Genomic DNA, 57,671 nt, shown 5'->3' with positions numbered 1-57,671 from the left:
GTATCACCACCACACACTTTAGGAATGGTTTCAGTGGTGAAATTCAAATTACCCGGGTCTTCACGTTCAGGCGAAAATACCAAGAAAATATCTTTCCCAACCACTAAGTCGTTTTTTTCAACGCGAGGCTTAATTTCTTCAACCGTTGTGCCAGGATACGTGGTGCTTTCTAAAGAGAGAATTTGGCCTTTCCTCAAATAGGGGACAATCATATCGGTGGTATCAAGCACAAAACTTAAATCAGGCTCTCGATATTTATTCAGAGGCGTTGGCACACACAAGATAATGGCATCCGCTTCTTGGATTTTACTAAAATCACTGGTTGCGTGTACTAAATGTGTCACTGCCTTTACTTTTTCTGAATCAATATGCTGAATATAGGATTTTCCCTGATTGATCGCTTTGTTTTTAGCATCGTCAATGTCAATGCCCAGGACTCGGTAGCCCATATTGGCAAACCGAAGCAGCAACGGTAAGCCAACGTATCCTAATCCGACAATACTAATGATTGCTTCTTTATTTTTTAATTTATTTAGTAGCACACTCAACATGATTTAAACATCCAATTCAATACTAATGATTTGATGAAATATTATTCAATTTAATTGGTCACATCATAATATTTTATCGGGCAGCAAAGCAAATTTTTTTACTTTTACTCACAACCCTATTCAAGCTTTGTAAGCCAATTATGTGGCGCTTTATCAATATACTTCGCAAACTTCGATAACCCCACATGATACTCAATTTCATTGATGGGGGTTAGGTATTTTTCCGGATAAGCAATGCCATAGCCATACAGTCCCGGCGCCATGTGCCCTGTTGTATTATCGTAGTGATGAATATCAGCACCTTGTATTTTTATCGAATCTCGCCGTTGAAAGCCTGTTGCATAAATGACGCGATCACATTGGGGTAAATAGGTTTCGATATTTGCATTAGAGGAGGTGACGCGTTGTAAGTTTTTGGGGATCGCGCCGTCAATATTTTTCTTTGCCCAATCGGCTGCCTTGCCTTTTAAGCCGGTGTCATCATAAAGAATCCAATCGCCCATATCCACGGCATATTTGCAGGGGTGTTTGTAAAAGTTGATGACTTTTCTAGCGCCTAAATTGATAAGATTTTCTAAGATAATGATTGCCGAGTGCGATGCGCCAAAGACGCCATATACATGGTTTTTATCAAAATGCGTTTTTAATCGAGTGGCATCAATAGCCTCTTCAAAGGCAAGAATTTCTGGGCTATTAGGAAAGTCTAGCGTTTTCGGCAGAGCGCCTTGAGCCAAAATAATGTTTTCGCTTTCATAACTTGTTTTTTTTGTTTGAATTGTCCAGGAGCCATCCTCATTTCGAGTCAGCGTATCCACCCAATCATAGGCAGTGGCGACTTTTTGCTGTAGAACCTTAGAAGCAGCCACGAGGGCATCGGCGGGATGGGTTAACTGGCACGTTTCATTGATAGGTAAATTTGATAGCGCTAAATTATCGGCGATTGTTGGCCATTGAAATGCATCGTAATAATTAAAATATTCTAAAAAGCGGGCAACGGTGGTGTTGCTGGAAACATTGCGCCATAATTTTCCCAGATCGCCGCCTTGGAAATCGGGGTCAATCCATAAGATGGTTTCACCACTAATTTTTAGATCCAATAATTTTGCTGCCGCTGCTATTCCTGCGGCACCCGCACCAATAATAGTCCATTTATAGGGTTTCATATGCGTTTATCAACTCATTAACCCACAAAGCCTGTTAGCGGGAACAGCGATATCCATTTGCTTTGGCTTGGGTAAATTTAAATTATTCATCATAGAAACGTATTCTGATTCATTGCTCACTTGCAGCCGGGGGTTGTGTTTTTTTTCTTGGCCAATCGTGCTTGATGTTTTGCCAGTATAATCGTGGGCTGGGTAAACTACCGTGTCCTCGGGCAGTGTTAATACTTTCTCAAACAAGCTGTGATAATGATGATGGGCATTGCCATGTTGGAAATCGGTTCGTCCTGTTGCGTTGATGAGCAGGGTATCGCCCGTGAACAGATAATGATCGTTAATATAATAGCAATAGGAATCATCCGTGTGGCCTGGCGTATAGATGGCTTTGAACTGTATGCCATCGAAATCGTAACTGTCACCATCGGAAAAGCCAACATCAATGCACTCTGCCGCCGTTTCTTTTCCCATCATAATGGAACATTGTTGTGACTTGGATAATAAACCCGTGCCGGTAATATGGTCAGCGTGGAGATGGGTATCGATTGCTGCAACGAGTTTAATATGGTGTTGATTAAGAAATTGAATGTACTCATCTACCTGTTCTTTGACCGGATCGATAATAATCGCTTCACGCCCTTCACCCGAAGCAAGGCAATAGGTATAGGTTGATGAAACGGGATCGAAAAATTGGTGGAAGAGGGGAATTTTTTTGATTGTCATAGCGAATAAGGCCTTTTCGTATTTCCAAGCACTTTGACTTATTATTTCAGCTTTGGGGGATGATTTCTAGAGTTGGGGGTTAGAATATCGTTTGTGTTGAAGGGTTTTTTATGTTGGGCCGAGGCCCTGAAGTATCTTCAGTTTTCTATAGCAAGAAAAAGTTGCCGTCGTTGCGACCCAGAGCATAGCGAAGGGGAAGCAATCCAGTACAGATCTTCAGCGTGACATCGATCTGGATTGCTTCGCTTGCGCTCGCAACGACTAAATATGAGGCATCTCCCAAAAACTGAAGATCCCTCAGGCCAAGGCCCAACCTACGAATAGTGTTTCATGTCGGGCTTGGAAAAGCCCGACGGGGTGGATTACTTAGTTAATTTTCGAATGCGTTGTGCTTCGATGGCTAGCATTTTGAAATAATCATAGGACATATAAAAATCGCCTTTGTTTCCAGGAGAGGTACCCCAAGAGTTTCTTAAGGTGAGTAGCCCTTTGTATTGTCGACCTTTCGCGTCTTTGACAACCGCATTATCATCGTAACCAGTGATAATCATTTCGTGGCCACCAAACTCCGGATCGTTTTGCAGATCGTTCATTAATTCTGGCGTTAATACCCACGTATCATTTCTGGTTTTATGTGTTCCAATCGCGCCCATGGTGCCTTGCTCAAAATCAAACAATAACACACCAAATGTCACGCGGTCACCTTTGCTTAAGGCTTCTTTCACTTGCGACAGGGTGACTTCGCTTTGGTATTCATTAAACATCACATTATTGATATCTAATATCGGAGACCAGCTGAATAACTGGTTAGCTAGTCCTTCACTGTAGTTATGATAGGAGTCTGGTGTCATTTGGCTGTGTGGATCGGCACCAGTCATTGGGTAGGCATTGAGGCCACCACAACCTTGTTGCTTTTCAACATCTTTATTGACCACACCAAACATCGCCATTTGATTTAATACAATTGGTCCAAACGAGCCATCCCAGCCACTTGGGAAATAGCCATTTTCTTCCAAATAATTGCCTAATTCCAATTGGCACAATTGGCTGACATAGTCACCCTTATTCAAAACTGCATCAACAGCCGCTGTGTTAGCAAAGGTTGCACAGGTACCATGCTGACCTTGGTTTAACACCGGCACGCCATTCATGCCTAATTGCACAGTAGGTTTTGTCGCCTTCATCATGAAGTGAGACGTGTTGCTTGACGAACCAATCGTCATTTTATTGGCATGTTCTTTTAAGTTAGCTTTTAAGTCTGCAGAAAGATTAACATTTAATAACTTTATTGTTCTTTGAGAGTAGCTGGATCCATTATGGAATTGGTGCTTGTTGTTATTTACGATTTTTAATGGTTCGCTTTTGGTTCCATTAACGGTGATTTGACCGGCATAAATACTTCCACTGGCCAGTAATATTGATAGCGCAATACTTGCTCTTTTCATGAATAAAGCTCCTAAGAGTATTGATTTGGACTAAGACGTCACTTAGACGTCGATTCCTTGTTATTTCAATGAATCCATTCATTACGGTAGCAATTTTGTCTTTTTGGTAAAAAAATGTCAAGTTATTTTACGGAGTGAATTTGTGGAGGGCATTTGAGTGGATAGACAAAGTCAATCCGTTGATCGGGCCTTGACCCGGCAATTCGATATATTATTTAATGAATCAAGAAGTTGTCGGGCCAAGGCCCTGAGGTATCTTCAGTTTTCTATAGCAAGAAAAAGTTGCCGTCGTTGCGAGCAAAGCGAAGCAATCCAGTTCAGATCTTCAGCGCGACATCGATCTGGATTGCTTCGCTTGCGCTCGCAACGACTAAATATGAGGCATCTCCCAAAAACTGAAGATACCTCAAGCCAAGGCCCGACCTACGTATAGGGAGAGAGAGCCTATTATTCTTGGCGCTTCATTGCGTCGAAGAATTCGGCGTTTGTTTTGTGGTTTTTCATTCTTTCTAATAAGAATTCAATAGCATCACATTCATCCATGGATTGCAGTATTTTACGCAGAATCCAGGTGCGGTGGAGGTCTTCTGGGCTTAATAAGAGATCTTCGCGGCGGGTTCCAGAACGATTGATGTTGATCGCTGGGAAAGTTCGGCGCTCAGCAATATTTCGGCTTAAGTGAATTTCCATGTTACCCGTTCCTTTGAATTCTTCATAAATGACTTCATCCATTTTCGAACCGGTATCCACCAAGGCTGTTGCAATAATGGTTAAGCTGCCGCCTTCTTCAATATTTCTAGCTGCCCCATACAATCGCTTAGGTCGTTGAAGAGCATTAGCATCCACACCCCCGGTTAACACTTTACCTGAAGAAGGAACAACGGTGTTATACGCGCGGGCAAGGCGAGTAATCGAATCAAGAAGGATGACGACATCCTTTTTATGTTCAACCAGGCGCTTAGCTTTTTCAATGACCATCTCAGCCACTTGCACGTGTCGGTTTGCGGGTTCATCGAAGGTACTGGCAATCACTTCCCCTTTCACCGAGCGTTGCATTTCAGTCACTTCTTCAGGTCGCTCATCAATTAACAGTACCATTAAATGAATATCAGGGTAGCTGCGTTCTATTGAATGTGCGATATTTTGCAGCATCAATGTTTTACCGGCTTTCGGAGGGGATACGATTAAACCACGTTGTCCTTTTCCAAATGGTGCGCATAAGTCGATAACGCGGGCGGTGAGATCTTCTGTTGAGCCATTGCCCTGCTCCATAACTAGGCGCTGGTTGGCAAATAAAGGCGTTAAGTTTTCAAATAAAATCTTACCTTTTGCACTTTCAGGCGATTCAAAGTTGATCTTATCAACTTTTAATAATGCGAAATATCGTTCATTGTCTTTGGGTGGACGAATTTTACCGCTGATGGTGTCGCCGGTTCTTAATCCAAACCGGCGGATTTGGCTGGGCGATACATAGATATCATCCGGTCCAGCAAGATAAGAGCCATCTTCTGAACGGAGGAATCCGAACCCATCACTTAATACTTCTAACACGCCATCACTCAAGATGTCTTCACCCTTTTTGGCATGCTGCTTCAAGATGGCAAAAATAATATCTTGCTTGCGCATCCTGCTGGTGTTTTCTAGTTCTTGATCTTCGGCGATTTTGACCAATTCAGCGATTGGTAGTTGCTTGAGTTCATTAAGGTACATACGTCTCACTTAGGTAGGTTAATGAATAGATATACTGGAAGAGTTGATATCATAACTTTGTTGGTAATTATTTTCGTCATTAATATTAGCAAATGCCATAGAAAGATAAATAAGGAGTGTGTTTGCATTCGCTATGATTAGGAAATCGGCTTTAGAACAGGGTGCTTATTAGGTATGAAAGCACCTAAAACCATCCATTTTCCTTATCAGATTATCACATGACTTAGAGAATTGCCAGATATTTTATATTTTTTTTACGTTGTGGGGGAGGGGCAATACCGTCAGGACAACTCTAGAAGAATTTGTCGCTAACGCGAATTTATTTTACCCCCTCTCCCTGCCCTCTCCCCCATGCTGCGCATGGGGGAGAGGGTGGATCAAAGAGATTTCGGAATTCTTCTGTTTTGCTTAACCCAGTCTAAAAATCCTCTCTCTTTAGCTGCGCTTGGGGGAAAGGGTGGATCAATGGGATTTCGATATTCTTTGACTTGCCTAATCCAGGTCACGAACTTCTGTTAAGCATTTCTTTCACCAAAATGCTTATTTGAGTTTAGTTGATCCCGGATTTAGGCTTCGCCTAATCCGGGCTACGAATCGAGGAATTGACAAATTTTATTTAAGCGTTGCTTTCGACAAAGGCGCTTAGTTGCGATTTTGATAATAAGCCCATTTTGACCGCTTCAACTTGGCCATTTTTAAATAATATGAGTGTTGGGATGCTCATCACGCCGTATTTTGCCGGGGTATCGGGATTTTCATCAATATTCATTTTGCAAAATTGAACATTGCTTCCGTGGCTTTGCGCGACCTCTTCTAAAATAGGCGATAATGCTCGACAAGGTCCACACCACTCAGCCCAGAAATCGACCAGAACTGGCTTGCCGTTGTTTAATACATCTTGTTCGAAGCTAGCATCTGTGACTGCATGGATTAAATCGCTCATAGACTTACCTTATTTGATATAAATTTTATACGGCTTACTATTATATATCACCAAAGGCGCCTTGCAATAGGGTGAGAGCACAAAGTGCGGCTGTTTCTGCCCGTAATATCCTTGGCCCTAAGCCAATTGCCTGCCATTGATGAGCCTTTGCAATATTTTCCTCTTCACAACTCCATCCCCCTTCGGGTCCTATGGCGATGGTCAGGCAATGATGGCCTGAGGCTTGAAGTTGTTTAACACCTCGCTCTGCACCCGGTAATAAAATCAGCGGATTATCAGGCGTATTTGCAAACCAATCATGGGTTGATTGCGGTGCATTTAACGTGGGCAAGCGATTACGACCGCATTGTTCACAAGCAGCAATGATAATGCCCTGCCATTGCGCCATTTTTTTGTTTAGCCTTTTGTCATCATAACGAACAGCTGCATGTTCCGATAGCAAAGGGGTTATTTGAAAGACACCCATTTCAACAGCTTTTTGCATCAACCATTCCATACGATCGCCTTTAATAATGGCTTGGCCTAAATGAATTTTACATGGCGATTCCCGGTCAACTGGTCGTTTTGCGCTTAAACTAACCTGCACACTTTTTTTGTTGATGGCCACAATTGTGGCGTCAAATTCTTCATTATTGCCGTTAAACAAGGTAATATTATCCCCAGGCTTTAAGCGTAAAACCACCGCAGCATGGTGAGCCGCATTTTCATTTAAGGAAATCGTTTCTGGCACTTGATAGATGCCAGGGTGAAATAATCGAATTGTACGCATGAACTTAACGATATAGTGAAGATTAATCGCCAATAATAGCATAAATCTTCGCAAATTAGCGTTGATCTATAAACAAGATATATATTTTCACTTTGTATCGGACAATTTTTAAAATATGCCGTCGTTGCGAACGCAGTGAAGCAATCCAGAACAGATTTTTGTTCAGAGAGCAAACTGGATTACTTCGCAAAGCTCGCAACGACGGCGCTATTATGAAATTGTCTAGTACAAAGATTTTTTCAAGCTGGACTCGGGATTGTCCTATGGTAACGAGGGGTAACACATGACAAAAGTACGCATTGAAACAGACAGCATGGGCGAAGTGGAAGTAATGGATATGAACTATTGGGGAGCACAAACGCAGCGCTCCTTGCACCATTTTCATATTGGCAATGACATCATGCCCAAAGAAGTCACCCATGCCTTTGGCTTATTAAAAAAAGCCGCTGCGTTAACCAATTTTGAGTTAGGCAAACTGGATAAAGAACGCTGTGATTGGATTGTTGCCGCAGCCGATGAGGTTACTATGGGTAAATTAGATGACCACTTCCCTCTCCATGTTTGGCAAACTGGTAGTGGCACCCAATCCAATATGAATGCCAACGAAGTCATTTCAAACCGTGCGATTGAATTAGCCGGCGGTGAAAAAGGCTCAAAATCACCCGTGCATCCTAACGATCATGTGAATATGTCACAATCTTCCAATGATACCTTCCCAACAGCCATGCATATTGCTGCTGCACTTGCTTTAACAAAGAAATTGTTACCCTCGGTGAGAAAACTTCGCGAAACACTTGCGAAAAAAGCGTCGAATTTTGAAAGTATCGTCAAAATTGGTCGAACCCATTTGCAAGATGCCGTTCCCCTAACCTTGGGTCAAGAATTTTCCGGGTATGTTGCCCAGTTGGATGCAGCGTTAGGGCGAGTACAACAAGTCCTACCCGAATTGTATGAGCTGGCTTTAGGCGGCACGGCCGTGGGAACGGGGTTAAACACGCATCCGCAATTTGCTGTTCGCGCAGCCAATAAAATTGCTGAACTCACCAAACTACCGTTTATTTCAGCCGAAAATAAATTTGCAGCCCTTGCCTCCCACGAGCCGTTAGTGATGGCGCATGGGGTCCTCAAAACTATTGCATGTGCGTTGATGAAAATAGCCAATGACATTCGCTGGTTAGCATCCGGGCCTCGATGCGGCATTGGTGAAATCATCATTCCTGAAAACGAGCCCGGTTCATCCATTATGCCAGGCAAAGTCAATCCGACCCAATGTGAAGCGATCACCATGGTTTGTACGCAAGTGATGGGTAATGATGCAGCGATTGGGTTTGCAGGTAGCCAAGGTAATTTTGAATTAAATGTGTTTAAACCGGCAATGATTCACCAATTTTTACAATCGTTGAATTTAATTGCCGATAGCTGTGAGGCATTTGAAGAGTTTTGTGCACGAGGCATTGAGCCTAATTACACACAAATTGACTACTATTTAAATCACTCGCTGATGCTGGTGACCGCTCTTAACCAGCATATTGGTTACGATAATGCTGCTAAAATTGCTAAAAAGGCACATAAAGATAACCAATCTTTAAAAGAAGCGGCTATTGAATTAGGCCTTTTGACTGCCGATCAATTCGACCAATGGGTGCGCCCTGCTGAAATGACCCATCCTTAAGTATGCTATGATTGGAATGAGGGTCATTCCTTCTTTAAGTCGGAATGGCTCGTTCGTTCAATTCATCATCGGGGTATTAATGCGTATCACTGTTAACGAAATTGGCCAACAACAACGCCAGCATATCCTAGAAACCAACCAGGATAAACTGCTGCCATTTCTGCAAGAAACTAATGAGTCTCAAGGATTGAGCTGGCTTTATGAGGGAAAATTGCAAGCACATATTCGTGTTTATATCAATCAACAATGGATTGCAGACCCCACTAATCAACCTATCCATAACAACGACGTCATTGACTTGATTAGCCCGATGGCAGGAGGCTAATACGAATGAGCGATAATCGCTATCATCGGCAACAAGTGCTTATTGGTCAGCAAGGGCAAAAAAGATTGAATGACGCGTCTGTGTTACTCATCGGTGCAGGCGGTATTGGATCACCGCTTGCTTTATACCTTGCCGCGGCAGGCATTGGCAAACTGGGGATTATTGATGATGATGTGGTTGACCTGTCCAACCTTCAACGGCAGATATTGTTTGACATGGATGATATCGGTCAATCCAAGGCAATTCGAGCTCAACAAAAATTACAGCGCCTTAACAATGAGATTGTTATTGAAACGTTCCCACAACGCTTTGATGTCAACAGTGCCCATCAACTAATTCCTGGCTACGATCTGATGATAGATGGCAGCGATAATTTTCCAACGCGTTATTGTGTCAATGATTTTTGTGCGTTGTACCAAAAGCCCTTAATCAGTGCCAGCGTTCATCAACGCCAAGGGCAAGTCATGTTTTATAATGGACAACAAGGGTGCTATCGATGCCTATTTCCGCTACCGCCTTTAATCAGTTTCAACTGCGCAACGGCGGGAGTCATGGGTCTGACTGTTGGCATGACGGCAATGACGGCCGGAACCATGGCCATCAATTATTTCCTAACACCTGACAGCGCCCCCATGCATCAATTGCTTTTGATAGAAACACAGCCCATCGCCATAAAAACTTTTTCGTTTGAACCAAACAGCCAATGCCAAGTCTGTGCGCAACTAAACCCGTTGAAAGAGGCACTCAATCATCGATATCGTCCTATAGGCATTGCCCCAGAAGAAAAAGCACTTAAAAATTACCAGTGCATCGATGTTCGTGAAAGTCATGAAGATCGCAAGAAAACCTTATCCCCTGACGATATCCATTTGCCGTTAACGACTTTAGCGCAAAACCTCGACAAACTAGGCGATAAGCCACTCTTATTTTATTGTGCAAAAGGGATCCGCTCCCACCAAACTGCCTTCATCATGCGGGATAAAGGATATGACGCCTATTACTATTGCGGTGAGCTTAGATAAGTTGTTTGGAATGCGTCAGCGATGCTTACTTAACTTGCATTGTGGCTATATCTGATCCAGAACATGGATCCTTAGAGATATTCTCAAAGAAAAAAGAACCGCCCTGAGGCCCTTTGGTTTTCAATTGTTTAAAACTCTCGAACACAACACCCTCACCCAAGTGGAGGTGATTTGAAGACATGGCGAGCATTACCTGCTCATATAATGACTTCCATCCCTCATTTTGTTCATGACTTTCATTCATTTCGAGGGATAAATATTGATTGCAATACTGTTTTGCAATCAACTGCATATTTTCAGGCGTTAATATCACTTTATTCGCTGGATTAAGATTAACAATGACAACATCGACAGCCGCTTGGATATCCGTGCCATTTTTTCGCACAAAAACCATCAAATCAGGTTTATCATCCAGTCGCACTAAGTCACTGGAATATCCCCGAAGCGAGGCAGGCAACTGCTTCAACAAGGTATTTAGCTGCTTTATAAAAGCAGAATTATCCTGCAGACCTAGCCAGCCATTTTCATAGGTTCGCGGTTTGGCAATAAAATCTTTCGCCTCAAATGTTATTTTGATTCCAAAGGTGTCGAGCAATTCGGCAAAAATTTGTTGAACACCCCTAATACCCGCATTGATTTGATGTCTGATATTATCCTTATGCGCTACTAACAACCGCTTTTGCATCTCAGGAACACTGTTTAAATCATTATAAAGCGCCAGCATCCATTCTTTGTTAGCATTTTCTCTCATGAAATTGTCTTTTGCCATTTTTTCTAATGCAATATCAGCAAGTGCTCGATTATCACTAAAAATGTGATGTGTTCGTTGAGGGTAGTACGATTCATCCACCGCACCCCTTCGTTGAAACACCGTTTTATCTGTCACATCGCTTGTTTCATCACCAGATAATACAAACCAGCCTCCACTACCGGTCAGTGCGGTTAAAGCGAGTTTTTCAAAGACTAAGGTTTTGAAATCGCTCAGGGTCTCTTGCTTTTTTTCTTCAATTTCTCGTTGTATTTCATCCGCATACGAAAAAAGAAGTGTCGTTTTTAACGGTTCAGGAACTTCTTCAACGGATTTCACACCAGACAGTTGATCGAGGGCCAACATATTGAGGTATGCATTATCCGATTTCAATCGACTTGTAGCCATTTGAAATAAAATTGCCATAGCTAACGAGTGAAAATCATGGTTACCACAAAAATTAATGCACCCCCCTTTTGCATCGGTGCGAAAGATGCCATTTTTTTGTTGAAACACAACGCTTGCTTTGGCTAGCTCGTCTTGTTTAATTTTAGTTGGTAAGCCAGAAGTGCGCCTATCAATATCTGCATTAAATACTTCCGTGGTTATGTGGGTTGGGCCAATGGCCGGTAATTTTAGATACTCAACTTCCTCATGGAGTGGACGTTTACAAAATAGCGATTCATCCAGAATAACAGGCTTGGGTTTTCCATGTTCTTTGGCCAGGGTATCGATGTATTCATACAGCGCACGCCTCACTTCAGGGTGCACATAGCCCACCGCATCCACGCGAACACCATCAAATCCATAAATTACCATGTATTGATAGATATACGGCTTCCAAAATTCATCGATAATTTCATTTCTAATGTTCTCATCGTCATAATTAAAACCACGGACGTCTTTAAAATCACGATGTATGCCCTTCACCCAATTTGGCCTTTCCTGACATATCGGTGAATCAATGGCGATGTGATTTAGGACTAAATCAAACATAGGCACAATATCAAACTTTCTCGCCGTACTGGTAAATGTTTGCAACGCTTTGGCATTGAGTTGCTGTGCATCTTCTTTGGAATCCTTGGCAGGATTTAAGCAAAATCGCGGATTAAAAGTATGCGGATCGCTCATTCCATATAAGCTTTTTGTCACTTCGTTGTCTAATTTGACCCCATTGTTTTTATCGGATTTATAGAAGTCGCTTATGTCGCCCGGGAGTTGTAATGGATTTATCCATAAAGCGTTAAATCCCATCTCTTTTAAGGTGGGTAAATAATTGGTCATATCAACAAACGAACGAAACTGGGTCGGATACATGTCATAACAACTAATAATGCCATTTCCGTCAGTTAAAAAATGATAACTCATACATCTCTCAAACAATATCAATCAATTGACTTACGTAGCTGTCTAAGCGACGCTAGTATTTTACAGTCACACCTTCTAAATTCGGTTCTATTTCTGCTTTCATATCCTTGCCAAATTTTTCCAATAATTTTTTTGATTGGTTAGCGGCGTTATCATAAATCTGATTCACCATTAGCATAGGAATTTTACCTTTTTCAATGATATCAGAAATCGCCTTCTCCCAAGATGTCATCTGCGATTTATTTCCTTCCATGATACCTTTTCCAAAATAGGCAATATTAATAGCACTTTGCGAATGTGGAGTAGTTGATAATATTTTGGCTATAAAGAGTGCTTCTAACGCTAGTTGATAATACTTTGTGGACAAATTCGGGAGAATTGCCAAATTGGCATAGGTCTTGTAAAGCAATAAATACCCCGGTGTCCAATGATACTGACTTGCCTCTTGCGCAAACCCAATTGCTAACGTGGCATGCTCTGCAAATTGCACTTTAGATAACTCATACGCCCAAGTAGCTAAGGAGTTGTAGGCGTAAAAACAGTGATTTTCGGCGCTTTTTTTTAAAAAATCGCGCTCATTTTCGCTAAACCGGCTTTTCGTCTCCGCTCGATACTCGGCTGCTAGCCAATAATAATAAATTCCTTTTACTGTTTGAGACACTGTCATAGGGGGGTAGATTTGATAGGAAATGGCGTAAACGCCAAAGCGTTGCAGGTGCGATTCCCACAAATCGTTTTGTTCTTTCTGTGAGCAAAATGCCTGGATGGATTTACTTAGTTCTGTGAATTTAACTAACGTGTGTATGTCGAGCCCTTTTAATAGTGCCCTTGCTTTGGAAGTATCCTTAGCGGTAATCTGAGTTTCAATATGGTTAATTCTGTCTGATTCATCAGTTGTTGCAGAAAGCCACTTAGTATAGGAAACAACCATACATACTCCAAATAGTTCTACCTAATTAGGAAAAACAGTATAGACCGATTAAAATAAGCCTATTGCTTTACCAAATGCACATTAATAATTCATGAAGCGGTATATATTAGCATAATATGTCCAATTTTAAAACTGATACTGTTGGAGGTAAGCACCTTTACAATGTACTATATTATATCTATATGGTTTTAAATTAGGCATTTTACTATGGCTAACGCTAAATATGAACAACAGGATATCCAGAGTGGTCCTAAAAGTCCCGTGTTGGATAATAATGGTATTTTACGTTGTTATAATATGTTTCCTACCCAATTCAAAACCATAACCGAGATGACAGCGTATCTTTCCGAGTTGCAAAGGATGGGATTTAATGCTGTCTGGGTAAATCCTATTCAAACGCCCGGCCGTGTTGAAAAACTATTCAAACGTGACAAAACCAATGGTGTGCGAGCCTATAACGAGGTTTCTGGTAGTTTATATGCGATGGCTTATCCAGACATGATTAGCCCCTATGTTAATCCCCTACCTCCGAACACGAGTTTGCATGATAAAAGAGACTCAGATACTCACGTCATGCAGCAATTTACCGAGGAGGCACAAAAAAATGGTTTAGTGCCCATGTTTGATTTAGTGTTAAATCATGTGGCGGTTGATTCACCTTTAAGAATCCAGCATCCGGAATGGTTTGAGAAGGAGCCCCATGGTGACTTTAGAGATGCCATTGCCTTTACGTACAAAGACCCTAGCATTCGTCATCAAATAATTGAACAGTTTTGGAAGCCTTATATCCATAAATACATGGTAACTTATGGATTTGAAGGGGTTCGCGTTGATGCGGTAGGGTATTTGCATCCTGAATTGCGTAAAGAAATTTACGCATATATTTATGACCTCGCCGACAAGTATCGCAAACCTAAACCGGTTATATTAGATGAGCTGCTATTTAGCAGCAGGGAACTTGAAACGGAAGTTGACAAATTACTACTACCCAGAAAAGGCCCCACACATATCACTCGAGGTACTTACTACGCAAAACGCGATGATTATGGTGGTTTGCCCGCCTGGACTAAAGTCGAAGAAGGTGTCAAAGCACAAGCGGTATTTTTGAATAACAACAAGAAACCTTTCCCAAACCCTCAAGGGGGATGCATTGCCTTTACGGGAAATCATGACCATAATTCGCTCGCAATGACGATTATGTTAGAAATGGCAGAACATCGCTTAGCCAACGATCAATCAATGCGTGAGGCAAAACAAAAATTCATCGAAGCAAATAAGCATTTGGCCAACGAGGAAGCCATCGAATCGCTTTTCCTTTACTCCTATGTCAAAGAGATTATAGGTGAAATTCAAACGGGTAAACAAAAGACAATTGAAGCACTCCAAAAAAAAATGCGGGAAAAAATTGCCATTTGCGCGCTGACTTCCAGCGGAGGGTGGTATGCCTTATCCGGGGATGAAACCGGTGATTTTCTTGCGAAACCGGTATTTAGGCGTCTTCATGCCATGGATCAAACCTATTATGCCCAGCAAACGCATAAAATTTTTGACAAAAACCATTCAAATCATACTGTAGCGATGGCAGTCTTAACGTCAATGGCCCAGGAAATCGCAAATGCCAATTCAAATAATGAACCCGCTGGCATTGCCTATAACTACTTTCACAATGATTTAAACACACAAAATCGCTTACTTGTGTCTTTTTTGGAAACATTACAAAATCAGATAAATTGTGGCGATGAAGTAGTTTGCACTTTATTTCAGCAAAAACTCCAAGAAAAAAATATCACTATTAATTTTAAGAAGGAAGACTACATCCCCGCCGAAAGAACACCTAAGAATGGTTGGTTTGGCCAACATAACATGAAAGACTTTATGGCTCAAATCAATCAATTATTAGCAAACTTGCCTAGTTCCACTCTGGGATTTTGGAGTGAGGTTTTTCCAATTCCCGATAAGCCAAACCTTGTGGCAGTTGTCCGAAAAAACGGTATGCTGATAGACTCTCCAACCGAAATTGTCATTGTTAACATAAATCCTTCAAAGCCAGTTGAATTAACTCGGAAGGATATTCACACCCTAGCGTGTAATTTCCAAAAACGAGTGATTCCGGAATATGCGGATGAAGAAAAGAAGCATTACAATTGGCAAATGGGAAATGTCAATTTCGATCTCGCATATAAGACAATAATGGACTGTATCGATGGTAAAAGAATTCACGTTGATCAATCGATTACGACAAACTTTCCCGTAGAAAACCGGTATAGAATGTTTGCGGACAAAAAAGTTTCAGACCCTGACATGAGAAAGATTGAAACCATGTCCCAGGAGGATACGGTGTCATTAGAATTAGAAAATGCGCCGGAGCAGCAAAGCACCGATCAAACCATGCACCCATTATCCAGCACAATTATCGTTAAGGATTAATCGCGCCAACATACATCTGACGTCCCAGTTTGTTTGTATGCGCTACTCTGTTTTTCTAACAGGACTCCAGTTGCCGTCTTTGCGAGCGTCAGCGAAGTAATCTAGCATAGATCTTAAACATGAGATCGAACTGGATTGCTTCGCTGACGCTCGCAAAGACTAAACATCAGTCATATGATATATCATTAATGATTTTTCAGGTACAAGCCTAAATCTGTCTGCGTTAGCGGCAGATTTTTATTTTTGGAAATAAGGTCTACCACTAAAAAACTAGCCAAGTAATTGGATGCAAGTATCCTCACAGCCAATACACAAAAATAAACAAAAAGAGCCAAACCACGTCAACAAAGTGCCAATACCAAGCGACTGCTTCAAAGGCAAAATGACGCTCAGGCGTGAAATGATGTCGATAGCAGCGAATAGTAATGACTATCAGCATAATTGTACCAATGGTGACATGTAAACCGTGGAATCCTGTGAGCATGAAAAAGGTGGTGCCATAGATCCCTGCATCGAGCGTTAAATTCATCTCCGTATAAGCTTCATGATACTCATAAGCTTGCAAGGATAGGAATAGACAACCTAATGCAATGGTAAATATCATACCAACGATCAATTGCTTTTGCTTGTGTAACTTTAAGGCCCAATGGGCCCAGGTAATTGTTGCACCTGACGTTAATAAGATGACCGTATTAACCGCCGCTAATCCCCACGCTCCCATTGCCTCTTTCGCGCCGACAAAATTGATATTATCGGGGTTTTTGATCAGTGGCCAGACTGCTTTAAAATTATCCCATAATAAGTAATTGGTTAGTGGGTATTTTTCGCCACCTAATATTGGTACAGACCAATAGCGGGTAAAGAATAGAGCACCAAAGAAGGCGGCGAAAAAGCAGACTTCTGAAAAAATAAACCAACACATTCCCCAACGAAATGAGCGATCCACCTGGATGTCATATAACCCCTTGTTATTTTCATAAATCACTTGGCCAAACCAGCCAAACATCATGAAAACAAGGATGCCCAGACCCGCCGTAAAAACATAAGGCCCATACCAATCGGCGTGTAGCCAAGACCCTGCACCAACGAGCATCGTCGTCAAACCAATAGAAGCAACGAGTGGCCAGCCACTGGGTTTTGGAATGTAATAGGTGCTACTGTGTTCGCCCATTGATTCAATCTCCTATCAATTAGTTATGACGAATATCGACTCGTTACATCAAATAAAGTGTATGATAAAGTCACGGTGTTAATGTTTTTTGGTAATTCCGGATCCAAATGAAATAATAATGGCATATCCATCGCTTCATGCCCACCTAACGTTTGCTGAGTAAAGCAAAAACACTCGGTTTTTTTAAGGTATTTCGCAGCCAACCCGGGCGTCACACTCGGAATGGCTTGCACGATCATTTTATGATCTGTTTTATTCTCAGCATAAAAACTCAACTTCGCAATGTCCCCTGGATGAACCCGAATCGTTTTAACTTTTGGGTAAAATGCCCAAGGAACACCGCTATTGTTGGTCGCAATAAACTCAACCAGGACGGTTCGGCTTTTATCCACATGCGCTTTACTGACGTCATACGATACTGCCTCGCCACTGGTTTTACCGTTAATACCCAGTGTTTTACATAGGCTATTATAAATCGGCACCATGGCAAAACCAAAAGCAAACATACCCAACACGGTACAAGCAAGGATGACTATTAACTTTGTGTTTTTGTTTCGTGCCATAAGCTAATCGTTAGGGTTGTCTCACCTCTTAGGGTCAGATCACCGATATTCCTTAGTTAATCGAAGGAGGAGTTGTAAAGCTATGATACGGTGGTGGGGACGACAACGTCCACTCCAAACCATGCGCTCCTTCCCAAACCTGATTATCCACTTTCTTACCTTTACGGATTGTGTGGATAACATTGTATAAAAATAGTAGCTGAGAAAACCCAAATACAAAGGCACCAATTGAGGTCACCACATTAAAATTGGTAAATTGCAATGCATAATCGGGAATACGCCGTGGCATACCCGCTAACCCTAAGAAGTGCATTGGGAAAAAGGTGACGTTCACGGAAATAACCGATAGCCAAAAGTGCCATTTACCCAGTTTTTCAATGTACATGTGACCTGTCCATTTGGGAATCCAGTAATAGGTGGCTCCCATCAAGGCAAATATCACACCAGGTACCAATACATAATGGAAATGTCCCACAACAAAATAGGTGTCCTGATATTGGTAATCGGCAGGGACTAAGGACAGCATCAGCCCCGTAAACCCACCGATGGTAAATAAGAACACAAATCCAATTGCAAATAGCATCGGTGTTTCAAAGGTCATCGACCCTTTAAACATGGTACTCACCCAGTTAAATACCTTAATGCCAGTTGGCACTGAGATGAGCATCGTTGCATACATGAAGAACAACTCGGCTCCCAAAGGCACTCCAGTGGTAAACATATGGTGCACCCAAACAATAAATGATAAAAGCGCGATACTCACCGTCGCATACACCATAAAGGTATAACCAAATAAGGGCTTACGGGAAAAAGTTGGAATAATTTCTGAAATCACACCAAAGGCAGGCAAGACTAAGACATATACCTCAGGATGACCAAAGAACCAGAAAATGTGTTGGTATAAAATTGGGTCACCACCACCACCTGCTTCGAAGAAACTGGTGCCAAAATGTCTATCAGCAAGCATCATGGTTACCGCGCCTGCAAGAACGGGCATAATGGCAATTAATAAGAAGGCGGTGATTAACCAAGTCCAAACGAACATTGGCATCTTCATGAGTGTCATGCCAGGTGCACGCATGTTCAATATCGTGGCGATAATATTGATAGAACCCATAATGGATGAAATCCCAGCCATGTGTATGGAGAAGATCATAAAATCGGTGCTGGGTGGCGCGTATTTAGTGGATAAAGGCGCATACAAAGTCCATCCAAAATTCGGGCCTCCGCCCGCATGAAACATGGTTGAGCCTAATAGACCGAAGGCAAACGGCAGCAACCAAAAACTCCAGTTATTTAATCGAGGCAAAGCCATATCAGGCGCACCAATCATCATGGGGATTTGCCAGTTTGCCATACCTGTAAATGCCGGCATAACCACCCCAAACAGCATGATAAGACCATGCATGGTGGTCATTTGGTTAAAAAAGTTGGGATCAACGAATTGATGACCTGGTTGGAATAGTTCTAATCGAATCACTAACGCCATGGCGCCAGCCACAAAAAAACTAACTAAAGCTAAACATAAGTAAAGCGTGCCGATGTCTTTATGGTTGGTGGTGAAAACCCAGCGTTTGATAAAGCCTAATACCCCTTTACCTTGCTCTGGACCATGATGTTCGTGCGCATCGTGGGATGTAAACGCTTGACTCATCCTAAACCTCCAATTTGTGCTTTACTAACTAATTTTGGTGCTTTCACGTCGGCTTTTCTGACTTTCGCCACATCAGCGGGTTGAATTAAATCACCCGTTTTATTGCCCCATGCATTGCGCTCATAGGTTGTGATTGCTGCTATTTCTTCATCATTGAGCTGATCTTTATATGCCTGCATTGCTGAACCGGGAACGCCATTTAAAATTAGCTCGATATGTCTTGATATGGGATGGCCAATGGCAACGGAACTGCCTTGTAACGCCGGGAACATGGGCGGTAACCCTTTTCCGTCTGGCTTATGGCAGGCTGAACAGATTAAATTGTATTTTTCTTCCCCTTTTTTCATTAATTCTGCAAAGGTCATGTCCTTTGGTGGGGCTGCTTGTGCTTGATCTTGCGCATATTTATCAGTGACTTTTGTTTGTTGCTTAACCCACTCAGCATACTCTTTTTCGGGTAAGGCTTTCACAACGATCGGCATGTAGGCATGGTTAATCCCACATAATTCCGTACATTGGCCACGATAGACGCCTGGCTCTTGTATTCTTGCCCATGATTCATGAATAAATCCAGGAATAGCATCCCGCTTCACGCCCAGATCAGGCACCCACCAGGAATGAATCACATCGTTGGATGTGACAAGGAAACGAACTTTCTTGTTAATAGGTAACACCAAGGGCTTATCCACTTGTAACAAATACCACTGATTTTTAGGTTTCTTTCCTTCAATCTCATCATACGGTGTCGAAAGAATGCTGAAATAATTTATCCCTTCATTGAGGTATTCATATCGCCATTTCCATTGGTAACCGGTAATTTTAATGGTGACTTCGGATTCTTCAGCATCTTCCATTCGCTGCAAAACTTTCGTTGCAGGGATAGCTAAACCAACTAAGATCAGAAATGGAATGATTGTCCACACAATTTCTAATCGCGTATTATCATGAAAAGACGCTGCTTTGTGGCCAATCGATTTTCGATGGTGGATAATTGAGTAAATCATCGCCCCAAACACAACGATACCAATGATCAAGCATATCACCATCGCAATCATATGCAGGTCAAACATGTCTTCACTCGTAGGAGTGACACCACGGGGCATATTTAATTGCCAAGGATCCGCCGCAGCGGACGCTACACCCATGAAACCCATCATGCAAAGCAGTGCCATTGTATGACCCAACTTGACCCTTTTTAGCATCCCCATACCTCTTCTTATTTTAATCATGGTTTTGGTTGCGCCATCAAAATGAAACAATATGACGCGCTTCTTCAATTACCAAAGTTCGTAATTACCTTCCGATTTAGAACGTGAAACAATGTATTTTATTGCTTCAATTATTTCCCCGTTGGTACAATGTTTGCATCCGCCATTAGCCGGATGATGTTCTCCCTTCAAAACGTTTGTAATCAAGACATCGATGTTCTCTTTAATTAGCGGTTCCCACACATCTTTATTCCCAATTTTTGGCGCTCCCAACTTGCCTTCATCGTGACAAACCGCGCAATTTTCGCTATAAACCATTTTGCCATTGGATGGATACGTTTTTGGCCCGCCACTGGCCAGATTGTCCCATTGAGAACGGGTCAACGATCGGTTTAACATATAATTAATCGCTGAAATGATATCTTCATCCGAACATGTCACACAGGCGCCCTTATAGGGCATTTGGTTATAGCCATGGATTGCGTGGCGATATAAACCCGTTAAACCACTATTTTGCAAGCGTAAAAACCAATTCGCACCATCACCAATTCTTGGCGCACCCAATTCACCATTTTGATGGCAGATAATACAGGCATTCACATAGACCTGCTTACCACGTTTTAGGGTTGGTTGTTGGTAAGAAGGTGACACACCTAACGGTTCTTCACTGGTGACTGTTTTTAAGTAGGTTGCAATGGATAATCGGTCATGTTCAGTCAAATACCCCAAACTATTATGGTTTACATCAGCCATGGGGCCAGATACGGGCCCTGCACGATTGATCAACAGTCCTTTTGCAAAAACATCCGCAATATCATATCGATTGGCTGTTTCAAGACCATATCGGGTAATATTGGGGGCCCAATACCCATCGATAAAACCACCTGTAAGATAATAGCGGCTCTTGGGTGCGCCCAAGAAATTAAGGGGAGTATGGCACATGCTGCAATGCCCTAACCCATCGACGATATATCGCCCACGATTCCACTCCGCCGATTTTTGAGGATCATATTTGATTTCGTTATCATTGGGGAAGAAAAATAAGAAATTCCAACCCCATAAGGAAAACCTTGATCCAGGCACACTAAAAGGGAACGGTGGTGGGATATTTTTCTCTTTGACAGGTGGAATGCTCATGAAGTATTTGTACATTGCCCGCATATCATCTTCGCTGATTCGAGAAAAATAGACATAGGGGAATACTGGGAAATAATTATGTCCCTTCGGATCACGGCCATCTCGTAATGCGCGGATAAAATCCTCTTCGGTCCAGTTGCCAATGCCGGTTTCTTTATCAGGGGTAATGTTAGGGCTATATAACGTACCAAACGGTGTTGCGATGGGTAGTGTTCCTGCAAACGCAGCTTTCCCATCCTTGACGTTGGTATGACAAGCAAGGCAATCGCCAATTTTTGCTAGATATTCGCCTCTTTTTATTAATTTTTCCTCATCGCCAGTCGCAGGCTTGGTAGGAGGATACTTTGGATAAAAGCCATCTAAATGAGGTTCAATCCTAAGGACTGGTTTTAATTGACTGGCATCAATAGTTGGCTCTTCAGCATACACACTGAGGCCATAACCAAACGATAAGGCACTGACAATTATTAGAAAATGCTTCTTTAGCCAAGAGCTCACGCGCTCACTCCTCTTTATATTATTTTTATCTGTCGTTACCGTATCTGCTTACCCGAAGGAAAAAACAGGCAGGAAAATATTTTGGTATTTTATACTTGCTTTGGCGTTGGTTCAATTAAATCATTTGATTATTTTGAATATGTTATCAATTCACCGATTTTTTTAACGGTCAGAAGATCCATAATGGCTCAAAATGGAGCATTATGTTACAATCGCCTTCCCCGGCCTTAGGGACTTACCCTCGGTGAATCAGCGACGGGCTCATTTGGTGGTTTCGCAGTCTTCTGCGTTAGCGATGTCTCGGATGTTGGTTGTGGATGGGCATTGAAAAAGCCAAATTTTGACTTGGTCAATTTAGCGAGTAGCTGGTTTTGTGGTTGTGAATTCGTCGTTAATTTAGCCACTTGCTTATTGTTATGCATCTGATTTGAAAATAAAAATTCCTGATCGCTAAATTTTGGAATAAACGCCGGAGAGGTGGGTTCATCGGCTTTTTTCGGTTGTTCTTGTGGTGTTTGCAGCAACGATAGCAATCGCTTGGCATAAGGATACATGAGCCAGCCAATGGCTAACAGACTAACCATTGCCAGAGGAATCGAGAAATGGGTGACATTAAATGCCACAAGTATCGTAATCGCTATCACAATCATCACGTCTTTAATTCCCACTGGAAACGCTTTTGATTTCGCCGCATCGCTACTATCGATTTGATTATCTTGGCTACTTCCTACTTTTGGTTTGTTATTGGCTAATTGCTTTTTCAAACCATCGAGTGACAGGGTGTAACGCTCCCGTAGAGAAAGTAATTTTTGCTTGTTTTCGATGGCAATCCGTTCGTTATTATTTTGATAATCTAAGAAGGACTGTATAGCGAGATGACTATCCTCCGATATATCTTCCGGCATTTCTTTAAGCCATTGACATAATTGTTTGAAAGACGTCTTCGGCGGTAGCTTGGATAAGCAAGCAAAGAAATTTGGGTGAGCAATCACTTTGAGCAAATTAACCAATTCTGGGAACGAGAGGTTACCTACTTGTAAAATAAACTCCGGGTGTAATTGGACTAAGTGTTCTAGGCTTGCTCGATAAGGTGTATCTTCTAAAAACTGTGCTATGAGCGGGGAGCTACTCGCCGCTTTCAATAAAGTCACCACCGTATTGACGTTGAATAACGCTTCTACTTTTTTCTCCCGATAGGGTTCAAGCATTTTGGTGATTTCTGGTATCGATTGAACATAGGGGATATAATGTGGTTTTCCACTAAGTTCTAGATATTTGCTTAACGATAGGATGAGTGCCTTATTTTTAGCTAGCCCTCCAAATTTGTCGATAAGATCACCGACGGTTATATTTTCTTCGGTTGTTGCCGCAGAAAACGCATTGATTGCGTCAGTCAGATCCTTGCCAATATCATCTAAGCCTATCAAGATTTGAGCGATTTGCGATTCAGAGTCAGCAAATTGGTGTTTGAGGGCGTTCTTTATCCAGGTGGTTATGGTTGGCAGGATAAACCGATTGACAAGAAATGCAATGGGTCCACCCGTCATTATAGCACCGACTGTCAGCACTTTTCTAATACCATCCAGCCAATTGGTTATCCAAGAAATATCGATGACAGGTAAGCTAATTTTATCCCATTGCTTGGCATAAATTTGTTCTTTGGTTGTTTGTAAATAGTTGGCTGCAAAATTTTTGATTATTTCCGACGGAACTAGATAACCAACAACAGGCATTTCGGTTGCATAATTAAGTATGTCCGAGATTGTTTCGTTTGATTTTTCAACGAACGTGTCAATAATCTCAGGAGAGAGATACCCCTTTTGTTCTAATACCTGCCCTAAATTTTCTTTAAAACTACATGTTTGATTTCGGTAGGGTGCAAATAATTCGATCAACTCATCCACATAGTGAATCCCCTGTTGAGCATCTTGATGCCCTCTAACTTTCCAAAGCGTATGAAAGATATCGGCTAATGCCGCTAGCTGTTCGACCGGCGCATTTTCTAATTTCGACGCTAATTCATATAAATTATCGATACAAATCGAGGGCTCAACAAATTCAATATCCTTATATTTTTCTTGCGGAAGCCATGTGTCGACAATCGTTTGATAATGGTCAATGCGTGCTTGTAAAAATTCATCTTTGAATTCGTCTGTTATGTCGTTATATTTTTTTAATAATTCTTGGTAGTGTTTTTCAGCAAGATGATTAAAGGAGCTTAAATCACTGAGCAACTGGGTATAGGTTACCACTGAGCTATATTCGCCAAATTGAGGCGACAGATAGTGATCAGCCTGTTCACGTAGTTTTAGCAAAGTCTGGTGGACAATTAGATGTCTCGTATCTTCTAATAAGCGAAACTTAGCACGCTCTTGTTGTCTTTGTTCGCTAATAGCAAGTTGGTGGGCTTTAAATTTGCTGGCTAAGGTATCCTTTGAATCAACAGCAGAAGCAATGGTTTCCATATTGATGATGGAAATAAATTGACCTTGCTTACCATTACGAGCGGCCCGGCCTTGAATTTGGCGCAATTCACTGGGCGTTAGATTGACACAAGTATTAACAACAAGTAACCCACGCTCATTGGCAGGATCAATATCCGCTCCACGAGCTAGGCTTTGATTGGCTATGGTTAAATTCTCATCCTGCCCGGCCGTCAAAATGATTTCATCCTCACTAAGCCCGGTTTCTTCATAACCGTGATAAATCTGTACTTTCCAGTTCGGGTGGCTTGCCAAATAAGCGTTTAATTTCACTGTCGATTCAGGAGAATCGGTAATAATTAATATCGGCTGAGATGGATTTTGAGTTTGACAATGTGTAATCCATTCATTGATTTTTTTGAGATGGTCTTCTTCCCCGAATGCGGCAATTAGCCCTAAATCTTCTGAGAGATCTGGGTGAAATGTTGGATAACTATAGGCCGATAATCCTTGCTGCTGATAAAATTCTGCAAGTTCAACCGGAGAACCCGCTGTCCCTGTTAAGCCAACAATAGGCCCCTTATTTAAACGATAAAAATCGAAAAAGTTATTTGCACTTGTGACCACAAGCGTTTGGCTACACGGCTCAATCGCAAAAGGATGCTTGGGAGGCGGATTTTTATTGTTTAAGATGGTATGCACGAGTTGTTGTACATAATCGGAATAATTGACACTGGGATTCGGTCGATTGGTAGAGCTTATAATCGGTGCGGCATAACTATACTGTCCTTCATTGTCATTGACTGCAACCACATAGTAATCCACATTTTCTTCGAGTTGCAGTGCAATCATTGCGGAGTCGATTAACGTACTTAACACCTCATCGGAAATACGACTTGTTACACCATAAAAGGCTTTTTGGGGATTTTTACTAAGAAAATAGTTCCTTAAATTGCGGATATCATCTTTTTCACTGCAATAGTTTTCAGCAAATATCTCCTTTTCTTTTACAAAATCGATAACCCGTTGGTAAATTTGGCCCCAGATCTTTGTATCAGAGAATTGTGGGTCTAGCGTTGATGCTAATCGAAATTGTACGGTGGAAGTTAAGGTAGCATCCACTTCATCCGCGATTAAAGCACTATTATGTGGCATGGCCTTTTTGGCTAATGCCATGCGATCGCGAAATAATGAAAGGTTTGATGCCGTTGAATAGTTAATGCCATTGTCGACATAGCTAGCACGTTCACTATCAGGCAGTATAATTTCATTGCCACAGTCAATACCCAAATATTGATAAAAAGGCTTAAATTTTTCCAATGCATCATTGGCTAATTGATTATTTTCTGTGGCAACATCTACAGTGTGACCGGCTGCACAAAGTAACACACTATGGAGTGCGGCAATTATACTCTTACCTTCGCCTGTTTTAACTTCGTGGATTATATTATTGGGGTGCTGCAGGTGTTGCAGCAGTGTCAGAATTTGCGTGCATCGCGGGAATTTATGGGTAGTTCGATACAGTGCTTCGGCACCCAAGGCAATAAGCAGCAATTGATAGTCATGGCGGTTTTCGCCTGATTTTAGTTTATCCTGGATAGATTTAAACAGGAACTGAAACTGTTGCTCATCCAACTCATTGATGGTGAGCTCTTGGGTTATGCCATTAATGGTTAATCGTATCGGTTTTTCAGTCATATAAGACATGATTGTCTGGTAATCTTGCCAAAGGGCATCTTGTTCTTCGATACTTAATGGCGCCCCTCCCGCCTCCTGGTGAGATTTTAGTTTGATTTGAGCAATTTTATCCTTTACAAATTGCGGTTCATAATGATATCGCTCTAGGTTTTCTAAGTGTTTTTGCTTGGTAAAATCAGCGATTGCGACCTTGATGATGGGAGCATGCAACCATTTTAATACTGTCTCTGTTTGAATATGGTATAAATTGCGCACTCGCAGGATTGCTTTTAAATCATCGGCGCTGTGTTTATCCAGTGCTTTTAATACAGCAGTTAAATCTTCTTTTTGAGATTCAGCAAGGATTTGCCCTAACGACAATAAAATCTGCGCTGCTTCGGCGGATTTGTTGTTGAGATAGGGAAGTATCTCACTAAAATTATTGAATTTATCTTTTTGCAAAAGCGATTGGGCGATAGTCAAAGATAAAGAACTCGATCGCGATTTCTGTGTTAACGCGATTAAATTTTTTAGTTGGGTTGCCGTTAAATGTTCATAGACAGAGAAAAATTGATGGCCGTTTTTTGAATGGATTATCGGAACGAGGGATGCAAAGATTTTTGCCGCTTGCTCGCCTTCTACAATCAAATTTTCGCCAAGCGTTATCAAAACTTGCGCATCGCCCTTAAACGCTGGTTTTAAAAACTCCGACATGACCATTGACAGCAGAGCGCTTGTTACTGGCAAGTTATCATAGAGCTTACGGTTGTTGCTTAAATATTGTAAGAATTGAATTATTTTTTTGTTTTGATGATTTTTGTTCTTATTCGTTAATTCCAAAGAGAGTAGCTTAGTTAATGCTAGAAATTGCTCAAGGTTGTCTGGATTATCGCTAAAGTCATCTAAGACTAAATACAAAAGACTTTTTGGATTCTCTGTAAACAAGGATGACATTTGTTCAAGTAGCGCATGTATCTGGGTGATATGGCGCAATAAGATCATCATATTAAGCTGAGGAAAGAGCGTTTTGAGATTGACCATTAATATCTGCTTCTGCTCAGGTGAAATACCTAATTGCCTGCACCAGCGATCCAATATATCCCAAGCCAGTTTATCATCGGGATTTAATTGGGATAATTCCTTTTCGATTGCAGTTTTTTGACTGACTAAAAAGCGACCCAGTTGTTTTGTTGGAAATTTTCTTAAAAAGACTTGCGGAATAGGCGTCTTCGAAAATTTAAATGCTTGTGTCTTATTTTCTTGCCATATTTGCCATAAACTTTCGATGCCTTTTTGTTGATTGGTCGGGATTTGATGTAAACATTGGCAAAAATCTCCCACATACTTGCTCAACTTGGTTAAATCAAGATTAATGGATGGATCCTGCTTTTTTAAAAATTGACGAAAATTCGTTGTCATCTCTTTTTCATCAACAACCAGTCCATAATCACTCCCCGTGTAATTAGCCACATAAAAGGCACTTAAACATTCGATGATGAAAGCCTCGTTTTTATCGGTGCATGTTTCTGCCAAGGTAAACAGCTTGCGATAAAACGCGATATCTTCACGTAAAGACAGTCCTCCTAGGTACCGAAATGTCGCCGTCTTCAGATAAGAATCACCCGGTTGGTGCTTAAGGATGGCTTGGAGTAGTTCCTCTTTGGTGACCGAATAGCGTTTTGTTTTAGCGTTAAAATGGGCGGTTTCTATTTTCATTTCTGCACAAACCAAATGAAAATCATTCCAATCAATAGCATAGGAGCTATCCATCGGCAAAAGGGATAGGCCTTTTATCTCATCAATTTGCTCTTCTAAGACATCTTTTTCCATCGCCCTGTCGATTAATTGTTCAAGCCCTTGGAAAAACGTATTTAAAAAAACGAAATGGTTAATGGATAGAGCCTTTTTTTCATCAACGAGATTATTGGCTAATTTATCTAAAAGCTGTTTAGCTTGCGATTGATTACCCGTATACACAACAAATTTTCCATAGAGACGATTCCAATATTTTTTGAGATCGTTTAGTTCCAGGTTTGTGAGCTCATAATTATTTTGTTTTAAATATAAAATTAAATGGAATGCGAATTTCTCAAAAGCAGGGGTATCCTGTATCGACCCCCCCTCATGAGCCCTTGCGGCCAATGTGAGAAAGGAATAATGATAGGGACGTACTAATAAATCATAAACTGAATTAATATCGGCGGCAAATTTAAAATAATATTGATAGAACAGCTCCCCTAATGAGCGCTCCTCAAGAAATGTTAACAATTCAAAAAAAGCATCAAGCCCATTTTTATCCAAACAAAGAATAATTTGCAGAATGATTTTTAAGTTATCGGCATTATGCACTTCAAAACGCGCAAAAAGGCGTTGCAATGGCTGATGTTTTTCATCATTGCCTGGGTAATATAACGCCACCAACTCAAATAAATAGGCTTCTAATTGAATAATTTCTTTTTCACTAAAAGGGGGATTCGGCTGATAAAGCTTGAGTAATGATCTCGCTTGTTCTATTTGCTTTTGCCTTGCTTGTTCATCTAGAGCCATTAACTTATCGTGGGGCAGTAATAAATGATAATCCAGCGGAATATCAAATTCATTGGCTTCAGGCGGTGATGCTTGCAGCTTTGCAAGATAATGAAATTTTGATAAATTTAGCGGCTGATAAGGTACCGGATTAGGAACGACATGATAAGTGGGGCACTCAAAATCATATAAGACCGGGCCTTGAAAAATTTTCTTTTCCACCCTTATATTGCTTTGCTGAAGCCCATCCAGGGCATGTTCGCTGTATACAGCAAACCAGTCTGCCATATTTTTAGTTAGCTCATCAACGTGCCTATGAGGCATTTTAATCAACGAATAAGATTGATGTTCGTTATCAGTGGCAATTCTTGCCACACCAAACAGCTTTGCTGCAATCTCTTCACGGAAGCTTTCATTATACGCTATTTGTTCATAATAATGTTTCTTACTGTGGTTGCTACAGTAATATTGTGTCAAATACACTTGGCTAAAAAGAAGATCATCTTGCGTCATTTGACTGAGTTTCTTCTTAGCATGGGCTTGTAGCATCTGACAATATTCTTGGAAATTGGCTGTCCACAAAAACCAGTGGAAAGATGACGTGTGAGAAGCCTGCTCAGATTGTGTTTCTTTCACGTTTTGCGTATTGACATACGACTCCTGAATTTGTTCATTGACGGCTTGGGTTTGGGAAACACTTTCTTGATGGGATAGCGCTAATTGCACCTTCGATTTGATTGCTTCTTTACTTAGCAGTTTTGAAGAACGAATATCCGGGCTTTTTTCTTCGGTGATAATATATGACCCCGGGCTAAATCGTTGCCTTTTTTTGGGGGATTGAGTAATCACTCTAAGGCTATTTAAATCGGATGACAGTTTATGGTGATACGGATGAGTTTCAGCTAAGAGTTTTGTCGATGATAAGTAATAACCAACCCCATCGGCTAATGGCTGAAATGGACCCACATGATTGCTATGGTTGGGCACTAGATTGAGTAAATTTTTCGTTGATTGATCGTCGGTTATCAAAAAAACATGGATTAAATTAGTGCATTCAGAATTCTTAATATATTCAACCAGCTCCTCATAAACCTTTTGCCGTATCGATTCATTGGCATACTGCTTCCCTTTCAATAGGACAACTTTTTCGTGTCGATATTGATTTAACCAAGTTGCTAATTGCTTAACAGAAACTGGGTAATTAAATGCCATTACATTATAAGAGCCATACTGACATTGGAGGTAATAGGAAAGCTCCGTGTCATAAAACGCAATCTCATTTAAAGGGGTCGTGTATTGATAGATAGTGTTTTTATGCGTTTTGCTATCATACGGCTCGGTGCAATAACGATTAATTATTTGCTTTGATTGAGAGTCATCGTCGCGGCTGATGCGAAATTTTCTCAGCAGCGCCTTTGCAAATTGGTAAGAAAGCCGATTTTTTCTTTTATAATATTCGTCAATACTACTAACACAGATATCAACGCCTGGACGGTAATGAAGCGGGGGAGATTCTCCCTCTGGCACAAAAAACACTTCCTTAAAATCCAGGCTGATTGTATTGCCTTTATCTAGTAGCTTATCCATATTTTCCATCATACATTGAACGATATTTGATATCTTTTGCCAATCGTTAATCTCATCAAGAAATGCAATGCGCTCCATTGAAATAGTAATGTGTTTTTTAATGGGAATCTTGGTTTGAGACAGGACGTCTAAACTATCTTTTGTATTAGCAGATAGTTGAGTGAATGCATTTTGGGTTTGGACATCATCTGAGGGAGAATAAATCGCTACTATTTTTTTAAGCAGGGTATCACTATAATCTTGACCGATGGCTTGAACACCATACTGCCATTCATAGCGTTTGATGTTGTCATCCCAGAAAAATGATGTGGGGATTTTTTTTACAACCAAGCATTGGCTTTTGACACTTTCTGGCATAGGACAAGTAGTTAGACTTAAAAATGACCAACATTATATCAAAAAGGCTTATTGTAATCCACCATGATCTTTGGCGAATCATCGCGATTTGCTCGATGGCTGGAAAAAAAAGGACCGCTTAATGAATCCTGTCATCCTCAAACTATGATATAATCTTTTACCTAATAGTCTAACAAGCAGGAAAGTCCGTGGTTTTTGTTTATGGTTTTATCCTAGGCATTTCGTTAATTATCTCACTAGGGCCTCAAAATTTATTTTTAATCCGCCAAGGTGTGCTTAAACAACATGCGCTCGTATCAGCTACTGCTTGCTTTGTCTGTGATATCATTCTCATTGGTGGCAGCATCACTGGCCTTCACCATGTGCTAGAACAACATCCGAGCTTGACCTTTTGGTTAACCTTAGCCGGCAGCGTTTTTCTCTTAATTTATGGCAGCAAATCCATTCGCGGTGCAATCACCCAATCCGGTCCAAAGCAAACCAATACGGAAAATGGCGAAAGTAGCTATTGGAAAATTATCTTTCTTGCCTTGGGCTTTAGCTTGTTAAATCCACAAGCCATTATTGATAGCATGATAATAATTGGTGGAGGCTCTGTGCCCTACAGTGCTCACATTACCACTTTTTTAATCGGCGTTCTAACAGCGAGTTTCCTTTGGTTTTTCTTATTAACATTGACTGCCTATCATTTTTCCGACTTTCTCATCCAAGATAAAATTTGGGGCGGATTGCAACTATTAAGCGGCATCTTGATGATTGTCATCGCCATAAAATTAATATTGCCAACTTGATCTTAAGAACAAGTCGTTGCATGATGAAAGATTATCCGCAAGCGTCAAAAGGATCGGTGGCATGTTTCGCAAAAGTTTCATATTATTAGCATTATGCTTAATGCCTTTAATAGCACTTTCAGCTGCTAAACAAGCAAACAAACCTAAAAAAGTTAATGCGATTGAAAACGTGTTGGTCAATCATTTCCAGACCTACCATCAATTGGAATATTTTTCAGCCATCCAGGTTTCCATTAAAATCGGTGATAAATTAAAAACTTATGTGGTTGGCCACCGTTCCCACGATAAAAAAGTGCCAATCACCGCAAATGACTTGTTCCAAATCGGTAGTATTACAAAATCATTTACCGCGGCCCTGACACTATTGGCAGAAGCAAAAGGCCAACTCGCGATTGAAAAGCCAGTTAAAACTTACCTCAATGCCTATCCACATTGGGATAATCTAAGTTTGGCTAGTTTGTTGAATATGACCAGCGGTTTACCCAATTATTCAGACTCTCCCAAAATGAACATTGGTTATGTCGACAATATCAAGCGATTCTGGAATCGAACTGAATTAATCGATTTGGTCTATGTTAAAAACTATAGTCCCCCATTGCGACAAGGATACGATTATACCAATACGGGCTATATTTTGGTGGACATGATCCTCACTGGCAAAGGTCAAAGCACCTTAGCCCAATTATTAGAAGAGCAAATCATTAAGCCATTAGGTTTAAAAAATACATTCTACCCCATCCCCAGCGCCAACACCGACGTTAGCAAACGCCTTATTTCCGGTTATGCTTATAATGTCTATGTCAATCCTGAATTGGTTGGGCAAGATGTGCGTGAAAATAACTTAAGCTGGGCAGGTGCTGCCGGCGGAATTGTGGCCAATAGTGAAGATGTAGTTCGCTGGGTCGACGCGTTATTTTTGCAAAATAATTTACTGTCGAAAGAGCAAAAAGCAAAAATGCAATCCTTGGTGTCAGTAAAAACTGGCAAACCAATCAAGGAGGTTAATTGGCAAGAACCTCGAGGATTTGGATTGGGGATCATCCAAGCGTATGATAAACGGATAGGACGCTACTGGTTTTATGAAGGGGAAACCTTAGGGTATCGCGCTATATATATGGTTGTTCCCTGTAATAAGGTTATCATTTCTGCTCTATTTAATAGCGCTACCAATGGCGACAATGATAAAAGCGGTGAGTTAATGATGTCGCTATATAAACAAGTGCTAAGCGATAATCCTAAGCTTGAAAATTGTCGTTCTTAACCTTTTTCCGTGGCCCAGGAAAAAATTGATTCGTTTGTCGTTGATAAGTTCGATAAGCCTCACCGCGAGAACTCAAAGATCCCGCTTCTGTCATGGGACCGGTTATGTAGACCATGATGATGTATAGGGTCAAAGGAGATACGAAAGCAATCCAACCATTGGGAGCTTGAATAGCAATCAAGCTAAACCCTAGCCAGCTTAGCCAATCAAAAAAATAATTGGGATGACGGCAATATCGCCATAATCCATTTTGGCAGACGGCTTCTTTCGCATTTCGCTTATAAGCTTGTAATTGATAATCAGCTGCACTTTCACCGATTAACCCCACCACAATCATCATTATCCCTAAACCATCCCATCCCACCATACCGGTCCGTTTGCTAATAAAATAAAAAGACAGGGCGATTATAAAAGCCAGTATCCCTTGTAATTGAAAATTGAGGAAAAACCCTAAATCTTTGGCCATCTTCCAACCTTCACTTAATTTGGTATACCGTTTATCCAAATGTCCCTTTCCAACTCGGCTAAACCATAAATAACCACCTAATCGAAGCCCCCAAATCAAAAGCAGGGCGCCGCATATAAGACTTATCACCGCGTGATTTCCAAATAATAAAAAAACCCAGCCTGTCAACGTTAAAACGCTCGCCCAGCCCACATCGACAATGGAGGGGTTTTTTAAAAGACGATATAAAAACCAAAAGGCTGTCATATGCATGAATACAAAAATAAAAGCCCCAAGAAATATCATCGTTTATTCCTTATAAAAAGATAATGTAATAATAATGGCAGTAATATCATCCAAATTCCGCCTAAAGCTGGATAAAACCAATTTGTATTGATTGTTGCTGCCCCCACCACAGCACCCACCCAATAAGCAAACGGCAAAGAAAAAAAAGTAAGCACGCCTAAGACGACATAGCGATGTAACCATGCACTACTGGTGATGGGCATGGTAAAACCAAAACTTAACCACAAGCAAGCCATCCACGGAGGACTTACCATATCGGCAAACGGATTGGATTTAAAATAAATCAATCCCGTTCTTAAAAAGATGGAATCGACCAAGATGCCAATCAACATCAATACCAACGCAAAAAGCAGCTCTCGTCGCCACGGTTTAACACACACAATCTGTACAACAACCTGGGAAACAACGAGGCCCCCCGCAATGGCTGGCCCTAACCATTGATCACCGGCAGCAGCATAACCAATGCATACAAACCAGGTGATGTAATAGGCAATGAAATGATAAAGCCAGCACAGAACCCGTCCCATTATCGTATCGGCTCTTCGTATTGAACGGCCAGCCCAATCGTACCATGGCCAGCATGTAAACCAATGGCCAACGAAGCAGGTTCAATAAACTCTGGCTTCATAGAAAATGCTTCTTCGGTTAATTCCGCAAAGGAGCGCGCCTTTTCTTCAGCACCTGCGTGAATGATGGCATAACTCATCAAACGATTATGGCTGCTATTTTCTAAAACTGTTTGAATCATCTTGGCGAAAGCCTTTCTTTCACTAAAGGCTTTGTCGATAAGCATTACCTTACCCTCTTCATCCAGACTAAGAATAGGTTTTGCCCCACTCCATTGCGCAAGTTTACCTTTTATCCTACTTACCCTACCCGAGCGAATGAGTGAGTCAAATTGATCGACCATGACGAGCACTTGTATCCTGTTTGACAAAGTATCAATGACTTTTACTATTTCTTCGACAGGCTCGCAGGCTTTTATCCGTTTAGCCGCCTCAAGCACCATTAGCCCAGAACCCACAGCAACGCTTTTGGAATTGACGACGGTAATATTATCAAAATCCGCCGCTGCGCGAGCAATGGCATCGTGGGTTCCGCTCAGCGCTTGTGAAATGGTAATAACAATGACATGGTCATAATGTTCATAAATTTGTTGAAATTTATGCTTGATAACGCCAGGCGCGGGAAAGGATGTTTGCGGGTATTGCTTGGTCTGGCTGAGTTGCTGATAAAAATTGTCATTATCCACACAGTAATAATCTAATAAATCGTTGCCATCTAAATGGACATTGACTGGGATCAAGTGAATTTGATGGTCATCCATCCATACTTGGGGGACATTGGCGCTGGAATCCATGACCAATGCAATCGGACTTTTTCGATGATGGACTTGCTCATACTGGCGATGCATATCGTCAACTTTGGGGTATTTTATCAACCCATGATTTCTCAGCTCGTCAAATAGCAACCAGGGCTTATTACAGTGAACATGAAAGCGACACAGCCTGGGATTGACCGATATCACAACGCTATCCCCGTGGCTAGTTAATAATTTCCCCAAGGATTCTTGATCGATTTCGCTTTGACATATAACTGCTTCTGTACAATAGCGAAGCGCTGGTGGATGGTCATATTCTACCCCCAGATGGGCTTGCTGATAGATTGTTTCCGCTACCTCATGATGTTCATACATCGCTTTTGGATCGCAAATATAGTTGGTGAAGCCTCTAGCAAATTGGGTAAATCCGAGAGCCCCTGCATCAACCACCTTCGCCTCCTTCAAGACATCGAGCATGGACTGGGTGGCTTGCAAGGTTTTGTCAAGGCTATCTTCACAATCTTTAAAGAGTTGAATAAAGCAAGTTGACTGTTTGGCGTGCTTATTTAATAGCTCAGCCCATTTATCCATCATGGTCAAAATAGTGCCTTCAACGGGGTGGGCTATCGATTGACGCACGGAGGCACTTGCATGAAGAATTAATTTTGAAAACACCTGTGGTGAAACCACTAAATCATGATTGATTCCTTCCGCCAATCCATTGAAAAACTGTGAAAATATCATTCCCGAATTACCGTGAGCGCCGATGACAGCGGCATCTGCAATGGATTTTGCCGTTTCAGAAAGATCATCGCTTTGCTGGGCTAAATGAATAATTGCCTGAGCAGTAGAAGCCATATTATCGCCCGTATCCCCATCTGCTACCGGGAATACATTGATGGCATTCATTCTATCTTTTGATTCAATTAATTCATGACAACCATTAACAACACCATTATAAAACAAATCAGCGGTAAGATGTTCTATGTTCATACTATCCAATTGATTAAAAGAATATTTTCTTAGATTAGCAATAAAAATCTGACATCACCAGACACAAATAAGGATCTTTAGCTATACTATGTATAAATGCTATGTGTATTCACTCATGGCTAAGGTTTTTGACTTAAAAAGCACAAAAATAATAAAGGGGTACCCCATGAAAAAAATGCTTCGTCTTCTTGCTTTTTCCTATCTGATTATCCAACCCATGCTAAGCCTCGCCACTACACAACATTGGCGTGAATGGGTTGCTGATGTGCGCCGTGAAGCGCTTGGACAAGGTGTTTCAGCGAGAACATTTGATAATGCTTTTAGCACAATCCATGAGCCAAATCGACGCGTTCGTGGTTTATCAAAACATCAGCCTGAACATCGACTAACCTTTGAAAAATATGTGCATACACGCGCGTCAAAATATCGAATCCTGATGGGTGTCCGCAATTATAAGCAACACAAACATTTAATCGATCAAATTGCCCAAGAATACAATGTTGATCCATGTTTCATTGTATCGTTTTGGGGTATGGAGACAAGCTATGGGACGTATATGGGCGATTTCCCCGTCATTCAATCGCTTGCAACACTCGCCTATGATTCGAATCGAAAGCCTTTTTTCCGGAAACAATTATTATTAGCCTTGCAAATTCTCGATGAAGGCCATGTTAGCCTCAAAGACTATAAAGGGGAATGGGCCGGCGCTTCGGGTCAACCGCAGTTTTTACCGTCAAGCTTTAAACAATATGCCGTTGATTACGATGGTGATGGCCGGAAAGATATTTGGAAAAGCAAACCCGATGTTTTCGCATCCATTGCTAACTACATGAAACAAAATGGATGGCAAGGCTTGGAGCCTTGGGCGATTAAAGTTCGCTTACCACGCAACTTTGATGACAAACTTGAAGGGAGAAGTACGGTGAAGCTAGCCTCTGAGTGGAATGCTATGGGTATCCGCACTCTTGATGGTAAGGCACTGCCATATCAGCATCTGGAAGGTAGTATCATTAAGCCCTATGGCGGCCCGACGTTTCTCGTATTCCCCAATTATAAAATGATTCTGCGGTATAATCATTCTATCTATTATGCAGGGGCGATTGGCTATATGGCAGATAGAATTTGTCAACGAAAAGGCCAGTAATTTGGCTATTATTGACTCAGTTGGAAATAACGTAAGCCCCCGCATTGGATGAAGCTTGAATACGGGGGCTTATGCATCCATCCTAGGCAACTTCTGCTTCGGATCCCTTCGGTGAGTAGCCCTTTTTACGATCAGTGGCGCCACTTAGCCACTTGGGACAAACTTCCAAAATCGAAGCGATATTATCTAACTGCTCTTCATTCGGTGTAAGGTGGCCAAAGATCATAGCATTGGCCATGTGACGCGTGACCCCGAAAACTTTAGCAACCGCTTTAGTTTTATCATGCAATTCTTCTGGTAAGCCCAGGGTTGCCAACTCACGGTTAAACCGCTGAGAAAAGACTTTTGCGTTCATTTTTCGCTCCTTGAAAAAATCACTACACAAACGGTAGAGCACCTGTTATCCCTAACAAGCCATGCACCGGTATTGGCGCTTACTCTCTTGATACAAGTAAGTTACGGAAATGTCAATCATTTTTTTTAAATCTGGCCTAAAAACGTATTAAAAACGTGGGATTGTTTCATTCCTTGCCACATTACACTTATCTTGGCTATCAAGGCTATTCGGACGCCGCCTAACAAAAACCACTATACATTTTCGATGAAAATGCTATCTTGTATTTCTTGGATAGATATTACTCAGGAATTTGAGCATGAAAGGCCATGAAAGTGTTGATAAATCGGATAAGCTGTTTAAGTTAAAATCCTTAAAAGACCTAAATAGTAGTCCTGATCTGAGGCATGTTGAAAAATTCCGCGATAACCATCCCCAACTATCGGCACGTGATACCCGTGGTATGACAACAGAATCGTCTAATCCAACGCTATTTTCTGGTGAACTTTCCTTCTTAGCCAAACGACCACGTAAAAACAGTCTTTTAGTAACAACACCAAGAGAGGGTCAAATACCCATCGATAAACTCATCCTAAAAGGGCAGTTGACCACACTCATCAATCAATTACACCTCGACCTTCAAGAAGGAAAACCATGCAATCTCACCACATCCCAGCTTGAATTATTTTATCAATATTGTGAGACCTATTCCGTTTTGGACACAGACGAGTTGCAGCGCATTTGTGAAGAAAGACCACTCACCCCTTTTCTCTATCAGCAAATCCTGGGCCATCTTCGTCAATATCAAACCACCAAGCAAACGGTAATAGAGCAGGAATATGAAACGCTATTTTTAAAATGCTTAGGCTGGTATGATCAGTGTCATATTAAATCAGTTCCCAAAGAGCCTGCTTTTGTTGAATTATCGCATTCGAAAGCACAACAGCAAAGGCTGGAAATCCTTTGGAAACTGACCACAAAACAAGTTCAATATGTGGATAAATCAGACGAACTAGGCACCGTCGATTTTGCCAATGCGTTAAATGGATTATGCCATACAGCCACACCTGGCAAGCTCATTCGTGCCCTCAATAAACTTATTCCTTTGATGAATCGGCGACAAATTGGTATAGCTCAAATCATCGTCTTACATCTGGTGCATCACCGTAGCCACGATTTTTCCGACTATGCAAAAAATCAATTTGCCCATTTTTGTCATAAACTCAATCGTCGTCAACAAAAACTAACGAAATGTGATGGGTATTTTGGATCAGAAATTGAAACCGTTTTTAACCTTACTCAGAAATTTAATCAATCAATGTTGACTAAGAACATTACAAGCCTGGAAAAATCGTTTCAAAAAAGCTTGCAAAATAGTGAATTGCTCTCATTTTCTCAATTATTTGAACAAGGGATAAACGCCCACCGCAAAAAAAATCGACATGAAATTGCTTCAGGGATTGCCACCGAATTAATTAACGCATCGAGCTATTATTTTCAATCCATACCGATGGCTGAATTCTTTCAAGCAGAAGATAAAAGAGAGTATATCAATCAATTTATTCGTTATATTAATTTCTTCACAACCAGCCATATCAATACGTTGCTTGAGCTCAATGATACCCGTTTTACTGCAGCGGTTCATTTACTAGTGAACGTTGCAAAAAAATTATCTTACATCACAAAAGAAGGTAATTTTGCTGATATCAATAGCCTAATGATGCTCAATATGATTTTCGGCGATGCAAGAATCAGCAAACGAATTAAAAATTGCTCCCAGGTTTTATCGAGAGATAGAAAATTCATCCAAGAGCTGGACAAAACGCTGTCGTGTAATAATAGTTTCAAAGATTTAAAAAACATGACTAATGCCACCAATAACCATATTCCCAGCATCATCGTGTTACTGAGAAGTTTACAATTTGGAAAGGATGGCAACCCAGACGCGAGTTTAAAAGCAGCCGTCTTTGGCCAGGAAGTTGAGCAGGTGTATCAAAGCAAACAACGCATTGCAGCAAAAACTTTGTTTTTTAACACGAACATCATAACGGAGATGTCGGAAAAAATCAGTTGGGCAATATTAAAGCCACAACCCGTTACAATTGAGTGGGAGCATAAAGATGATTTTGAAACAAATCTTACTAAAATAGAATCGGCGATTCAAAAGAACCAAAAACCGTCTATCCATCAAAAGCGAAAAACCATCGATTGTGAAGATATTGCCACTTTTTTATGGTCTGAGTATCAAAATCAGCTCGATCCGGATGCCAACGATAAACCAGATAACAATAAGGACCTACTTCAACGACTACTCAAATTAACCAATACACTATACACACGAGCTCAAGAGCCCGTCCAATCGGCTACCACCTTAGATTATGCAGAACAGAGTCAAGCAATGCCAAGGCAACAACGAACGTCTTCTTTTTCGAAACTATCGCAGTTTGGTTCATTCCTTCTATTCGGGAGCAAAGAAGAACATCCTAGCAAATCTAAGGAACAAACATCCTCTGCACCAATTAGCCCAAGGTAGTTGATTTAAGGGTTGTCGGTAGGTCTCTGAAGAATAGACATTTTTTGAGACCTTAAGCTTACCCACAAACACAACCTTTCGGCAGTTTGTCCCTGTGGGATCCACACGAATTTTTTATGTAACTCAATGTTTTTAAATGAATATACCATACATCCCGACGTGCCGCGACGTGTTCGCGGCATCCAGGAGATGCTTATTAGGGAACCAATGGTTCTGGTAAAAACGATACATCGTGCTGGATACCGCGCATAAAGCGCGGTACGTCGGAAGTTTTAATTTCGTGTGGATCCCTCAGAAACAGGCCGTGGCTAGTCGGGACGTATTGAGCAAAGGGAAGCCATACATAAGACCGAGGCACTTTAATATAAGAGGAATTATGAGCTTAGTTAAGGAACATCCCTACGATTTAACAAAGTACAAACGCATCAATTGCAATGCTTTTTTCAAGCTGCTTAATCGAGGTTTTGCATCAGGCTGAGGTTCTGCGTTTGGATTTCGAATAAATATTTCCCCGGATGTTCGGAATGTGGTCAAACGATCGGGTTCAATCAATCCTAGATTGCTATAGCTTGCTGAAATAACAAATGGCAGTCGATTATGTTTGACTAATAAATCCTGACCAATACTGTAATCAATGATTGGATTTTGACATTGAAATACTCGCTTTTGTAAGGTTGGGACAATATCATAACTACTCGTTAAATAGTCGATGGTCCTAGGTTTGCTGTTTGGCCAATAAATAATAAGCGGAACTTGCACTTGCGCTTTGGTGAAGTTACCAGCATGCCCCCAGTAATTTTGTTTATTGTCATTAAATTCCTGGCCATGATCGGAGGTAATGATAATAATACTGTTTTTTAAATACCCTAGTTTTTCTAAGTTGGTTAACAGTTTTGCTAATTCACCGTCAACAAAATTGACCGCGTTTAAGTAGCGATTGTAGTAGGGCTTAGCATCCACATCGTTGGTCATGGCAATCCGTGAACATTGTTCTAAAGACGGCTGATAAGGGGTTGGATAGCTTTGATCTTGACAATATGCGTGCGGTGCATCATAGAATAGATTCAGAAATAATGGTTGCTTTTGATGGTTATCCTGCAAAAAACGAATGGCTTGCTCCGTCACAAATTGATCTCGTTGACCAACATCGTCACCCGGCGCCCCATGAATATTCAAATCGCTTAAGCCATGATAAATTGTTTGATGAAACGGCGGATTGACCATTTCACTCGACCACACAATTTTGGTTAAGTAACCATACTTTAGCAATAACTGCATGAATACAGGTGGAATCTTATGTTTTAGGGCAGCGGTCCAGTAATTAGCTGGAATCGAATAAAATATACTGAACAACCCCGCTTGAGTTGCATTTCCGCCGCTCAAATGGTTGTTAAATTGCCAAGCTTTGTTTGCAAACTTATTTAGGTTAGGCATATGGTCTTTCAAGCTATCATACCTTAAGGAATCAACCATAATGAGGATGATATTAGGAGGATTCTCTGGCCTTGAACACAACAAAGGGTTCTGCGGATAATTCATTTTCTCATCTGAGAAAATAGGTTGTGAAAAGTGCTCTTCACTGTAGCGATACAATATATCTGCCGCATTTTTATCCGGGATCAAATAGACTAACAATTGGTTATATAATGGTAAATTGGGTGTTTGCTGACTAAATAAATTATTGTTGTTATCAATTGACAGCATTAACATGAAATAACTAAACAAGAACCCACCCAGCCAAAATGTCGCGAGTGTCTTTCCAAAATGCAGCTTTTTACGAATGATTATTTTTGTCCAAACGACATAGGCAACACAAATTTCAATAAAAAACACCACCCCAAGCACGGTGAAAAACGTGACGTATTCACGCATCGAAAATTCAAATACATCCATCCCTTTAGTTTCAAACAGCAAACTCAGAATTTGCGTATTGAGATGGAACTTAAACATGGAGAAAATATTATTGTTAATAATGAGCAACATCAGACTCAATGTGCCAATTCCGATGCAAAATAACCATATAAGCCGCTTAATCGGTATAAAGTAAGCTATGAGTAGTATGGGCATGGCTGGAAAAAACGCCAATGCCGTCATATAACAAAGATAATTGACGACAGCAAAAACGATGACAACTGTTTTGCCCGTTAGACTGGTAAAATCAACGATTGTATTTTCAAACAAGGAGGGTGATAGTAATATTTTCTCTAAATAGCCATAACCTAATAGCCAAAATAAAATAGCATTGAACACAAAAAACCAACCGACAAAACGCAGGATGTCCTTTTTATTTTGTGGCATGTTCATCGGTCTTCGCTACTCATCTCTATTAGGGAACGTCCCTAAACAATTAGTTACTATTTTAATAATAGTTGATTAATAATCCTGCGACAACTTCACGCTCAAGTTCAATCCCGCGTTAGAGCGTTGAAATCATTGTTTGATGATAAGTAACTCGGGTCGGTGACAAACCCTGTTAGTGCTTGCCTTTGATTTTCGCTAATGGGCAATTGTTCATATGCTTTGCACCTAAATATTGAGTGAGCGCATCGATGGCTTGGCGATGACTTGCAAAAAATAGGGTTTCTTTTTTCAAGAGAGGACACTGGCTATGTTCTAATATTGTCTTAACCGACTGTCTCATTCGAACAAACCAAACTTCCACACCAGCATCATCGAGCTGAAATACCACATTCTCTAAGGCTTGTAAGCCACTGGCATCAATTTTATTTACCCGGATACAATCCACGATAATATACTTTAATTTTGGACGGCTTCTGACTAACTCCAGCAAGGTATCGGCAAAATAGGTCGCATTGGCAAAATATAACGAGCCGCCAAAGCGAATCATGCTTATCAAATAACACGTTGCTTGCCCTGGGCGAACTTCTCCCCACTCGTTATCATCTTGGCGGACCAACTCCACGATTTTGGGATTCATTCCCTCATTTAAATAAATCACCAAAGATACGAGCACCCCTAGCAATATGGCATAATCGATGCGTGGCGCTAATAGCAAAGTAGCCGCAAAGGTAAATAACGCCAAAAACCCTTCATTCCGACTAACACGGAATATATGGAACATGGCAGGAAAATTGACCAGCCCAATGACTGAAACGATAATAATAGCAGCCAACGTTGCTTTTGGTAGATAATAAAATAGGCCTGTTCCTACCAGCAGTATCAAACCGACTGTCAGACCGGCGACTATATTTGAAAAATTAGTTCGTGCACCGCTTGCCATGTTTAATGCCGTTCGCGCAAATCCACCTGAAACAGGCATACTTTGAAAAAACGCCCCACTTATTTTAGCCAACCCTTGGGAAACTAACTCTTGATTAATACTCAACGATTCTCGCTTATCTGTCGCATAACGTTTGGCCACCGCAATCGATTCCATAAATCCAATCAAGGCGATCGCCAATGCACCAATTAATAAGCGTTTAATCAATCGACTGTCCAATGCAATCAATTGGAATGAAGGCAACCCCGAGGGTATGCTGCCAACGACTTCACCGCCAGTACGAATATCAACATAATCAAGATAGTAATCGTCGATTTGCCATACTTTTTTACCGACTTTGCCAATGGGCGACATTTGACCTTCAATGAAATAGCGCACCCCTTTTTCCGTGCTTAACTCGCGCAAGCGAATGCGGTTTAAAGCAGTTTTATCAACCTTATCACGAATAATACGTTGCTCTAACTGCCATTTTGCTTGGCTGAGTTGGTTCATTAATCCCGCCATCTTATCTTCAGGGGTGTCTTCTGTGTCAATCGCCTCATCCACTTGACGTTGTGCTTTTTCAATATTGACAATTAACTTAGCGGAGTCTTCCTCAAAGCTTGCACGACTTTTTATGAGCATGGCTATAGAAGGGTTTATGATTTGATCGAAGGTCACTGTGCGTTGTTGCTGATAGTTTGTTAGCCATGCAATTAGCGTTGTTAACAACGCAACCATTAATACAATAGGCCATCGGCGGAAATAATATTGGCCAATAATGATCAAGAGGATGGCTAATAATCCAATCGACAGGCTCGCAATATTCACGAGATTGGGTATATCTTGTATCACCTTAAAAAACGCATCAATCGCATGAGTCGCAGGCGGGGTTGGAATACCAATTAAATTTCCCAATTGTGCTAAGGCGATGATTATCGCCGCTGCATTGGCAAACCCAATCATCACAGGATAGGAAATGAAGTTCATCACCCTTCCTAGCTTTAGCGCCCCCAAGCCACATTGAATTATTCCGGCAAGCAAACACAAAGCGATGGCATAAGCAATGTATTCATCGCTGCCAGAAACCGCTAAGTTCTGTAATACTGAAGCGGTTAAAAGGGAGGTGATGGCAACAGGCCCCGTGGATAAATACCGAGAAGATGCAAATAGACTTGCGATAATGGGGGGTATGAACGCCGCATACAACCCATAGTATATTGGTAAGCCCGCGAGTTGTGCATACGCTAAGGATTGCGGGATCAACAGCATTGCCACGGTAAGACCCGCCACCACATCCCGACGAACATTCGGCCAATATTTTAAATCCTTCGCCCAATCAAATAGGACCAGCGCTGCTTGTGTCCGATGCCAACGAGTCATTTACCGCTACCCGGAAAAATAGGGGCACGTTCGGTGATAATACCTTCAGCTAACAAGCGATTAGCAGCCTTGAGCAACGCATGATCGTTCCCTTTTCTTGCTCCTAATTGGACAGAAAAATTAAACCCACCCGCCATGGAGTAAGGCAGACTAATCGCTGGCATTCCCGTTTGATTAAATAAGCCTGTAAAGGGACAAAATAATAGATGTTGTTCGATGTAGGTATCAAAATGATCGGACGTGGATAATTGTCCAAGTGGTAAGGGGGGCTGAGCTAAGACCGGGCTAATAATCACTTCATTATCGGACAATCCCTCTCTGACAGGACGCAATAATTGAAAAAGACTGTCCCTCGCCAAAATTAAATCGGCGGCACTTAATTTTTTGCCTCCCTCATAAAAAGCCCAAGTAGCTGGCTCTAATAAATCAGAGGTAATCGCCTTTCCCGTTGTTTTCTCAATCCGTTGCATCTCCGCACTGATATTGGCTTTTATCAGCGTGAGGACTGTTTCACCGATTTCTTGCAACGGTAAATGAAATGCTCGCTCCACAACGGTATAGTTAGCTTGATTTAACTTGTCAATAAACGAGAGAAAGGCTTCTTGAAAGGGAGGAAATATCGGCACATCATTAAAAAGTCCTTTGCCTAGGACAAATGTTGGTTTGTCGGCCTTCTTTTCCTTGTTTAAGGGAGGATGAAAAAATTCAAAAATGCGAATCGTATCTCTGAGTGTTCGACTGACGATATTATTAACAGCCATCCCTGACCAAGGATCGTAACTAATGGGGCCAGTAGGCATCATACCCGACGACGGCTTAAATCCCACAAGTCCACAGCAAGCAGCAGGGATACGAATCGAACCACCGCCATCACTGGCGGTGGCAACAGGTACAATACCCGACGCCACTGCCGCTGCCGAGCCACCTGACGATCCACCAGCACTTCGGGTTAAGTCATACGGGTTACGGCAAGGTCCAAAAAGCTGACTTTCGGTCACATAGGATAGGCCAAATTCGGGTGTATTCGTCATTGCAAATGGAACAAAGCCCAATGCTAAAATCTTACCAATAAAATCATGTTGATACTGAGCCAAGTTATCGGCCAATAACCGGCTACCACATCGCATTGGCAGACCGGGGATGGCTTGGCCCAACTCTTTCACCACGATGGGCACACCATAAAAGGGTTCATCGCCTTTTAACTGCATGATAAAACGCTCAGCTAATTGGGGAAATTGATGCGTGATCGCATTGATTTTGCGATTCACCTGGTCAGCTCGTTCACAGGCAAGACTTAGCAGATCTTGGAAATTGGCTTCATTTTGTTTGATGGCTAAAGCTAATCCCGTGGCATCTTGGCTTAAATAAGCATCAATATTCATGGCCTAGGTTTCCGGAAACATGGGAGATAGGGACTGGCTACTTTTGCTCTTTGAGTTTTTCCGTTTCTTGCAATAGTCTTCCCATGCTTGCCATAAGGCGTCACCACGCCAATAACTACCCGGCTTAGGGGAATACAGATACTGATTCAATTCTTGAATTGCCTTACTAAAACCTAAGTGACCAATTTGATTGCTCACTTGGCTCAGGTTGATAATATTCGGGTTATCAAAATACAGTGCTGCCCAATCAACAAGCGCCACTTTCGCCTCTTTTGCCTCTTGCTTTTGACAGGCTAATTTTAATTGATGACGCAATCGCCGTTCACTCACAGAAACCACCTTTGATTGCACTTTTTTCCATTGTCGATGGGTGAGGAATTTGATAATGATGCCAACAAACAGAAGGATACTGACAATAACGACCATGATTACCCAATTGGATGCAACTTGATGCACCATGGTTTTTGCGGGAGTGGTTGATTGCTTAGGTAACTTAGGCTGGGATTGGGTACCTAATGTTGTGTTGGATTGCTTTGAGTTGCCGATGGGTGATGCTTTGACTTGCCATTGTTGTTTCGGCAAAGTAGCGGTTTCATATTTTCGTGTTTTTGTATTAAACCACCTGACTATAATTTCCGGAAGGTCAATATCCCCCGCATTCTCCAGCAAATAGGTCACTTTCAGTGTCAATGTGCCAACGACCTGGTTATTGCTAGCGGTATTATCTCGCTCAGGTTTTTCCTCATAAATTTTCGCCTTTGTACCCGAAGGGAGTGTCACTTCCGGGATTAATTGAGCAGGTAACCCAACCGCAGTCAATTTGATGGTTCGAATAACTGTGTTGCCTTGCTGCAAATCACGGGTGTCTTGGCTGAAATTCTGGCTGAGAGTCACTTGTTTTGCTGGCAGCCAATAATTTTTAGCCGATTTAGGAATCGGTTGTACATCGAGACTCACTTCATTGGCATCGATATCAAAACGGCGCATATAAATATCGCTGATGGTCCCTCTTAAGGAAGGTGCTTTAATAATTAGTTTACCTTTGTCATTGGGATAGATAGCATATGTCATTGATTCAACTAAAAAAGCACGGCCATCGGATAAAATGGTACTATCTTGCGATTTGTTTAAAGGGACGACTAACGCGTTTTCGACTTCCTGCTGCTGGTAGCTGCCATTAATAAACACCCCGCTTTGCCGATATAATTTGACCGTATAGATGACGGCCTCATTAATATAAGGCTTTTTATTATTGACTTCCGCTTGCAGAAAGACAGGAGTTTTCTGCTGATCTGTCTTTAGCGATTTTGAGGCACTTTGACTTCTTTTTCCAACTGTTAGGGCCGTTTCTGGCGAACTATAGGGACCAAAATTGATAGAAGGAATTATTAATTTGCCAGCCTGATTTGTTTGCAGAACGACAGACCAAACTACTTCTGCTTGACGTTGACCATTGATAATGCTGATGCGGGTGCTTGTCGCTGTGCTTAAGATGGTAAAATCTTTTTCGAGTTCACTAAAATCTGGCGTCAATTGTTGACTCGGATCTTCAACGCGGAAGGTAACCGTGAAGGGTTTATCCGCCACAATGGATTGGGATTCAACTTGGACTTGAACCTGATTTGCGGCCACTATGTGCATAAAGCATACTAATAGCGCGGTAATGATTATGCGTTTGATCATGACTGCCACCCTCGCTGCCGTCTTATGTAATCCCGTAAGAATTTTTGGCGTAGTAAACCACCCGGATCATCGGGCACTAAACGAAGAAGTCTTTGTTTTTTTTGTTCATCTTCTGGGCTCAAAGTCGACTGCTTCTTTTCGGCAGACTCCGATTTAGGGGATTTTTGCTTATCCTGGTTTTGCTTATCCTGGTTTTGCTTATCCTGGTTTTGCTTATCCTGGTTTTGCTTATCCTGGTTTTGCTTATCCTGGTTTTGCTTATCTTGGTTTTGCTTATCTTGGTTTTGCTTATCCTGGTTTTGGTTATCTTGGTTTTGCTTATCCTGGTTTTGGTTATCTTGGTTTTGCTTATCCTGGTTTTGGTTATCCTGGTTTTGCTTATCCTGGTTTTGCTTATCCTGGTTTTGGTTATCCTGGTTTTGCTTATCCTGGTTTTGCTTATCCTGGTTTTGCTTATCCTGGTTTTGCTTATCCTGGTTTTGGTTATCCTGGTTTTGCTTATCCTGGTTTTGGTTATCCTGGTTTTGGTTTTGTTCTTTCTTCTGTTCTTCTTTGAGTAGTTTTTCCAAAATGGCTTTATTTTCTTTGGCATCAGCCATGTCTGGGCTGAGATCCAATGCTTCTTTATAGGCCTCTATCGCTTCTTCATATTTACCCATATGCGCTAAGGCATTGCCCTGGTTAAAATAGCCATCCGCATCATCTTGTTGACCAAACTGTTTTGCTGCTTGCTCATATTGTCCTGAACGATAGGCAGCCGTTGCTTGCCAATCGGGGCGCTGAAACGTCTCTGCTGCCTGCTTGTATTGGCCTTTTTGCATCATCGTTTTTGCCTGTTGATCCGCTGTTCGCCAAAAATCCTTCCATTGCCAAGCCATAAGCGGCTGGCAAAAAAGCAAACCTAGTAACAAGCAGCCCTGTTTTTTCATGCCAATGCCTCCAAATAACCCCGGCGAAACACAGGAATCAAGCTTAAAAGCGCTAGCAACATGAACCAATGGCCTTCATCTTTCCATAAGGGCACATTATTCATAACATCCGCTTGTAATTGATGCGAGCGATGACTTTCGTTTAACCAACGTTGCAGTCCTGGACCGCTATTGGGAAAATCGATAACCATTCCTTTTCCAGCTTTTGCAAGCGCATTGTCTGCATTGGAAATCCAATGATTACCATTAATCGGCAACACGGAAGTTTGGAAATTGTTTTCTGCTAACGATTCGGCTGTTTCGATTGCTTGTTGCGTTGGTTGATTTGCTGTAATCACCAACAAATCTCCGATGTGGAATCCCGCTTGTTCAATCAGCTGTTTTCCTTCTTGCAGCGCAGCAGCCAAGTCATCCCCACTAACGGGCATCACATCATTATTTAAAGATGATAACAATGATTCAATGGTATTACTGTCTTGCGTTAACGGAGACACCACGAAAGGCATCCCGGAATATGCAATCAAAGCAATTTGTCCTTCCTTCGTTTGATCCAAAATGTCTCGAATCAGCAATTTTGCGCGAAACAACCGGTTGGGTTTCACATCAGTATCTTGCATGGCTGAAGACATATCGAGCAAGATGACTCTCGGCATGACCGTTTGATAAGTGGGCGTTGGCAGCTTCGTCCAACTGGGCCCGGCCAATCCCAAAATCATTAACAGCAAAGAAACAATCAACGGTAGCATGGACAAGCGCTGTTGTTTACCACTTGCCACTAGTTGATGCTTTAACAAATGGGGATCGCAAATGGCTGACCAACTACTTTGATTGGTCTGATAGCGCCATAAATAAAAGGCCGCCAAAATACAAGGAATCAAGGCTAATAACCAATAGGGTCTAATCCAGTGAAGGCTACTCATGTACCATTCCCTCCTGGCTGTTTTCCCGTCGTGGTAATAATCGGTACAATCCTAAGTGATAACTTAACCAAGCCATTGCTAGCAACCAAGCTGCCGCTGCAAACCATGGGTAATAGTCGATTTGAGGGCGAACTGTCGCTTGATTTTGTTGAATCGCCTCAATCTGATTGATGGTGTCATACACTTGGTTCAAACTCTGCGGATCGGTTGCACGAAAATATTGCCCGCCAGTCATTTGCGCAATCTGGCGAAGTGTTTTTTCATCCAAATCCGCAACCGGGCCCATCTGAATAAATGGATCCATGCCATAATGCGTTGTCTTTGAACCCAAACCGATCGTATACACTTTAATCCCATCTTTTTTTGCTAACTCTGCCGCAGGCAGCGGGTCAAGCAAACCGGCATTATTTACCCCATCAGTTAATAAGATAATGATTCGCCCCTTTGCCGGCACATCTTGTAGCCGTTTAACTGATAATCCCAGAGCATCGCCAATCGCCGTTGTTTTTCCAGCTAACCCCACGGTTGCATCTTGGATTCGATCCAATACAGTTAGGCGATCATAGGTTAAGGGCGTTTGTAAGTAAGCTTTTGAACCAAATAAAATTAAACCAATACGATCCCCTGCTCGCGCTTTGACAAACTGCTCAGCGGCACGTTTTACCACGGCCAAACGACTTACTGGCCTTCCATGTAGCAGCATATCATCCACTTCCATGCTCCCGGATAAATCCAGCGCCATCATGATATTGCGCCCTTCGCGTTGAAGTGGGCGTGGTTCACCAACCCAACGCGGGGTGCTGGCTGCGATGACTAATAATAACCAGATGATTGCCCACCACCAAAATGAATTGTTTTGGCCAATTGTCACATGTTTGCCATGCAGCGCGTGCTGTAAGTCCTGATAAAATGGCACTTTTAAAGAGGGTCCAAACGCCTGCCTTGCTTGTGGCAATAACCATCTTAATAGCCACGGCAGTGGAATAAACCAGAGTACCCAGGGATAGGTTATTTCAACCATGGCTGCCTCCGTTGTTTAATCCAGATCCGCGTCCTATCAAACAAAGGTGTCAAACTTGCTTGTGCTTGGTTGCAATAAGGGTAGACTAATAGATGGTCTCTGACGGCATTAAAATTAACATTATCGCTGTGGTTATTGAGAAAGATAATCCACGCATCCCCTTTTAACCCCGCGACTTCATTGACAGGATAATAGGTTAAAGCCACCCGGCGTAATAACTGAGATACCTGGGCACACGTATCATTCACGGGGATATTTGATTTCGCTTTCGATTCAATTTTTTCAAGGATGCGTAACGCTTGCCGCTTTGGTTTCATAGCCTGCCACCAGCGCCAGCTTCGCCAACTAAGCCATGCCATCACCAATGCTACGATTGCTATCACCAACCACCAACCTACTGCTGGTGGCCACCAACCGATTGCATCGGGGAGATGAATGTCTTTGAGTTGCGCTAGTGCTGCCTGCTTATCCATAGCGCCTCCCGTTTAAACTTTGGTTAATGATTAAAGCGTAATCATCGTCCGAGCGAATGGTATGGCAAGCAATCTGAGTTGATTGGCAAATCGAATTTAACCGTTCTAGGCGCTGTAATTGCAGTTGGCGAAAGGCTTTTTGGGCGGCATTTTGGCTAGTATCTAAGACAATACGATGGGTACCATCACTCATACCATAGCGACCTTTTTGTGGAATCGCTTGTTCGATTGGATCGGTAATGGCATAAAAAATAATATCATTGTGCTGACGTAATCGTTTCAAATGGCGTTCACTTGCTTCATCCAACTGATAAAAATCGGAGATAACAATAATCAAACTGCCAGGCCTCACCACGCGACGCAATCGAATCAACGCATCACTCAGCAGCATTGGTGGTGCCACTTGATTTTGAAACTCACTGAACTCACTTAATTTGGATAATAACGGTAAGATGCCTTTGTCGCGACTCCGTGGTTGTAATTCTTGATGGGTATCACTTGAAAATAACAGTGCCCCCACGCGATCACCGGCCTTCACCGCTCGCCAGGCCACTAAAGCCGCCACTTTTGCCACTACAACTGACTTTAGGCAAACGCGTGTACCAAAAAATAGAGACGGATTAAAATCAGCCAGAATAATGACTGGCCGTTCGCGTTCTTGCTGATAGACTTTGACATGCGGCTCACCCGTTCTAGCGGTGACACGCCAATCCATATGGCGGATTTCATCCCCCGGTTGATAATGCCGTGTTTCGGCAAAATCCATCCCTCTACCGCGCAACCGCGAAACACGATGACCGGGTTGTTGTGCCCGCGCTAAAATAGGCTCATGTTGGCGCTGCATTCGCTGTTTAAGACTGACCAGTTCAGGGATCGATGCGGTAATACCCGTTGACACGACACCTCCTAAGGAACAGCCACATTTTGTAAAATGGTATCGATGACATCGTCCGTTGTCACCCCATCGGCTTCGGCTTCATACGTTAATAAAATACGATGACGCAAAACATCGTGCGCGATGGTTTGGATATCATCGGGCGTGACATAATCTCGCCCGCATAACCAAGCGTGCGCTTTTGAGCAGCGATCCAATGCCAATGTGCCACGAGGACTGGCGCCATATCGAATCCATTGACTCAAACGTTGGTCAAATGCAACTGGGGTTCTCGTTGCCATCACCAATTGGATGGCGTAATTTTCTAACGCATCACTGGTATGAACATTCAGAACGGCTTGCCGAGCCTCAAATAATTCTTTTTGCGTTAAAGATTTTAATTTACTCTGGCTTTTATGCTGGCCCAACACTTCTTTTCGCGATAATTGTAAAATGTCATGTTCAACTGCGGCTTCAGGATAGGTAATCTTAACATAGAGTAAAAATCGATCTAATTGCGCTTCAGGTAAGGGATAGGTTCCTTCTTGCTCAATCGGGTTTTGGGTTGCCATCACTAAAAATAGCTCGGGTAAGATATACGTGTGGCCACCAATGGTCACTTGGCGCTCAGCCATGGCCTCTAACAAGGCGGATTGCACTTTCGCAGGCGCTCGGTTAATTTCATCGGCTAAGAGCAAATGATGGAAAATAGGTCCTTTTTGAAAGGCAAACTCACCCGAATCCGGGCGATAGACTTCCGTGCCTGTTAAATCCCCTGGCAATAAATCGGGGGTAAATTGAATACGATGGAAATCACCTTCAACACACTCGGATAATGCTTTCACTGCACGTGTTTTTGCCAACCCAGGCGCCCCTTCCACCAACAAATGGCCATCGGCAAGCAAGGCGATCATGAGCCGCGAAATTAATGCTTGTTGACCAAGGATTTGTTGATTGAGATGGGTCAATATGTGATTGACTCGCTGTTGTACTTCTGGCTTTACTTGTTCTTCTACTTGCGTCATGCATTCACCCTAAGTCTTGAGTTGACGGTCAGCCAGCACTCAAAAAATGCTGGTATCACTGGGTTAATATGCTACCTTGAAATGGCGGAATTGCCAAGGGGATAAACGATAGGCAGGATGGAAAATAGGCATTTCAGCATCATTCGCCCGAAATGAGGGCAGAAAAGCAGGGCAATTTCTTCAATGCTTGCCTTCAATGACGACTGAAAGCAAGCAGGGAAATTGTTCAAAAGTTAGTGTGCGGGAGAGAATTGTGCTTCTTTCTCTTCTTTCTCTTCTTCCTCTATGTCCATTGGGCTAGGACTTTTCTCGGAAGTGACGGGTTTCGATGGAATCACCTCAGATGTGGGAGGTGTGCTTACTCTATCTGACCCTTTGCCAAGACCTTCTAGAGAAGGGGAAACCTGTGGGCTTGGGCTTGGGCTTGGGCTTTGGCTTGGGCTTTGGCTTGGGCTTTGATTTGGACTTTGACTAGCGCTACTGCCAAACAAACCAGCAATCATGCTAAATCCAGCACTCAACACATTCCAAGCGACATTAAGGACAGACGTAGCCACTGTGCCTGCAGCAAAGGCGCCAACACCGGCAATCGCAGCAGCGATAGCAACGGATGCAACCATGGGGAGACCTAAACCACCGATGCTCAAACCAAAGACGCTTAAACCTAGGACAAAATTAGCGAAAGTTGCATTCAAAAACATGCCACCTGCTACCCCACCAGCAGCACCCAAACCGGTTACTGCACCAACACCACTTGCCAATCCGAATGAAGGCATAAAATCTTTTACAGCCATTAAAAACTCCTATTTCTTAATTAAGGCGCGGCTATCCTATCATAAGCATTTCGATTTGTGAAACGATGTTGGACATAATTTGTTTCGACTTTTAAACGACTCTTCCGGACGCACAATCATGCGAACGACGAGCGTTATTCTTGCTCGTCGTCTTCGCTTTCTAGCTTGTGACCATCTAAGTGACGCTCATCGCGATCACTTTCTTGTTTTGCTATCTGCTTTTCTTTTTTGGTTCTTCCGAATTTAATTCGGTTTTCAGCTGCTTTTTTTTCTTTTGCCAACCGATTTTTCGCCTTTCTTTTTTTATTAAGATTAATGATCTCTGCCATTGTCATGCATCCTTCTCATATGAAGTGTTTTGTATTAATGCCTTATTATAACAATATCCCAGGGAAAGCGCTTAATCTTCCCTGCCAGAGTACCGTTTTAAAAGAGGGTACCGATACTGCTTCACAAAGTGTATGATAGCTATGACCCAATTGATTATAAGATACGACTATGAACTACAACGATGTATTAGACTTTTGGTTTAACACGTTATCGCCAGCTGATTGGTGGAAAAAAGATAATACGTTAGATAACTTAATTAACGTTCAATTTCTTGAGCTACATACGCAAGCATCGCAGGGAGAATTAGTGAATTGGCGCAGTAGTGCATTGGGCTCATTAGCAGAGGTTATTCTACTCGACCAATTTTCTCGCAATATTTTTAGGGACACACCTCAAAGCTTTTCCTTTGATGGTATGGCATTATTATTAGCACAATTTGCCATTCACAATAAATTTGATGAGGCGCTTGATCCAAAGCAACGGTCCTTTCTATATATGCCCTTTATGCATAGTGAATCGCTTATTATCCATAAACAAGCAAAGCAACTTTTTAGTCAACCACAAATGGAAGCGAATTATGAGTTTGAGCTGAAGCACGCAGCGATCATTGAACGGTTTGGTCGATACCCACACAGAAATGCGATTTTAGGCAGGCAATCAACCCCTGAAGAACTTGAATTCTTAAAACAACCTAATTCGTCTTTTTAGAGCGGTTATTTTATGTTGCACCCCCTAGAACTGGAAGCAAATTCAATACAAGTTAATCGGACAAATGATTAACTAGCATTCTTTATATATCGTGTTTGACCTGCGCCCGATTGACTCCAGTCGCCTTTATCGTGATAATTTGCATCTGGGGTGTATTTGTGTTCCCAGTTGCTTTTAACGACGGATTTTTGGGAGAGTAATTTTTGGAAGAAATAATTAGAAGACTGCGTGGCTCGTTTTTCTAATTCCGTTTCATCATCGATATATTTTTTAAATTTTATCTTAAACTCGTTAATCCTGCTTTCTAAATAATTCAAAATTTCTTCTCGACGAACTTGCGTCAGCCAATTCTCTGGTATTTTTCTAAGCAATATTTCAAGCTCATTTCGAGTAATGCTCTGTAGTTTTTTTAAAGCTTGAATTCGCTGGTCTTTTGAAATGCTGTCGAATAAATGGTTATAGTGCTGGTTATATTTTGTTAAATTTTCTACCAAAAACAGCTTTAAGTAAGTATGATTTAGATTATCATCTTCTGATAAGGTTGCAATCCCCTGAGGAAACTCAGCTATCTGGTCCTTGATTGTAAAAAATTCTCTAAAGAAGTCACCTTCGTTTTGGTTTAATACGTGGGTGCCCCCATCAAGTTTAGAAAGAACCTTGCGAGCGTTCTTATCCTTCTTACCGATATTGTCAAAAACCCAACCACTCGCATCAATATCCGATAATACAGCAGAAGCGAGTTCAAATTCCGCTAGGCCTTCTAAATCGCTTGGTAAGGCAGGCGTTTCATCTATATTCCCCGAAAGGCGCAAACTAGTCCAATTTTTCATTAATTTACTGATTAGCACATACCCATTTTCGGTCTCACCTAGATAGGTTTTTGGGGTTGGTATTCCCATTAATCGATAAAACCCAAGGGTTATAAACTCCCCCACGACTTTATCTTTTGACAAACAAATTTCTTCATTGGCTTGTGTTTTTCCTAGCCAATACATTTCTTCCACGCGTTTGTAAGTGGATTTGATGAAAAAAAATTTCATAGCGATATAACCTGTTAGTAAATTAATTAAGGTCTAGCGTTGAGTTGGCATTTATTTGCGCAGACATATTATGGGTGTTCAATATATCAGCACAAGTGCGCGGTGTAAACCTGTGCGACGTGCCCGTAGAAGTGATACTATCCAATAGCTATCTTATTTGATCAGGACATTTTTGAGATGAAAAAAACAATCATTTATTTATTAATGCTGCTTGGTTTCCCCGCAGGGGTATATGCCGGTTTATCAAATTTAACAAATACAAAGGAATTGACAGTGAACGTGCTTGAAAGAAACAAAAAGAATGTGGTTGAGTTTTACGATCTCATGTTCAACAAAAATAAACCCGCCGAAGCAATCGCTAAATATGTTGGGGATTCATATATTCAACATAATCCGCATGTGAAAGACGGCAAAGAAGGGTTCATTGAATATTTTAATAGAATGGCGAAAGAGTATCCTGGCAAGAAAGTCACATTTAAGAAAGTCATTGCAGAAAATAACTTCGTTGTTTTGCACTGCTTGCAAGAGTGGCCAGGAGATAAGGATTATGCAGGGATTGATATTTTCAGGTTATCCGAAAACGGTAAAATTCTAGAACATTGGGATGTTTTGCAGGTAATCCCCGCTGATTCGAAAAATGGAAACGCCATGTTTTAGGATTATAGCCTCATGGCAATAACTTTCCTCATCCCCAAACTAGTTCCATAACCTCATCGGATTAAATAGTGTAGAATTGATGAACTGCTATGTTTAAACGAGCTTGCTAGATGGCTAAATTAGACCCAAAACATTATGACGAACACTCATCATTTCAAAAATCCGTCGCAATGGAGATAATGAATTTATTTCCGCCTGCTAGCACAGACATTATTTTAGATATGGGATGTGGTGATGGCTTTTTATCAGCTAGATTAGCTGAAATTGTCGATAAAGGCAGCGTGGTTGGTATCGACCCTTCCGAAGACATGATCCATTATGCCACTAAAACCTATCGTCCCATTAACTATCCGAATTTGACCTTTAAAATTGGCCAAGCCGAATCAAATCATGGCGAACAGTTATATTCCTTGATAACAGCCTTTAACTGCTTGCATTGGTCTCATAATCTTGCCGCCGTTTTCAAAAATTGCTTTAACGCATTGAAAAGTGACGGAAAGTTCCTAGGGGTGACCTATCCAAAAGAGTCGCCTTATTGGCGTATTTTTATGGAGGTATTTTCCTATCCAAGATGGCAAAAGTATTTATCGATAAGCCCTGCTTCGTCTTGGCTATCTAGCGCTCGCTTTAAAACGCTTGCTTTAGAAAATCGGTTTGAGCCCTTGTTGTTTAAAACGGAAGAATGTCTCGCGTCTTATAGCTGCCGCCAAGCGCTTTGTGATTATATAAAAGGATGGTTACCATGCCTCCTTCCTATCGGTGAGAAAGAGCAAGGAGAGTTTTTATTAGATGCGCTAGATTATGCAGAATGCCAATTTAAAAATAAGGACGTCATTGAACTACCTTATACTAAATTAACGTTTTGCTTTGTAAAAAAGTGAATTTCAACTTATCGTCCCCAAAACCCGCATGCTCGGCTGAAGCCATTATAGGTAAATGTGGTTCTAAATATATCATTGATTTTGCTTCTGGTATTTCATATTATTGCCAGCCGGTTTGAATAAACATAACTAGAAAATTATTAAGCTTAATTATGGAGTTAATTTCCTAAGCAATCTTTTGCTGATGTGGGAATCAATGCCCCGAATTACGGCTTCACCTATTCGGAGAATTTAAGTTAATGAAATTGTTTACCCAAAAAACCACTATTAATGAAAAAGATAAAGAAAATCAAATCCAGTTTTTAAAAAATTTGTATTCTAAACTTTCTAGCAATCCTTCAATGCCTGATGAACAGAAACGTCAGATATTAAGAGAGGCATTTTTGTCTACAGGTCTTGACCTAGATGACGTGCTAAAAACGATATCAAACAATTACACGATGAGTAGATGGTCATTTGAGGAGTGGGCTGACAAATTAGGACCAAAAAATTGAGATGGCCATTTGGTCCGACCATAAAGTGTCTTAGCCCGAAAGAAGCAAAGCGCTGAGGAATCCTGATATATTTTTGTTCAATAAGAAAATTTGGCAAAACCAAAGAGAACCCCCTCGCCCGCGAGAAGATTTATTGT

The 57,671-nt window shown here is 41.6% G+C and carries 44 protein-coding genes (1 of these 44 running past the window's edge); 12 read left to right on the top strand and 32 right to left on the bottom strand.

The annotated features are described in order from the left end of the window. The 7 genes from AB3348_RS07090 to AB3348_RS07060 all read right to left on the bottom strand — a co-directional run. Window positions 1-551: the 5' portion of a nucleotide sugar dehydrogenase gene (locus AB3348_RS07090; RefSeq protein WP_367606874.1), read on the bottom strand. 754 nt of this gene lie to the left of the window's left edge; only the first 551 of its 1,305 coding nucleotides appear in the window; the start codon lies at window positions 549-551; its stop codon lies beyond the left edge, outside the window. 116 nt (window positions 552-667) lie between these two features. Further along, window positions 668-1,714 (bottom strand): NAD(P)-binding domain-containing protein, encoded by a 1,047-nt coding sequence (locus tag AB3348_RS07085; RefSeq protein WP_367606873.1) that lies wholly within the window; start codon window positions 1,712-1,714, stop codon window positions 668-670. A 9-nt stretch (window positions 1,715-1,723) separates the two neighbouring features. Beyond that, window positions 1,724-2,431, bottom strand: coding sequence for an MBL fold metallo-hydrolase (locus AB3348_RS07080; RefSeq protein ID WP_367606872.1), 708 nt, complete (start codon window positions 2,429-2,431; stop codon window positions 1,724-1,726). Between the two features lie 362 nt (window positions 2,432-2,793). Then, window positions 2,794-3,876 (bottom strand): C1 family peptidase, encoded by a 1,083-nt coding sequence (locus tag AB3348_RS07075; protein ID WP_367606871.1) that lies wholly within the window; start codon window positions 3,874-3,876, stop codon window positions 2,794-2,796. Window positions 3,877-4,323: 447 nt separating this feature from the next. After that, window positions 4,324-5,586 (bottom strand): transcription termination factor Rho, encoded by a 1,263-nt coding sequence (gene rho / locus AB3348_RS07070; protein ID WP_367606870.1) that lies wholly within the window; start codon window positions 5,584-5,586, stop codon window positions 4,324-4,326. A gap of 616 nt (window positions 5,587-6,202) precedes the next feature. Continuing rightward, entirely contained in the window at window positions 6,203-6,529 is a 327-nt protein-coding gene (gene trxA, locus AB3348_RS07065) for a thioredoxin (protein ID WP_367606869.1), read from the bottom strand. 40 nt (window positions 6,530-6,569) lie between these two features. After that, window positions 6,570-7,298 carry a 16S rRNA (uracil(1498)-N(3))-methyltransferase gene (locus AB3348_RS07060; protein WP_367606868.1) on the bottom strand — a complete coding sequence of 243 codons (729 nt, stop codon included), beginning with the start codon at window positions 7,296-7,298 and terminating at the stop codon, window positions 6,570-6,572. A gap of 283 nt (window positions 7,299-7,581) precedes the next feature. Between AB3348_RS07060 and fumC the strand changes: the two genes are divergently transcribed. The 3 genes from fumC (at window position 7,582) to AB3348_RS07045 (ending at window position 10,317) form a co-directional block, all read left to right on the top strand. Continuing rightward, window positions 7,582-8,970 (top strand): class II fumarate hydratase, encoded by a 1,389-nt coding sequence (fumC, locus tag AB3348_RS07055; protein WP_367606867.1) that lies wholly within the window; start codon window positions 7,582-7,584, stop codon window positions 8,968-8,970. A gap of 79 nt (window positions 8,971-9,049) precedes the next feature. Next, window positions 9,050-9,295, top strand: a complete 246-nt coding sequence (locus AB3348_RS07050) for a MoaD/ThiS family protein (RefSeq protein ID WP_367606866.1) — start codon at window positions 9,050-9,052, stop codon at window positions 9,293-9,295. A 5-nt stretch (window positions 9,296-9,300) separates the two neighbouring features. Next, entirely contained in the window at window positions 9,301-10,317 is a 1,017-nt protein-coding gene (locus AB3348_RS07045) for a ThiF family adenylyltransferase (RefSeq protein WP_367606865.1), read from the top strand. 25 nt (window positions 10,318-10,342) lie between these two features. Here the strand turns inward: AB3348_RS07045 and AB3348_RS07040 are convergent, their stop codons facing one another. Both AB3348_RS07040 and AB3348_RS07035 read right to left on the bottom strand, forming a co-directional pair. Next, the gene (locus AB3348_RS07040) at window positions 10,343-12,433 is read right to left on the bottom strand and encodes an alpha-amylase family protein (RefSeq protein WP_367606864.1); all 2,091 of its coding nucleotides are present in this window, start codon (window positions 12,431-12,433) and stop codon (window positions 10,343-10,345) included. 52 nt (window positions 12,434-12,485) lie between these two features. Next, on the bottom strand, window positions 12,486-13,364 hold the full coding sequence (locus AB3348_RS07035; RefSeq protein ID WP_367606863.1) for a DUF5630 domain-containing protein: 879 nt from the start codon (window positions 13,362-13,364) through the stop codon (window positions 12,486-12,488). Between the two features lie 207 nt (window positions 13,365-13,571). Here AB3348_RS07035 and AB3348_RS07030 point away from each other — a divergent pair, with 207 nt between their 5' ends. Then, a complete protein-coding gene (locus AB3348_RS07030) occupies window positions 13,572-15,791 on the top strand; it encodes an alpha-amylase (protein ID WP_367606862.1) in 2,220 nt (739 codons plus the stop codon). A gap of 298 nt (window positions 15,792-16,089) precedes the next feature. Here AB3348_RS07030 and AB3348_RS07025 read toward each other — a convergent pair whose 3' ends face one another. The 6 genes from AB3348_RS07025 to AB3348_RS07000 all read right to left on the bottom strand — a co-directional run bounded on the left by AB3348_RS07025 (window position 16,090) and on the right by AB3348_RS07000 (window position 30,592). Beyond that, window positions 16,090-16,962 (bottom strand): cytochrome c oxidase subunit 3, encoded by an 873-nt coding sequence (locus AB3348_RS07025; RefSeq protein WP_367606861.1) that lies wholly within the window; start codon window positions 16,960-16,962, stop codon window positions 16,090-16,092. A 23-nt stretch (window positions 16,963-16,985) separates the two neighbouring features. Further along, window positions 16,986-17,525: a cytochrome c oxidase assembly protein gene (locus tag AB3348_RS07020; protein ID WP_367606860.1), complete on the bottom strand. Its 540-nt coding sequence runs from the start codon at window positions 17,523-17,525 to the stop codon at window positions 16,986-16,988. A gap of 52 nt (window positions 17,526-17,577) precedes the next feature. Continuing rightward, window positions 17,578-19,179 (bottom strand): cytochrome c oxidase subunit I, encoded by a 1,602-nt coding sequence (ctaD, locus tag AB3348_RS07015; RefSeq protein ID WP_367606859.1) that lies wholly within the window; start codon window positions 19,177-19,179, stop codon window positions 17,578-17,580. Then, window positions 19,176-20,381, bottom strand: a complete 1,206-nt coding sequence (coxB, locus tag AB3348_RS07010) for a cytochrome c oxidase subunit II (RefSeq protein WP_367607068.1) — start codon at window positions 20,379-20,381, stop codon at window positions 19,176-19,178. Before coxB ends, ctaD begins: the two co-directional genes overlap by 4 nt. Window positions 20,382-20,456: 75 nt before the next feature. Beyond that, complete coding sequence (locus AB3348_RS07005; RefSeq protein ID WP_367607067.1) at window positions 20,457-21,932, bottom strand: c-type cytochrome; 1,476 nt, start codon at window positions 21,930-21,932, stop codon at window positions 20,457-20,459. A 317-nt stretch (window positions 21,933-22,249) separates the two neighbouring features. Continuing rightward, window positions 22,250-30,592 carry a preprotein translocase subunit SecA gene (locus AB3348_RS07000; protein WP_367606858.1) on the bottom strand — a complete coding sequence of 2,781 codons (8,343 nt, stop codon included), beginning with the start codon at window positions 30,590-30,592 and terminating at the stop codon, window positions 22,250-22,252. Window positions 30,593-30,780: 188 nt separating this feature from the next. Between AB3348_RS07000 and AB3348_RS06995 the strand changes: the two genes are divergently transcribed. Together AB3348_RS06995 and AB3348_RS06990 are read left to right on the top strand one after the other, a co-directional pair. Beyond that, entirely contained in the window at window positions 30,781-31,383 is a 603-nt protein-coding gene (locus AB3348_RS06995) for a LysE/ArgO family amino acid transporter (RefSeq protein WP_367606857.1), read from the top strand. Window positions 31,384-31,444: 61 nt separating this feature from the next. Continuing rightward, window positions 31,445-32,644, top strand: a complete 1,200-nt coding sequence (locus AB3348_RS06990) for a serine hydrolase domain-containing protein (RefSeq protein ID WP_367606856.1) — start codon at window positions 31,445-31,447, stop codon at window positions 32,642-32,644. On the opposite strand, the gene AB3348_RS06985 is transcribed toward AB3348_RS06990, so the two are convergent. Genes AB3348_RS06985 through AB3348_RS06975 form a run of 3 tightly spaced genes read right to left on the bottom strand, consistent with a single transcriptional unit; the run spans window position 32,619 to window position 35,709 of the window. Next, window positions 32,619-33,395, bottom strand: a complete 777-nt coding sequence (locus tag AB3348_RS06985) for a DUF1295 domain-containing protein (protein WP_367606855.1) — start codon at window positions 33,393-33,395, stop codon at window positions 32,619-32,621. The two genes, AB3348_RS06990 and AB3348_RS06985, sit on opposite strands and share 26 nt — an antisense overlap. Then, a complete protein-coding gene (locus tag AB3348_RS06980) occupies window positions 33,392-33,922 on the bottom strand; it encodes a DUF2878 domain-containing protein (RefSeq protein WP_367606854.1) in 531 nt (176 codons plus the stop codon). Before AB3348_RS06980 ends, AB3348_RS06985 begins: the two co-directional genes overlap by 4 nt. Next, the gene (locus AB3348_RS06975; protein ID WP_367606853.1) at window positions 33,922-35,709 is read right to left on the bottom strand and encodes a DegV family protein; all 1,788 of its coding nucleotides are present in this window, start codon (window positions 35,707-35,709) and stop codon (window positions 33,922-33,924) included. Before AB3348_RS06975 ends, AB3348_RS06980 begins: the two co-directional genes overlap by 1 nt. A gap of 166 nt (window positions 35,710-35,875) precedes the next feature. Between AB3348_RS06975 and AB3348_RS06970 the strand changes: the two genes are divergently transcribed. Continuing rightward, entirely contained in the window at window positions 35,876-36,853 is a 978-nt protein-coding gene (locus AB3348_RS06970; protein ID WP_367606852.1) for a lytic transglycosylase domain-containing protein, read from the top strand. 82 nt (window positions 36,854-36,935) lie between these two features. Here the strand turns inward: AB3348_RS06970 and AB3348_RS06965 are convergent, their stop codons facing one another. After that, a complete protein-coding gene (locus tag AB3348_RS06965; protein ID WP_367606851.1) occupies window positions 36,936-37,208 on the bottom strand; it encodes a hypothetical protein in 273 nt (90 codons plus the stop codon). 298 nt (window positions 37,209-37,506) lie between these two features. On the opposite strand from AB3348_RS06965, the gene AB3348_RS06960 reads away from it, so the two are divergent. Then, window positions 37,507-39,720 (top strand): RasGEF domain-containing protein, encoded by a 2,214-nt coding sequence (locus tag AB3348_RS06960; protein ID WP_367606850.1) that lies wholly within the window; start codon window positions 37,507-37,509, stop codon window positions 39,718-39,720. A gap of 399 nt (window positions 39,721-40,119) precedes the next feature. On the opposite strand, the gene AB3348_RS06955 is transcribed toward AB3348_RS06960, so the two are convergent. The 12 genes from AB3348_RS06955 to AB3348_RS06900 all read right to left on the bottom strand — a co-directional run bounded on the left by AB3348_RS06955 (window position 40,120) and on the right by AB3348_RS06900 (window position 53,753). Further along, window positions 40,120-42,018: a DUF3413 domain-containing protein gene (locus AB3348_RS06955; RefSeq protein WP_367606849.1), complete on the bottom strand. Its 1,899-nt coding sequence runs from the start codon at window positions 42,016-42,018 to the stop codon at window positions 40,120-40,122. Window positions 42,019-42,193: 175 nt separating this feature from the next. Then, window positions 42,194-44,323, bottom strand: a complete 2,130-nt coding sequence (locus AB3348_RS06950; RefSeq protein WP_367606848.1) for a SulP family inorganic anion transporter — start codon at window positions 44,321-44,323, stop codon at window positions 42,194-42,196. After that, a complete protein-coding gene (locus tag AB3348_RS06945) occupies window positions 44,320-45,705 on the bottom strand; it encodes an amidase (RefSeq protein WP_367606847.1) in 1,386 nt (461 codons plus the stop codon). Before AB3348_RS06945 ends, AB3348_RS06950 begins: the two co-directional genes overlap by 4 nt. Window positions 45,706-45,708: 3 nt before the next feature. After that, a complete protein-coding gene (locus tag AB3348_RS06940) occupies window positions 45,709-47,388 on the bottom strand; it encodes a BatD family protein (RefSeq protein WP_367606846.1) in 1,680 nt (559 codons plus the stop codon). Beyond that, window positions 47,385-48,317: a tetratricopeptide repeat protein gene (locus AB3348_RS06935; protein WP_367606845.1), complete on the bottom strand. Its 933-nt coding sequence runs from the start codon at window positions 48,315-48,317 to the stop codon at window positions 47,385-47,387. Before AB3348_RS06935 ends, AB3348_RS06940 begins: the two co-directional genes overlap by 4 nt. Further along, window positions 48,314-49,237, bottom strand: a complete 924-nt coding sequence (locus AB3348_RS06930) for a VWA domain-containing protein (RefSeq protein ID WP_367606844.1) — start codon at window positions 49,235-49,237, stop codon at window positions 48,314-48,316. Before AB3348_RS06930 ends, AB3348_RS06935 begins: the two co-directional genes overlap by 4 nt. Further along, window positions 49,230-50,258 carry a VWA domain-containing protein gene (locus AB3348_RS06925; RefSeq protein ID WP_367606843.1) on the bottom strand — a complete coding sequence of 343 codons (1,029 nt, stop codon included), beginning with the start codon at window positions 50,256-50,258 and terminating at the stop codon, window positions 49,230-49,232. The genes AB3348_RS06930 and AB3348_RS06925 overlap by 8 nt, the downstream gene beginning before the upstream one ends. Beyond that, on the bottom strand, window positions 50,246-50,731 hold the full coding sequence (locus AB3348_RS06920) for a DUF4381 domain-containing protein (RefSeq protein WP_367606842.1): 486 nt from the start codon (window positions 50,729-50,731) through the stop codon (window positions 50,246-50,248). Before AB3348_RS06920 ends, AB3348_RS06925 begins: the two co-directional genes overlap by 13 nt. Continuing rightward, complete coding sequence (locus AB3348_RS06915; protein ID WP_367606841.1) at window positions 50,724-51,629, bottom strand: DUF58 domain-containing protein; 906 nt, start codon at window positions 51,627-51,629, stop codon at window positions 50,724-50,726. The genes AB3348_RS06920 and AB3348_RS06915 overlap by 8 nt, the downstream gene beginning before the upstream one ends. Before the next feature lie 8 nt (window positions 51,630-51,637). Continuing rightward, a complete protein-coding gene (locus tag AB3348_RS06910) occupies window positions 51,638-52,630 on the bottom strand; it encodes an AAA family ATPase (RefSeq protein ID WP_367606840.1) in 993 nt (330 codons plus the stop codon). 233 nt (window positions 52,631-52,863) lie between these two features. Further along, a complete protein-coding gene (locus AB3348_RS06905; RefSeq protein WP_367606839.1) occupies window positions 52,864-53,424 on the bottom strand; it encodes a hypothetical protein in 561 nt (186 codons plus the stop codon). Window positions 53,425-53,558: 134 nt separating this feature from the next. Then, window positions 53,559-53,753, bottom strand: a complete 195-nt coding sequence (locus AB3348_RS06900; RefSeq protein ID WP_367606838.1) for a DUF4169 family protein — start codon at window positions 53,751-53,753, stop codon at window positions 53,559-53,561. A 169-nt stretch (window positions 53,754-53,922) separates the two neighbouring features. Between AB3348_RS06900 and AB3348_RS06895 the strand changes: the two genes are divergently transcribed. Further along, window positions 53,923-54,462, top strand: a complete 540-nt coding sequence (locus tag AB3348_RS06895) for a DUF924 family protein (protein WP_367606837.1) — start codon at window positions 53,923-53,925, stop codon at window positions 54,460-54,462. Between the two features lie 68 nt (window positions 54,463-54,530). Here AB3348_RS06895 and AB3348_RS06890 read toward each other — a convergent pair whose 3' ends face one another. Further along, window positions 54,531-55,502 carry a hypothetical protein gene (locus AB3348_RS06890; RefSeq protein WP_367606836.1) on the bottom strand — a complete coding sequence of 324 codons (972 nt, stop codon included), beginning with the start codon at window positions 55,500-55,502 and terminating at the stop codon, window positions 54,531-54,533. Between the two features lie 177 nt (window positions 55,503-55,679). On the opposite strand from AB3348_RS06890, the gene AB3348_RS06885 reads away from it, so the two are divergent. The 3 genes from AB3348_RS06885 to AB3348_RS06875 all read left to right on the top strand — a co-directional run bounded on the left by AB3348_RS06885 (window position 55,680) and on the right by AB3348_RS06875 (window position 57,534). Next, a complete protein-coding gene (locus tag AB3348_RS06885) occupies window positions 55,680-56,159 on the top strand; it encodes a nuclear transport factor 2 family protein (protein WP_367606835.1) in 480 nt (159 codons plus the stop codon). Window positions 56,160-56,269: 110 nt separating this feature from the next. Beyond that, the gene (locus AB3348_RS06880) at window positions 56,270-57,040 is read left to right on the top strand and encodes a trans-aconitate 2-methyltransferase (protein WP_367606834.1); all 771 of its coding nucleotides are present in this window, start codon (window positions 56,270-56,272) and stop codon (window positions 57,038-57,040) included. Between the two features lie 239 nt (window positions 57,041-57,279). Then, on the top strand, window positions 57,280-57,534 hold the full coding sequence (locus AB3348_RS06875; RefSeq protein ID WP_367606833.1) for a hypothetical protein: 255 nt from the start codon (window positions 57,280-57,282) through the stop codon (window positions 57,532-57,534). Window positions 57,535-57,671: the final 137 nt, after the last annotated feature.

Origin of the sequence: Legionella sp. W05-934-2 (assembly GCF_964199965.1) — a bacterium.
Classification (GTDB): Bacteria; Pseudomonadota; Gammaproteobacteria; order Legionellales; family Legionellaceae; genus JAFIFT01.
Note: the sequence above shows the minus strand (reverse complement) of the source record. Positions and strands in the feature narration are given on the sequence as shown.

Excerpts from the sequence above, each read along its gene's own strand:
- AB3348_RS07050 (WP_367606866.1), top strand. The coding sequence starts at position 9,050 with ATGCGTATCACTGTTAACGAAATTGGCCAACAACAACGCCAGCATATC.
- AB3348_RS06980 (WP_367606854.1), bottom strand. The coding sequence starts at position 33,922 with ATGGGACGGGTTCTGTGCTGGCTTTATCATTTCATTGCCTATTACATC.
- AB3348_RS07045 (WP_367606865.1), top strand. The coding sequence starts at position 9,301 with ATGAGCGATAATCGCTATCATCGGCAACAAGTGCTTATTGGTCAGCAA.
- AB3348_RS06920 (WP_367606842.1), bottom strand. The coding sequence starts at position 50,731 with ATGGATAAGCAGGCAGCACTAGCGCAACTCAAAGACATTCATCTCCCC.
- AB3348_RS07035 (WP_367606863.1), bottom strand. The coding sequence starts at position 13,364 with ATGGTTGTTTCCTATACTAAGTGGCTTTCTGCAACAACTGATGAATCA.
- AB3348_RS06960 (WP_367606850.1), top strand. The coding sequence starts at position 37,507 with ATGAAAGGCCATGAAAGTGTTGATAAATCGGATAAGCTGTTTAAGTTA.
- AB3348_RS06925 (WP_367606843.1), bottom strand. The coding sequence starts at position 50,258 with ATGGTTGAAATAACCTATCCCTGGGTACTCTGGTTTATTCCACTGCCG.
- AB3348_RS06890 (WP_367606836.1), bottom strand. The coding sequence starts at position 55,502 with ATGAAATTTTTTTTCATCAAATCCACTTACAAACGCGTGGAAGAAATG.
- AB3348_RS06910 (WP_367606840.1), bottom strand. The coding sequence starts at position 52,630 with ATGACGCAAGTAGAAGAACAAGTAAAGCCAGAAGTACAACAGCGAGTC.
- AB3348_RS06985 (WP_367606855.1), bottom strand. The coding sequence starts at position 33,395 with ATGATATTTCTTGGGGCTTTTATTTTTGTATTCATGCATATGACAGCC.
- AB3348_RS07040 (WP_367606864.1), bottom strand. The coding sequence starts at position 12,433 with ATGAGTTATCATTTTTTAACTGACGGAAATGGCATTATTAGTTGTTAT.
- AB3348_RS07060 (WP_367606868.1), bottom strand. The coding sequence starts at position 7,298 with ATGCGTACAATTCGATTATTTCACCCTGGCATCTATCAAGTGCCAGAA.
- AB3348_RS07030 (WP_367606862.1), top strand. The coding sequence starts at position 13,572 with ATGGCTAACGCTAAATATGAACAACAGGATATCCAGAGTGGTCCTAAA.
- AB3348_RS06905 (WP_367606839.1), bottom strand. The coding sequence starts at position 53,424 with ATGGCTGTAAAAGATTTTATGCCTTCATTCGGATTGGCAAGTGGTGTT.
- AB3348_RS06895 (WP_367606837.1), top strand. The coding sequence starts at position 53,923 with ATGAACTACAACGATGTATTAGACTTTTGGTTTAACACGTTATCGCCA.
- AB3348_RS06975 (WP_367606853.1), bottom strand. The coding sequence starts at position 35,709 with ATGAACATAGAACATCTTACCGCTGATTTGTTTTATAATGGTGTTGTT.
- AB3348_RS06945 (WP_367606847.1), bottom strand. The coding sequence starts at position 45,705 with ATGAATATTGATGCTTATTTAAGCCAAGATGCCACGGGATTAGCTTTA.
- AB3348_RS07000 (WP_367606858.1), bottom strand. The coding sequence starts at position 30,592 with ATGCCAGAAAGTGTCAAAAGCCAATGCTTGGTTGTAAAAAAAATCCCC.
- AB3348_RS06885 (WP_367606835.1), top strand. The coding sequence starts at position 55,680 with ATGAAAAAAACAATCATTTATTTATTAATGCTGCTTGGTTTCCCCGCA.
- AB3348_RS06880 (WP_367606834.1), top strand. The coding sequence starts at position 56,270 with ATGGCTAAATTAGACCCAAAACATTATGACGAACACTCATCATTTCAA.
- fumC (WP_367606867.1), top strand. The coding sequence starts at position 7,582 with ATGACAAAAGTACGCATTGAAACAGACAGCATGGGCGAAGTGGAAGTA.
- ctaD (WP_367606859.1), bottom strand. The coding sequence starts at position 19,179 with ATGAGTCAAGCGTTTACATCCCACGATGCGCACGAACATCATGGTCCA.
- AB3348_RS06900 (WP_367606838.1), bottom strand. The coding sequence starts at position 53,753 with ATGGCAGAGATCATTAATCTTAATAAAAAAAGAAAGGCGAAAAATCGG.
- trxA (WP_367606869.1), bottom strand. The coding sequence starts at position 6,529 with ATGAGCGATTTAATCCATGCAGTCACAGATGCTAGCTTCGAACAAGAT.
- AB3348_RS07025 (WP_367606861.1), bottom strand. The coding sequence starts at position 16,962 with ATGGGCGAACACAGTAGCACCTATTACATTCCAAAACCCAGTGGCTGG.
- AB3348_RS06965 (WP_367606851.1), bottom strand. The coding sequence starts at position 37,208 with ATGAACGCAAAAGTCTTTTCTCAGCGGTTTAACCGTGAGTTGGCAACC.
- AB3348_RS07080 (WP_367606872.1), bottom strand. The coding sequence starts at position 2,431 with ATGACAATCAAAAAAATTCCCCTCTTCCACCAATTTTTCGATCCCGTT.
- AB3348_RS06930 (WP_367606844.1), bottom strand. The coding sequence starts at position 49,237 with ATGAGTAGCCTTCACTGGATTAGACCCTATTGGTTATTAGCCTTGATT.
- AB3348_RS06970 (WP_367606852.1), top strand. The coding sequence starts at position 35,876 with ATGAAAAAAATGCTTCGTCTTCTTGCTTTTTCCTATCTGATTATCCAA.
- AB3348_RS07075 (WP_367606871.1), bottom strand. The coding sequence starts at position 3,876 with ATGAAAAGAGCAAGTATTGCGCTATCAATATTACTGGCCAGTGGAAGT.
- rho (WP_367606870.1), bottom strand. The coding sequence starts at position 5,586 with ATGTACCTTAATGAACTCAAGCAACTACCAATCGCTGAATTGGTCAAA.
- AB3348_RS06950 (WP_367606848.1), bottom strand. The coding sequence starts at position 44,323 with ATGACTCGTTGGCATCGGACACAAGCAGCGCTGGTCCTATTTGATTGG.
- AB3348_RS07020 (WP_367606860.1), bottom strand. The coding sequence starts at position 17,525 with ATGGCACGAAACAAAAACACAAAGTTAATAGTCATCCTTGCTTGTACC.
- AB3348_RS06955 (WP_367606849.1), bottom strand. The coding sequence starts at position 42,018 with ATGCCACAAAATAAAAAGGACATCCTGCGTTTTGTCGGTTGGTTTTTT.
- AB3348_RS06935 (WP_367606845.1), bottom strand. The coding sequence starts at position 48,317 with ATGAAAAAACAGGGCTGCTTGTTACTAGGTTTGCTTTTTTGCCAGCCG.
- AB3348_RS07085 (WP_367606873.1), bottom strand. The coding sequence starts at position 1,714 with ATGAAACCCTATAAATGGACTATTATTGGTGCGGGTGCCGCAGGAATA.
- AB3348_RS06940 (WP_367606846.1), bottom strand. The coding sequence starts at position 47,388 with ATGATCAAACGCATAATCATTACCGCGCTATTAGTATGCTTTATGCAC.
- AB3348_RS06990 (WP_367606856.1), top strand. The coding sequence starts at position 31,445 with ATGTTTCGCAAAAGTTTCATATTATTAGCATTATGCTTAATGCCTTTA.
- AB3348_RS06875 (WP_367606833.1), top strand. The coding sequence starts at position 57,280 with ATGAAATTGTTTACCCAAAAAACCACTATTAATGAAAAAGATAAAGAA.
- coxB (WP_367607068.1), bottom strand. The coding sequence starts at position 20,381 with ATGCTAAAAAGGGTCAAGTTGGGTCATACAATGGCACTGCTTTGCATG.